Below are 56,171 nucleotides of genomic sequence, written 5' to 3' on the forward strand. Positions count from 1 at the left end.
CGTCTTCAACAACCGGCATCGGATCAAACGCATCAAGCGGTTCATCCTGGCTGTCGACAACGATCCGCCCGGCCGACGTCTGGCGGCGGAGCTGGTGAGGCGGCTCGGCGCCGCTCGATGTTCGTTCGTGAACTATCCCGAAGGCTGCAAGGATCTGAACGACGTCCGAATGCAGCACGGTGCCGATGCCGTCGTGCGTGTGATCACCGAGGCCAAGCCATATCCGGTGCGGGGCATCTACCTTCTTTCCGATTATCCGGAGCTCGACGAGCCGAAAACCTACTCGACGGGATGGCCCGACCTCGATCCTTACCTTCGGGTCTGGCTGGGCGAGCTGATGGTGGTCACCGGCATTCCAGGGCACGGGAAATCGACATGGACGATGAATCTTTGCGTCAATCTTGCCCGCGCCCACGGGTGGCGAATTGGTGTAGCTTCGTTTGAAATACCGACGGTGCCGGCGCTGCGCTTCAAGCTTCGGCTGGCAGCGTCAAAGACGGAAACCAAGCATTGGACGCGGGATCTCGTCGCCGATGCCGACGTGTTTATCCAGAAGCATTTTGTTTTCATCGATGCCGACCCAACCGGCGAAACCGACGATGATATGACGCTTGAATGGCTGCTCGATCGCGCTGCGGATGCCGTCATTCGCCACTCGATCAAGGTTCTGGTCATCGATCCGTGGAACGAGGTCGAGCACTATCGGCCGCGCAACGAAAGCGAAACCCAATACATCAACCGCGCGCTTCGGCAGATCCGAAAATTTGCTCTACGGCACGAAGTGCTCGCTATCGTAGTCGCGCATCCGACCAAGGATCTCGGCAAGGGCGGGGAAGCCAGGACGCCAACCATGTACGACATCGAGGGGTCGGCAGCCTGGTACAACAAGCCGGACCATGGCGTCGTGATCGATGTTCCCGATCCAGAGCTGAACGAGACGGTCGTGTGGGTCAAAAAAGCCCGGTTCTCGTGGTCGGGCCGCAAAGGCGATGTGACACTACAATACCTGCCGGAGATCGAGGGATATCAATCTTTGAACGGCTTCGCTCCGCTATGGAAGTCGGCCCGTGGGGAGCAGGAATACCAACCGCCAAGACAACCAAGATCCAACGCCTATCAGGGAAAGGAACACTAATGGCCGGCAAGAGGAAGCCGAAGGTCGAGCTGGCCTGGCAATCGAAAATCAAGGTCGAAACGGTCACCGTCGACAATCCGTTCTATTCCAAGGTTCACCAGGGCGTCGAAGCCAACCCGGTGAAGATCCAGGCCCAGATTAATATCCGCGAGAGTGCTATTGTCACGCTCGCTGCCAGGAAGCAGATCAACGAGGCGCAGCTCGCGGCGGCTACGCGCTTTAGGGCGCTCTACGAGGCAATGGGAGGGGCCGGGGTAGGATCGTTCGACTATAGCCGCGAGCCGGTCGACGGCGGCGGGTCCCGCGAGCCTCTGACTGAGCAGCAGATCCGCGCCGGCCAAGAGTTGAAGCGCTGCCGCGAAATCCTTGGCGTCCGAGCCTATGACATCATGAGCAAAGTTGCTGGCCAAGGATATGCGATCGGGGAGCTTGCAAAATCGCACCGTGAGCGCACCACGCTTGCAGATTATCTAAAGGACGGGCTCGATGAGATGGCCCGCAGCTGGGGCTATGAAAACCGTGGGACGAAGCGGAGGACGACCTAACTTCCACTTGCGCCGCTACAACGAAGCGGCTATAGATTATCTATAGTCGAGAATTGCGTGAGAAGGGGATGTTGGCGCCCCATCTATTCGGAGAGGAACGGCTTTCCTTGGCCGCTGATTTGGTCAAAGCCGGTCAAAAAACTCCGTGTCCAGTCCAACAGCTCCATCTGCTCTTTGACGTCGCCTTCTGCATTGTCACGAAGTTCGTAATAGGCATCGCGAAGCTTCTTGAGAAACCTATCGGTGAATGTCGGGTCGCTCTCGCTGAGAGTCTGGACGATGCACGTTGCGAGAATTGATACACCTACTTTTGCGCGGTGGAGGTCGGTTCGGTTGTCTGTCGCCATTTTGGTTTCCCGTCAAAGCATCGGAACGTTGATGAGCGGGAGATCGTGTGTGCCATTCGCAACGCTGATGGCCTGCTCAAGCACAGCTGCGCGCGAATCCAGAGGACGATGCCTTATCACCGCGGCAGCAGATCCCGTGATCTCGTACCTTCCACAGTTCGGGCACACGATCTGGTGCACATCCATGGTAGGCAGCATCTCTTCGGCCTCATCGCCACATATAAAACAGTCCATTATAGCCCCCGTCTTGGTCAAACGCTTCAATGGCAGTGATAATCGCCAGTTTTATGATTGGTATGGCAGCCATTCCGGTCGAGGCCGCCGCCGTGGGCGAAAGCGCTGATTGCAGACATAGCGAATACGGTCGCTGCTAGAGCGATTCTAATGAGTTTCATTTGTTGAGTTCCCCATCCCTTTACACACGCAATAGAGCATGCGCTTGCATCGCCGTCGAGGGGGTTCAACTACAAGTTTGTGGCAATGGTAAACGGCTTATCGTCTGCGGCCAGTCAGTCCCTCCGCGCTCCAGTTTGTAATTTGAGATAGCCGCTCGAGTTCGATGTCCATCAGCGTCTGGATTTCTTCCGGAGACTCGTCGACAAAAACCGGCCCAGCGTTTTCTCTAAGCAAGAACAGTTCCGTCTGATGTTTGTCCTCATCGGATCGCATCTGGATCACGGTGTCCATATTGATCCAGCGCGTTATAGTCCCGTCGATCAACTTCACGAACATCCCATCCTCCCTACGATGGCCACACCGACCCGAACGCGAGAATCTAGGGCCGGTTCCAACCACGTCCAGCTTGCCGCCGAGGCCGCGTCGCAAGCACCTCGATAGGAGAATTAAACATGGACCCCTCGATTGCTCCGGCCTCGCGGGCCGCCGTGGTGACGCCGAATGATACCGCCATCGTCGGCGCGCGGGCCCTTTATATCGGCACGGCGGGCGATGTGGCGATTGCGCCGCGGCGGGATATGGATCCGGTCATTTTCAGGAGCGTGCCGGCCGGCACGATCCTGCCGGTTCACGCCGCCATCGTGGCGCTGACCGGGACCACCGCATCCAACATCATTGCGCTGTTCTAAACGGCACGCATACCGTCCAGCCGATCAGAAGGCAGGAGAAAATGACAGGCAGACCCACCAAGTTCACGCATTCCGTTGCTGACATCATCTGCGAACGTATCGCTGACGGCGAAAGCCTCCGATCGATCTGCCGTGATGAGGCCATGCCGGCGAAGTCGACCGTCCTCGCCTGGCTGGCAGATGACGACAAGTCAGCTTTTCGGACCAAGTATGCGCAGGCGCGAGAGATCCAGGCCGACGGCTTCGTCGACGAGATGGTCGAGATTGCCGACGACGGTACGAACGACTGGATGGAGAAGAAGAGCGCCGACGGCGAAACGACCGGCTGGCAGGAGAATGGCGAGGCCATCCGCCGCTCACAGCTTCGCATCGGCACGCGCCAATGGATCGCCGAGAAGCTGAAGCCGAAAAAGTATGGCGCCAAGGTCGAGCTGGAACACGGCGTGACCGGCGAGGTGTCGCAGCTGCTGGAAGCTATCAATGGCAAGACCCGCGGACTTCCAAACGGCGGTTGACCAGTTTTCCGACTGGCGCTGGCGGCTGAACAACCTCTACTGGATCACCGACAAAGAGGGCAAACGCGTCCGGTTCGAAATGAACTGGGCGCAGATGACGTTCTTCGAGCAGATGCATTATCTGAATGTGCTGCTAAAGGCGCGCCAGCTTGGCCTGACGACCTTCATCCAGATCTTCATGCTCGACGCCTGCGTATTCAATCGGGATATCAGGGCCGGCACCATCGCCCACACCTTGGGCGACGCCCAGACCATCTTCCGCGACAAGGTCAAATACCCTTACGACAATCTGCCCGAAGCCATCCGTGATGCGGTCCCGATCCAGAGGGACAACCAAACGGAACTGCTGCTTGCGAATAACTCGAGCATCCGCGTCGGCACGTCGCTCCGATCGGGCACGCTGCAGTACCTCCATATCTCCGAATATGGGAAGCTCTGCGCCAAGTATCCGGAGAAGGCGAGGGAAGTCAGGACAGGCGCCCTCAACACGGTGCAGGCCGGGCAGCTGGTGTTCATCGAAAGCACCGCCGAGGGGCAAGAGGGGCATTTCTACAATCTCTGCGAAGACGCCCAGGTCAAGCATCGCCAGTCAACAGCGCTGACGCCGTTGGATTTCAAGTTCCATTTCTTCCCGTGGTGGAAGGAGCCGCAATACTCGATTGATCCGGCGGGGGTCATCATTACGGACGCCTTCGCCAAATATTTCGGCGGTCTCGCCGACCAAGGGATTGATCTGACGGACGGTCAAAAGGCCTGGTACGTGAAGAAGGCCGAGACGCAGCTCGGCGATATGAAGCGGGAATATCCGTCGTCGCCGGCCGAGGCATTCGAAGCCAGCGTCGAGGGTGCTTACTATGCCGACCAGATGGCGGTTGCCGACGCTGAGGAGCGTATAGGCATCTACCCGCATGTGGCCGGTTATCCGGTTCACACCATCTCTGACATCGGCATGGATGACACCAATAGCGTCTGGCTGTTCCAGGTGCTTCCGAGCCGGGTGAGGATGATCGGCTACTTCGAACACACCGGCACCGGCATGGATGGCATGCTGGATGAGCTGGAGCGGCGCGCGAACGAGCACGGCTATGTCTATGGCGTCCACAACATGCCGCACGATATCCGGGTGAGGGAGTGGACGCGCGGCGGCATGACCCGCATCGAGATCATGCTGCAGGAGGTCAAGGCGAGAAACCTCGGCACCGTTCGGAAGGTTGAGCGGGCTTATGTCCATGACCGCATTAGCGGCACCCGGCGCATCCTGGCGAAGGTCGAGTTTGACCAGGCGGGATGCGTCGACGGCATCAAGTGCCTGAGGAACTACCGTAAGGAATGGGATGAGGATCTGAGCGTCTTCAGGGACGAGCCGCTGCACAACTGGGCATCTCACGGCGCCGACGCCTTCGGTGGACTGGCAATCATCTTCACGGGTCTGGCGGCCGAACCATTGAAGCCTGAACCAAAGCCGCTGCCGACGTTCCAGACCATGACGTTCAACGATTTCGTCAACTCCACACCGACCTATAGCGAGCACGTTTGATGGATGACGAAGCCACGACATTGCCGGCCAGTGACCAGTACGACCTGGCAAAAGTCGGCGCGCACTGGCAGCAGGAAATCGAACGGGCGCAGCGCTATTTTAAGTCATGGTTGGATCGCTGCACGAAGATCGAGAAAATCTACCTGCAGCAGCAGGCAGACCAGACGAGCGCAGCCAAGCGTCGTTTCCCCATGCTATGGGCGAACACTTCGGTTCTCCAGCCGGCCGTATATGCCCGTGTGCCTCAGCCCGTCGTCGAGCGTCGGTTCAAGGACTCGCAGCCGGTCGCGCGCATGGCGTCCGAACTGGTCGAGCGCAATCTGGCGTTCACCGCCGATGACGCGGATCTGGATTCGGTCATGCGGGCGGTTCGGGATGACTTTCTGCTCTGCGCCCGCGGAACCGTCTGGCTCCGCTATGAAGCGGACTTCGAGCCCATCGACATGGGCGTCGAGCCTTCGGACGCTGCTGGTGACGGTTTCCAGGGTGGCGGCATGGGCGACAATGGCCCGGGACTGGAACAGATCACCGACGAACGGGTCTGCATGGACTACGTCCACTGGTCCGACTTCCTGCACTCGCCCGCAAGGCGCTGGAAAGACGTCACGTGGGTAGCGCGCCGCGTCCCGATGACGGACGACGAATTCGACAAGCGCTTTCCGGAGGGGCGGGCAAACCTTGCGGCCAATGGCGCCGGCTCCAACCACGGCACCAACCAGACCGAGCGGGCTCAGAACGAGGGCAAAACCAGTGTCTGGGAGATTTGGTGCAAGACGGAAGGCTATACGGTCTGGATTGCCGAGGGTGCGCCTGTTGCTCTTGAGGTGTCCGAGCCGCCGCTGAAGCTGACGCGCTTCTTCCCATGCCCGCGGCCGGCATTCGGAACGCTGTCGACCGGGTCTCTCATCCTGGTCCCGGATTACGTCTACTATCAGCAGCAATGCGACGAGATCGACACGCTGACTAGGCGCATCAACAAGCTGACCGATCAACTCCGGCTGAAGGTGTTTTATCCATCTGGCGATGGATCGGTATCGCCGGCGATCGAGAAGGCCATGCGTCCGGAGAACGACACCGTCATGGTGCCGATCCCGGAATGGGCAGCCTTCACCGATAAGGGCGGCTCCAACGCCATCGTGACGCTTCCGATCGATCAGGTTCAGAAGGTCATCGTCGCCTGCATCGAGGTCCGCAAGCAGCTCGTCGAGGACGTTTATCAGATCACCGGCATCAGCGACATCGTTCGCGGGGACACCCAGGCGTCCGAGACAGCAACAGCGCAGCGCATCAAGAGCCAATGGGGTTCCATCCGCATCCGCGACCGCCAGGCCGAACTGGCACGCTTTGCCCGCGATGTCGTCAACATAGCTGGCGAGATCATCTGCGATCAGTTCCAGCCCGAGACGCTGATGCTGGTCAGCGGCATTCAGCTTCCGACTACTGCGCAGAAGCAGCAGGTCGAGATGCAGATGCAACAGCAGCAGATGATGGCGCAACAGGCAGCGGCGCGCGCCCAGCAGATGGGCCAGCCGGCGCCGCCGCCGCAACCGCCTCAGCTGCCGCCCGAGATCCAGCAGTTGATGCAGCAGCCCACGATTGACGAAGTGTTGCAGCTACTTCGGAACGACAGTGTGCGCGGCTTCAGGATCGACATCGAGACGGATTCGACCATCGAGCCCGACGAGGACGCGGAGAAGCAGCGCCGCATGGAATTCGTGCAGATGGTGGGCGGCTTCATGCAGCAGGCCGGCGCCATCGCGCAGCAGACGCCGATGCTCGTCCCTGTGATGGTTGAGACGCTGTTATTCGCGGCGCGCGGCTTCAGAGCCGGACGTCAGCTTGAGAACACGCTTGAGCAAGTAGGCGCACAGCTTTCGCAGGCGGCAACCGCTTCAAAGGCTCCTCCCGAGCCGACGCCCGAGCAGATGATCAATCTGAAAACGGCGCAGGTGAAGGCCGGCGCCGAAGAGAAGAAGGCACAGTTGAGCGTAGCCCAAGCGCAAATCGAGCATCAGACCACGGTGGAGCAAGCGCGAAGCGACATGGCGGCCCAGGCGCTCCAGCAGTTCCAGCAACAGCCGCCGGCGTACCAGTGAATGAGGGAAGCATGAGAGAACGATATTGCCGTGTCTGCGGCAGCTGGCACCAGCTCGACAAGTGGCCGCACAACTGCATGCCGGTGAAGAGCCAGGCGCAGTCGGATCTGCCGGCGCCGCACTTCGTCAGCGACAACATCGATATCCAGTCGATGCACGACGGACAGCATTACACCTCGAAAGCCAGATTGCGTTCTGCCTACCGGGCGGCCGGCGTGGTCGAGATCGGCAACGAAAAGCCGCAGCCGATCGAGAAGCCGAAGACGGACCGCCAGGCGATCCGCAACGAACTGCGGCGGGTTCACGCCGAATACAACGCCTGAACGGGCATCAATCCCCGAAATAGGAAACATTCGACATGGAAGACCTGATTAACGAGGCCGGCAACGGCGGCGAAGACCTCGGCACGTCCAACGACAAGCCGTTGAGCATCCGCGACAGCCTTAAAGCAGCGCTCGACAGCACAGAAACGGGAACGACATCCGCTGGGAGTGACCGACAGCGCGACGAGCATGGACGCTTCGCGCCGAAGGATGGGGACAAGGGTGCTCCTACCGCTGCTACGCAGGCCGTGGCAGCAGCGCCGAAGCCCGGAGATGCACCGGCAGCAGCAAACGCCGCCTCAGCAGCCCAACAGGCGGCTCCTACCGCCGCTCAGCCAGCCGAGCAGCAGCCGTCTGCGCACCGTGTGCCGCCTGGCTGGTCGCCTGAGGCGAAGGCCCAGTTTGCAACCTTGCCGCCGGAAGTCCAGGCAGCAGTCGCCAAGCGAGAGCAGGAGGTCGACAACGGTTTCCGCGTCCTTCAGGACTATAAGGGGCTCGAGGAATTCACGCCGATCGTAAGGCAGGCGGGCACCACGCACGCCGATGTCATGCGCAAGGCGATCGACTGGGAGACAGCGCTCCAGCGCGACCCCGTCAATACGGTCATTCACGTCGCCAACATGGCTGGCGTCAACCTTCGCGCCCTTGTCGCAGGTCAGCAGGATCAAGTCCTGCAGCGCCGGCCGCAACAGGCCCAGCAACAGCCAACGCCTCAGCCCGTCAATGTCGAGGCCACGGTTGAACAGGTACTCCGGAAACGAGACACTGAAACTCAGGTCAATGCCTTCATTTCCGATCCCGCAAATGTGCATGCGGAAGCCGTTCTCGACGACATGGTCGCCCTTATCAGCGCGGGGCGCGCATCGTCGCTCAAGGATGCCTACGATGCAGCGTGCTGGATGCGTCCCGATATTCGCCAACAGCTGATCAGCCAGGCTGCACCGGCGGTGAACCCAGTCCAGGACCAGACTTCCCAGAGGGCAGCAGCGGCAGATCAAGCCCGCCGCGCCTCGCGATCCATCTCCGGTTCTTCCGCACCAGGTCCAAGCCAGGGCGCGGCCTCCGGTCAACCCACATCCATCCGTGACTCGCTCCGCACTGCTTTGCACGCTGCGCGCGGTCAGGTTTGATCAAAGGAAAATGATCCATGGTTTCCCCAAACCTCTCTGAAATCGTGACGACGACCCTGCGGAACCGCAGCGGCGTCGTTGCCGACGACGTGACGAAGAACAACGGTCTTCTGTCTCGTCTGAACAGCCGCGGCCGCAAGAAGCCCGTCTCGGGCGGCCGCACCATCGTCCAGGAACTTCAGTACCAGGAAAACAGCACGTACAAGCGCTATTCCGGCTACGAGATCCTGAACGTTCAACCCTCCGACGTCATCACCGCTGCCGAATACGACTACAAACAGGCAGCCGTTGCCGTCTCGATGTCCGGCCTCGAACAGCTGCAGAATTCCGGCGAGGACGCTGTTCTTGATCTGCTCGAACAGCGCGTCGAGAATGCCGAAACGACGCTGAAGAACAACATCGCCCTCGATTGCTATTCCGACGGCACGGCGGACGGGGGGAAGCAGATCGGCGGCCTGCAGCTGTTGGTCTCGACGTCTCCGACCTCGGGCACCGTCGGCGGCATCAGCCGGGCGACGTGGGGTTTCTGGCGTAATCAGAAGTTCTCGGCGTCGGCGGATGGCGGTGCGGCTGCATCGACAGCGAACATCCAGTCCTACATGAACCGGCTCTATATGAGCTGTGTTCGCGGTCCTGATGCACCTGATCTGATCATCGGCGACAACAACTATTTCCGCCTCTACTGGGAGTCGCTGCAGGCAATCCAGCGTATCACCTCGGCGGACAAGGGCATGGCCGGCTTCCAGTCGCTGCAATACATGGGCGCCGACGTAATTTTCGACGGCGGCTTCGGCGGCGGTGCTCCGCTCAACCAGATGTTCTTCCTGAACACCAAGTACCTGTTCTACCGCCCCCACCGCGACCGTGACATGGCGCCGATCGGCGACGAGCGCATGAACACCAACCAGGATGCCTTCGTGCAGCTCATGGGCTTCGCCGGCAACCTCACCATGAACAACGCCTTCCTGCAGGGCGTGCTGTTCGCCTGATCGTCAACGAAAGGATCAACTCCCATGACTATCGCAACGTCTCAGACCGATCGTCTTGGCGCGAACCCGTTCGTCGTCGATGGCCCGATCGTTTCCGGCTCCGGTATTCCGGGCCCGAACTTTGCCCTTGGGTCCGTCTCCGGCGGATCGAAGGAGTCCGAGTGGGTTTACGTCAAGCTCGTCCTGGCGTCGACCACCACGCTCCAGCCCGGTCAGTGGTTCCAGTGGGATCGGGATTACACTGCAACGCTTCTGACCACGGCTGCAGCTGTTGTCGGCAATCGTTGCGGCGTCTTCGCCGGGGCAAACCAGGCGCCGACGCAGTCCGGTGGCCCGGCACAGTCGATCAGCCTTGTGGCCGGCACCTATTACCTCTGGCTGCAGCGCAACGGCCAGGCTCCGGCTCTGGTGACCACGGCAACGGCGGCCCTCGTCGTTGCTGAAACCACGGCGACGGCCGGTCTTGCGAATGCTCCGGCATCCGCGACCGTTTCGTCGAAGGCGATCCAGGGCGTCAACTTCACGGCCGCAAACCAAACCTTCACGGCAACGACCGTCAGCGGTTCCGCTGTGCTGACATCGCTTGGTGGCGTTACCTCAGAAGGTGGGCCGTTCATCGGCGCTGCCATCTCTGGCACCGGCATTCCCGGTTCCACGACCATCAGCTCGATCACCTACACGCCTTCTGGTGTGGTCCAGAGCATCACCATGTCTGCCAACGCCACGGCCAATGGCACCGGCATCACAGTGACGGCGACGGGCGTGCTCGAGGCGACCTTGATGCGGCCGTACCTGTCCAAGGTGAACTAAGGAGAGCGTGATGTCCCTGAAAAGTGAGATCGAGAAGAAGATTGCAGCCGACCGCGAGGCCGGCCGCGAAATCCCGGTGGTGATCGAGGAACTGATCCTGATGATCACCGATAAGGTCGATAAGCCGGCCGCTCAGAAGGCCCCGGCGAAGACTGAGAGCAAATGATCAACGGCGGGCGCTTCGGCGCCCGTTTCCTTTCCCCGCCATCAACAGCGAGACAATCACCATGACCGATAACAAGGGCGTCTACGCCTCCTTCAGCATCGAGCCCGTCGAACAGCCGTTCCTCACGGAACAGGAAGGACGGCCGATTTTCAAGGACACGGAATTCGTCACCATTTTCATCGCTGGCGACAAGCACACGGAAGTTCATCGCGTTGCGACAGAGCACGACAAAGAGCGGTTTTCGGAGACCTACAAGCGCTTCAAGGACGGTGCCGCGGCGCGCGAACAGCTGATCGGCACGCCGCTTTCGCAGTGGCCGTATCTCAAGCCGAGCCAGATCAAGGAGCTGGAGGCGATCAACGTCTATAGCGTCGAACAGCTGGCCGCTCTTTCCGATACTGCCAAGCAGAAGATCGGTATGGGCGCGAACGAGCTCGTGGCGGCCGCCCAGGCTTTCCTCACGACTGCCAAGGACGCCAGCGCGGCGTCCGCGTTCGCCGCTGAGAACGAACGCCTGAAGGATGACGTCAAGCGCCTGCAGCAGCAGATCGACGAAATGGGTAAGCGTTTTGAAGCCCTTGCCAAAGAACAGGGCGGTTCCGGCCGTCGCAATGCAGCAGCCTAAATCGGAGATCCGCGCATGTCGCTGTTGTCGATCATTCAGAATGTATGCGCGGAAATCGATCTCGATCAGCCGACGGCGGTAATGTCCTCGGCTGATCCGCAAATCAAACAGTTGCTGGTTCTTTCCACCCGTGCCGGCCGTGATCTGCTGAAAGATCATGACTGGTCGGCGCTGACGACAATCCGGGATTTCACGGCAACCGGAGTTATTCCGGAGCCGACCGAGCCACCGGCGGATTTCAAGCGCTTCGTTGCCAACTCGATGATCTGGAACGTCTCGCGGCTGTGGTCGCTGAATGGCCCGGTCGAGCCCGCGGCATGGGACCGGCTCAGGATACTTAATTCCAACCCGGTGCCGCAGGTCTGGCGCATGCTCGGGGACAAGCTGGCGTTCTTCCCGAATGATGCGGGGGAAACCCTTCGCTACGAGTACGTCTCGAAAAGCTGGATCGCGGTCAGCGGCGGCACGACCTACGCCGAGAATTGGGCGAACGACACCGACACGGTGCGTTTCCCGGAAGACCTCGTCGAGCTTTCCCTTATCTGGCGCTGGAAGCGCGCGAAGGGCCTGGATTATGGCGAAGAGCTGGAAAACTTCGAGCGCGCCAAGGAAGCGGCGGTTGGCGCCGATCGCGCCGCGCAGCCGATGAGCATGTCGATGCCGTACCGCGGCGAAGTTCCCGATAACTACTGGCCGGGCACCATCACAGTATGACCAGAAAACCAGTCCCCCCGAACGGGCGCACCGGCCGCGTCTCGCCCAGCAAAGACTGGATCGCGCCGATTGGCGGCTGGCGAACCGATGTCGAAATGGCAGATATGCCGAAGGACGCGGCCTTCCAACTCGATAACTTCTTCCCGGAAGCAAACCGGGTCCGCGCGCGATATGGGAATACTGCCTTCGCGACAGGCCTCGGCGCCTCAGTGCTGACGATCATCCCGTATGTCGGGGTTAGCAATCGTCTGTTCGCGGCTGCGGGCGACAAGATATTCGACGTGACCGCGGGCGGCGCGGTCGGGGCTGCTGTCGTAAGCGGGCAGAGCAGCGCGCGCTGGTCGGTTCAGCAATATACGAACCCTGCTGGGCAGGAATATTTGCGCCTCGTCAACGGGCTGGATTTGCCACTGCTCTATAACGGCACGACGTGGACGAACAACATTCTCGTCGGGACCGCGACGCTCGCCACACAAAACGTCGCGGTGAAGGCGGTCCAGTATACCCTCAGCTTCTTCGGAACCGGCTCTGTGACGCTCTCGGGAGCCTACGCGGGCGTTCTCAATGGAACGGGCGTTGGCAATCGCGTGACACTGACGTTTACGCCGGCGGCGGGCACGCTGACCTTGACCGTGGCAGGCTCGGTAACGAATGCCCAGCTGGAAACCGGTGCGACCGCCACGCCCTATGTCTCGTCGACGATGATCACGGGTATTTCCGATCCTTCGCTGCTGATCGCGGTGACGGCCTATCGCTCGCGCCTGTGGTTCATCGAGAAGAATTCGACCAATGTCTGGTATCTCGCAACGGATGCGGTGAGCGGAACCGCCACGGTCCTGCCGGTCGGCGGTAATATGAAATACGGCGGCACGCTGGTGGCAATCGGCGTCTGGACCATTCCCGTTTCGACCGGACTCCAGCAGTGCCTTGTCCTCATGTCTACTGAGGGCGAGGTGATCGTCTATCAGGGCTCCGATCCATCGAGCGCTTCGAACTGGAGCCTGCTTGGCACCTTCAAGCTCGGCCGGCCGCTCGGGACAGAACGTTGCTTCCTGTCCGTCGGCGCCGATCTCGCCATCATGACAACGGACGGGATTGTTCCGATCACCAAGGCTGTTCAGCTCGATCGCGGCGCGACCAGCCTTGGAGCGATTACCGCCAAGATTGGCCCGACCTGGCGCGAAACCGTGATGACGGGCGGCACCACGTCACAGGAATGGCAGCTGGCAAGCTTCCCGGCGCGACAGATGGCGATTGTCAACCTGCCGTCGTCTCTCGGGCCGTATCAGTTTGTGATGAATACCGAGACCGGCGCCTGGTGCCGCTTCGTCGGACTTGCGGCCTCCTGCTGGGCCAATTGGCAGGACCGTCTGTTCTTCGGCTCGAGCGACGGCACGGTTTACGAGGCCGAAGTTGGCGCCAACGACAACGGCGCGGCGATCGACGCTCTTATGGTCGGGGCGTGGAACCGGTACGGGGAAGACATGGCAACCAAGTTTTCCAAGCTTATCGGCGTGACCGGTCAGATTGGCGTTTCGACCCTGATGTATGCCGGCATGTCCTTCGACTATCAGGTGAAGATCCCGACGGCGCTCCTGTCGTCGGTGGACAGCAACGCCGCAGCCAAGTGGGGAACCGCGATCTGGGGCGTCTCGAAATTTCCCGGAACCTCGCTCGTCCGAAAGTTTGCAGCGGCCGGAGGTGTGGGTTCCGCCTTGGCGCCGACGATCCGGGCGCTGATCTCTGGAGCAACTGGTTCGGTATCCGAAGCTGCCGTCGTCGGCGGCTCGGTCCTCTATGAGAAGGGCTCTCCCATTTGATCGTCTCCGAACCTTGCGAGTATATCGCGGCGTGGGTCGGTGGCAATATCGGGGTTTCGTTCGAACCTCCCTATACTGCGCTGGCGCATATCGACCGCGGCCGGATCATTGCCGGCTATGTCTTCAATGTGTGGACGGAACATGACGTCGAGGTTTCGCTCGCTGCCGAGCGGCTTTCCGTCACGCTGATGCGGGAGGCATTCCGTTACGTGGTCGATCAACTCGGCTGCCGCCGTGCGACGTTCAGGACCCGCGCCGACAACATTCCTGCCCAACGGGCGCTGGAAAGGCTTGGCGCTCGTCTGGAGGGTCGCCAGCGGGCCTATTTCGGCGACTGCGACGCGCTGCTCTACGGTATCATGAAAGAGGACTTCCCCTATGGTCTCCACACCCAAGGCGCCTAAGGCCCCGGACCCGACGCAGACCGCGGCGGCGCAGACAGCGACCAACGTGGACACCGCGATTGCCAACGCTGGGCTGAGCCACACGAACCAGTACACGCCCGACGGCTCGCTGGAATACAAGCAGACCGGCAAAAGCACGATGACCGATCAGAACGGCAAGACATACGATTTGCCGGTCTATTCCGCCTATCAGACCTATTCGCCGGAAAATCAGGCGATCTACGACCAGACGCAGCAAACGCAGCTCGGGCTGGCGAAGCTCGCAAATGAGCAGACGGGCAAAATCTCCGGCATCCTGGGAACCAACGTCGATCTCAGCTCTGGGAACGTCGACAAATACGTCAACGACCACTGGCAGGGCGGATTCAACAACCAGTGGGACCGAGACCAGGCGAGTTTGGAGCAGAGCCTTGCCGACAAGGGCATCTCGATGGGCTCGGCCGCCTATGACAACTCCATGCGTGATTTTTCGACGCGCAAGCAGGCGGCGGCGGATCAATATCTGGGCGACATGTATTCGAATGCGCAGAATTCGATCCTGACCGAGCGCAACCAGCCGCTGAACGAGATTTCGGCGCTGATGTCTGGGTCCCAGGTCAATCAGCCGAATTACGTCAACTCCCCGACGACGCAACTGCCGACGGTCGACCAGGCGGGGCTGATCAATGAAGGCTTCAATCAGCAGATGGCGGGCTATAACCAGCAGGTTTCACAGAAGAATGCTGCGATGGGCGGTCTATTCGGTCTCGGCGGATCGCTGCTTGGCGGCTGGGCCATGTCTGATCGCCGGCTGAAGCGCGGCATCTACCAAATCGGGGTCACAGCATCCGGCATCCCAATCTACGAATACGAATACGTATGGGGCGGCGGCCGCCAAGTCGGCTTCATGGCCGATGACGTCGAGGCAATTGCTCCTGACGCTGTTGCTGAAGGTCCGGGCGGCTTCAAGATGGTCAATTACGCGGGGGTTCTGTGATGGGCTTCATATTCGGCGGGGACACCGGCCAGTCGCAGGCAGACGTAACCGACGCTCGCAAGCGCCTTGCTGCGGCAATGCTCCAGCAGGGCACGGACACGAGCCCTATCCAGTCGCCCTGGGAAGGTGCTGCACGCATGGCGCAAGCGCTTATGGGTGGTCTCGCCATCCGCAAGCAAGGCGACATGCAGCGCGCCGCCGATGCCCAGTATATGTCCGCGATCACCGGCCAGCCTTACACCCCGCCTGAGCAGCCCAAGGGCTTCCTGTCGTCGCTGTTTGGCGGGTCGAAGGAGACCGCACCCGGCGCAACTGGCTCGTCCATGCCGAAGACTGACGTTTCGGGAAATGTCGCGTTGCCCTCCACCGTGACGCCTGGCGGCCTCCCTGAAGTCTCCGACTATATCCGACAAGCGGCGACTGCCCGCGGCATTGATCCGAACATCGCGCTGCGCGTCGCCGGCCATGAGGGTATGAACGTCTTTGATCCGTCGAAACCCGATAATGGTGGTGACGAGGGGTCTTCGTTCGGGCCGTTCCAGCTTCATTATGCCGGCATGTCGAAGTCCATGCCCAACTCCGGCCTCGGGAACGAGTTCACGAATGCCACGGGCCTGCATGCGCGCGATCCGTCGACATGGAAACAGCAAGTCGATTTCGCGCTGGATTGGGCGCGTAAGCACGGCTGGGGGCCGTGGATGGGCGCGAAAGCCGAGGGCATCACCGGCATGATGGGGATTGGGGCTATGCCGCCCCAGCAGGAAGCGCAAGCAGCTGCCGTGAACCCCGGCACGCCGCCAACCGGTCCGATACAGCCGCCGCCGGTCAATCCTGCGCCCGCAGCCGCACAGCCACAGACCACACCGGGCGAAGTCGCAAGCCTTGACCCGACGATCGGCATTCCCATGCCGGGAGCAGCGGGGCAAATGCGCGTATCCGATCCGGCACAGGTCATGCAGCCTCAGGCAGGCCCACAGGCTGCGTTGCCGCCGTTGCCGGCCACCAACGTAGGTCCGACGCCAAATGTCGCTGGTGTGTCGTCTGTACTCGATCCTCAGTTGGCCCGGGCTCTCCGTAATGGCGACCGCTCCGGCGTCGGCATCGGTGGCGATGTTCCTGGGCCCGGATACTTTCCGCCGGCGCCGACCGACGGCGGCCAGCCCGCGTCCCCGCAGCAGATCGCTCAGGCGCAATCCGTCGGCAATCCGTCGGGGCCGGCACGTCTCGTCCAGGCATTGGACAGCGCCAATCCTCCGCAGGCACAAAACCCGATGGCGAACCCGCGCGCCCAAGCGCTGGTGAAAGCCATGACGGATCCGAATGCATCGCCGCAGATCAAAGCTATGGCCGCGCAGCAGTTACAGATCCTGACGAAGCCGCCTGAGTATGGGTTTGAGACGCTGCCCGATGGGACTGTGCTCCGTAGCGACCCGCGCACCGGTACGCTCACGCCCGTTTATCGCTCGGAAATGTCTCAGGCCGATCGGGCAAAGCTTGATTTCGATCGCGAGAAATTCCGCCAGGAGCAGGCCAACCGCAACACGCCAACGGCAGCCGAGCAGGCAAACATCGATCTTGAGCGGCAGAAAGCCGATTTCGAAAGAAACAAGCCGGTGGTCGTCCAACCGGGCGAAACGCTCTTCAGCCCAGGTCAGGAGCGCGTCGTCTATCAGGGCACCGGCTACAAGCCGGAAGACGTGTCGAACCTCCGCAAGGAAATCCAGGGCCTACCGACCTACAAGTCCTATCAGCAGGCTTTGCCGCCCTATCAGTCAATGATCGACACGGCGAAGACGGACTCGAAGGCTTCCGACCTGAACCTTGTTTACGGCTTGGGCAAGATCATGGATCCGAATTCGGTCGTCCGAGAGGGTGAAATGGTCATGGTCAACAACACTTCGAGCCTGCCCGACTGGCTTCAGGGCGCTATCAACAGCGTCAACGGTGGGTCTCGTCTCGAACCGGCAACCCGCACGGCGATCCTCAATGAGGCCCGAAGCCGCATGACGGCGTACCGCGGGGCGCTGGACAACGACATATCGCAGTATCGTGGCATCATCGGCCGGCGCGGGATGAACGAGGCCGATGTCTTGCCGACGCTTGGGGATATCCCGGAAGTGCCGAGCCTAATGCCGCCGCCGGCGGCTGACGTCGGTGCGCCGCCAGAAGGTGTCCCGGCCGATGTATGGGGCGCAATGACGCCAGCGGAGCGCAAGCTATGGCAGAAATGACACCGGAACAGCAGCGGGCACTGGCAATCGCGACCGCGCGTCTGAGGCTTCAGAAGCAGCCGCAGATGTCGCCGGGAGCAGATGGCTCGGCGAGCCCAACATCGACTTCGGCTGCCGCGCCACCTCAGACCGGCGAGGAGCTGCGAGCCCGAGTCTATGCTGATCTCGCCGCCAAGCGCGGGGCCACGCAGACGCAGCCGGCGGCTGATCGCTACGGACTGCCGGCCGACGATGCCCTTTCAGTCGCCAGGACGGGCGTCGGCGGCCTCATCGAAGGTATTCCGATCGCGGGGCCGATCATCCGCGGCGCAACCGAGCGGGCCGCGGCGGCGACACTCGCAGCCTTCTCGGACGAGACCTATGATCAGGTCATGGATCGGGTCCATGAAGCGAACAGAGCTGAAAAAGCAGCGAACCCAAAAGTCGACAAGGGGGCTCAAATAACTGGAGCCGTTGCCGGGACCATCCCGGCGGTTATGGCCGCCCCCGCTCTATTTGGAGCGGGCGGCGGGAGCTTGCTAGTCCGCTCGGGTATCTCTGGGGTGACGGGAGCGACACTTGGCGGGGCTGACGCTGGCGTTCGCTCCGGCGGTGACCTGGAGAAGATCAGGGACGGGATGCTATTGGGTGGCCTGTTTGGTTTGGGCGGTCCCGTAGCAGGCAAGGTCATTGGGGCTGGAGCCAGATCGATCGTTGACGCACTCCGTACTCGTGCCGCAGCGCGAATGGCCGGCATGGACCCGCAGGCATTCGGTTATTTTCGTCGCGCGGTGACCGACGACGGCCTAGACGCGTCGACGCTGCCGCGCAGACTGATGGAAATGGGTTCTGAGGCTATCCCCGCGGACCTTGGGCCGAACCTTCAGAAGCAGGCCGGTGCGCTTGCGGCAACGCCCGGCCCGGCGCAGACGACGATCCGGACCACGCTCGCCGATCGCGGCGCTGGCGCAAACGCTCGAATTGGTCAAACCATCGATGAGACGATGGGGCCGAACGTCGTTCCCTCGGAAGTCAGGGCCGGAATTGAAGCCAATCAGGATTCGTTCAGCCCTCTCTATCGCGAGGTCTTCAGGGGAGCCCGCCCTTACGACATGGCGCCGATAGCCGAAGCAATAGAAGCTGACATCAGCCGCCTTCGCGGCCCAGCTCAGGCCCGCTTACGGCAAGTCCGCGACATGCTGAATATTGCGAATTCGAATGTCCTTTCCAGCGATCCCGGAGTCATGTTTCAGACGCGGCAGGCAATCGATGGACTTCTGAAGACGGAAATTGATCCGAAGGCGATTGCCACGCTGGTGGAAGCCCGCCAGATGCTCGATGACGGCCTCACCCGCGCAGTTCCTCGCATTAAGGAGCTCGACGCAGGCTTTTCGGAACTCGCCCGTCAGGACGAAGCTCTGACACGTGGTCAGCAAGTCCTCGACAGTGGACGGACAGCGCCGCGACCCTCCGAATTGGCCGCAGAGGTCGAGCAGGGAGTTCAGCCGCAAGGGATGCAGATTGGACCATCTGCCGTCCCGTTGCGCTTGTCTCAGGGCGCACGGGCCGAGATTGACCGCATAGTCGGGACCAACTCCAACGATATCGCCGCCATGAGTAAGCTAATCAAGGGAGAAGGCGACTGGAACCGTGCGCGGCTTGCTACCTTGTTCGGCCCGGAGAAAGCAGAGCGACTGTTCAAAGTGCTCGATGGCGAGCGCATCTATGCCGATACCGCCAACACTGTAAACCGCAACAGCGAAACCGCAGCGCGTATTGCAGCTCAGAACGAGTTGGGTGGCGGCGCTGGCGGGAATTTCGGTGTGAAGGAAGCATTCAAGGCCGGCGGCTTCCTCGGTGCAGCTCGATCGGCCGCTATCGATAAGGTCGACGACATCGTCAAGGCGCTCATGTCGAGCGAGACCGGCAATGCGACGCGCCAAAGCCTGGCTCGGGCTCTTATCGGGGAGCAGCGTGAAAAGCTGGTCGAAGGGCTGATAAAAGCTCAGGGGATGGGAACGACGCCCGCGCTAGTCGATCCGGTTGTCAAAGCGTTGCTTTTGAACGCCGGAACCGCGCGGACGCGATGACGGGTCGACCCAGCAAATGAGCAAATAAAGGACGATCACAAACAGGGCGCCAACGATAAGGCCTCCCTCGAAGTCGTCACCGATTACATATCGAAGCGCGAAAACGCCGGACACGACCGCATACAGCAATGCGGTCGTCGCGATAATGCAGGCGATTTGCAAAACTCGGATCATGGCGCAACCAATACTACACCATTGACGGCCTCGCAATTCACGGGGCCTCTTCTTTTTGGAGAAGGTGAATGCCCAGAAACCCATCCACCGGCGTCTATTCGAAACCCGCCGGCACGTCTCCTTCGATCGGTCAGATTATCGACCCCGTTCCGTGGAACGCGCTGACAACCGATCTCGGAAACGAAATCACGAATTCGCTGCCGCGGGACGGCTCGGCGCCTATGACTGCGCCGCTCAAGTTGGCGGGCGGCACGGTATCGGCACCTGGCATCGGTTTCGCCTCGACGCCGCAGACGGGCGTTTATCTCAAGGGCGGTGGCCTGCTCGGCTTTACGCAGAACGGTGTCGATGTCGCATTCGATAATGATCTGGTTTACGCGACCAAGACTGGTGATTACACGGCACTGGCGGCCGATGACAACGCGGTTCACCGCTTCACGGCAGCCGCCACGCTCACGTTGACGGCGGCAGCCACGCTCGGTTCTGGCTGGCACTATGTCGTCATTGCGGACGGCGCAGACGTGACGATTGATCCGAGCGGGGCCGAGACGATCGATGGAGCGGCGACACTTGTCGTTCCGAACGGGTACTCCACGACCATCGTCTGCAGCGGGTCGGCGTTCTTCACCAACAAACTGATGACGAAGATCCTGACAAAGGCGGACAGCACGGCCGTCGGAAGCTTCATCGACGGCCTTCTGCTTTCAAACAATACCGGTGCACCAACCACTCACGTCGATTTTGCCGCCGGCTCCGCCAGGGCGGGGTCGAGCTTCGTTTCCAGCGCGGCTTCATTCACAAAGCGGGTAACCGGGACATGGGCAGTAGGGACCGGCAACGGTGGCCTCGATGCCGGCGCCGTCGCGGCAAACGCCACCTATTTCGCCTATGCGCTGCGCAAGGACGCTGACCTGTCGTTCGACGTGGTTCTCTCCACCTCGGCAACGATCGGCGGCGTGACTACGACCTTACTCACTGGCTTTACCCTCGTGAAATGCATCGGGGTGGTGCTGACGGACGCCAGCTCGCTTATCCGGGCCTTCGTGATGTATCCGAAGGACGAGTATACCTTCGTGACGCCGGTCAAAGATGCTGTCAGCGCCGCTATCTCTACGACTTCGGCGCTCCTGGCGCTGACAGTGCCAAATGGGGTGAAGGTTAAAGCCAAGTTGCGGATCCAATTTACATCGAGCGCAACAACCAACGCTGCGCTGATCCATGACCCAGCCCAAGGGACGCTGACCGCCGGTATCGGCAATGATGGCGGCATCGCGGGCGCGATCCAGGCTGCAAGCAACTATGCCATCGGCTCCGGCGATATCTGGACAAACACAAGTAAGCAGGTTCGGCAAGTATCCGGTGCGGCCGGCAACATCTGGGTGTGGACCGATGGCTTTCATTTCCCATGCGGGAGGAACGCATAATGCCCTACGTATCACGGTCGGCATCCGGCGCCATCAACGGCCTATTCGAGCAGATGCAGGAAGGGTTTGCCGAAGAGTTTCTGCCCGATGATAACCCAGAAGTGGTTGCCTTTCTCAATCCGCCGCCACCGCCCTACACAATCGGGGCCGATCTGCCTTGGGCGAGAATGACCGAAGACGGGGCCGAGCTTGTTCAAGATGGTATCGACGCAAGCCCGGTTAAAACCCGAAACATGATCAATAAGGCAACCTCATTCACCGAAGGGACTGACGCGTTCGTCAAGTTCAAGGCGATCATCGCGGCGGCCACATCAACATCCCAGGCCGGCGAGATCATGGGGCGCCAGCTTCCTTCCGAACTCGTCTCGTCCGAGGTCGAACAGGCATGATCCTCCGCTACATCCTCTTCCTCCCGATCAACCTCTTCCTCGTCGGGCTGGCCTATGTGCTCTCGCCCTTCCTCGCCGCATGGTCAATGAAGCGCGGCCCGGTTCTCCCCGGCCGCTGGCGCTGGTTCTCGACACTGAACGCCGATCTGGACGGCTACATTCCACAGAAGGTTGCAGGGTTCGATCCGTCCGCCAAGGGCTTCAAACTCTGGTGGCAGCGGACTCGCTGGACGTGGCGAAACCCGTGCAATGGCTGGCAATCCGAAGCGTTGGGCGTTGCTGATATCGCCTCTGCCTTCACCGTCAAGCGCGACGTTCCGCTGGCATTCGGTTTCTATCTCAAGCTCTGGCTTGGCTGGAACCGGGAGAAGCGGGGCGGCAACTACTTCCCTTACATGCTGCAGTGCGGCCTTAAACGCCGCCGATCACTCTAGGCACCCTTGCATTTCACATAAACCGTGTAGATGCGGGCAGGGCGGCCGTCAGATGTGCCGGTCTCGCTCACAGAGTCCTTTACGACGCGTGCGGAAGGGCATTGCGTCTTCTTATAATCGAGTGCGAAGCGTTCGCGGATTTGTTTGTCGTCCAGATCGTGCCCGACGATGTTGTGCACTTGGACAGCGTAGTCCGCTCCGGCGACCGGAGGGACGTCTACCCGGTCACCGCTGGTTTCCTGCGTCTGGCATCCTGCCAGCACGACCGGCAGTACCAGTAAAAGAGCCTTTGCTTGCATGATCGGGTCTCCTTCCCCAAAGCGGTTGTAGATCAGGAAGACATTCAGAAACAAGCGCGCCTCATCGGCCATCACCCACAATCTGGAGTTATCCATGCTCGTCCCTCACTGGCGGCGCGTTCTCGCGCGCTCCCTGTCGCTTTGGTGCGTCTATTTCGCGGGGCTCTTCGAACTGGCCCCGTACATCGTCCCGTATCTCGATGGCTACATCCCGCCGTGGCTGTCGATCGTCCTCCTCCTGCTTTCCGTCCCGGCTCGGGTAATCGATCAGAGGCTTTCCGATGGCAAATAGAATGAAAAAGGGTAGCGCGGTTGCTGCGATGGCCGTGGCGCTTGTCGGCTCTTTCGAAGGGCTCCGGCAAAACGCCTATCCCGATCCGGCAACTGGCGGCCAACCGTGGACGCTGTGTTATGGCTCTACCAACGGCGTAAAGCCTGGCGATTACAGGACCGTCGCCCAGTGCAAGGCGCTTCTCTCGCTGGAGCTCCAGAAATACGCCGACGGCATCGAGAAGTGCATCACGGTCCCATTGCCAGATGCGCGTTTCGTCGCCCTGACTTCATTCGCCTATAACGTTGGCCCCAAGGCCGCGTGCGGCTCTAGTGTCGTCAAACTGATCAACCAGGGCAAGACGGCCGAGGGCTGCGAAGCTTTGTTGAAATGGAATAAGGCCGCCGGCATCACCTTTCCGGGCCTGACACGTCGCCGGCAGAAGGAACGCCAGTTCTGCCTGGAGGGCATCTGATGCTCTCCATCATCCCCGATTTCATCAAGCTGCCGGCCGCTCTCGCCCTCGGCGCTCTCGTCACCTTTTACCCGGCCCGCTGGCTCGGGCAGTCCGAGGGCAGGCAAATGGCTGCGACAGCCGCCCTCACCAAATCCGTCCAGGTTCTGCGCGAAAGGAACACGATCGATGACGAAGTTTCCACTTCTGATGCTGCCGCTTTGTGCGCTGATCTCGGGCTGCCAGACGACCAGCAAGCAGAATGTGTGCGACGGGTTCTTTCGCCTGACGCCGAGCCTGCAAACCTCGGTGACCATCCTGAAGACCGATCGGCCGTTCGCAAATCAGATTGCCAGCCACAATAGGTTCGGCGCCTCTCAAGGCTGCTGGGAGTAATCGCCCATGAGCATCATGCTAGCCCTTTCCACCTCCATCACAAACCAGTGGGGGGGAGGCACCACGCCGATTTTCACTTTTTATGTGGATCCGGCAGGCTCTGACTCCAATGACGGCCTCTCGCCGGCCACCGCGTGGCAGACGCTGAGCAAGGTCAATGCGGCCACGCTCACGCCAGGCTCCTCGGTTCTCTTCAAAGGCGGATCGACGTTTACTGGTCAATTGACCCTCAGCGAGGGTAAGCACTTCGGCAGTTCCGGGTTGGCGACCACGTTCGGTTCGTATGGTACGGGCAACGCAACGATCCAGGCGGGCGTCAACAGCGACAACGGGATATCCGCCCTCAACCCGCACCACATCACCATTCAAGACCTGATACTGGTGGGCACGGGCAGCACTGTGAGCACGGGCACCGGCTGCGCGCTTACCAATGATCAGCTCGGCAGCACAAAGCTTGCTGGCGTTTCGCTCCTCCGCTTGGATATCAGCGCCTATGGCGTCGATGGAATTGCCGCATACACGGGTAGCACGGCTTACGCCGCCAACTCGGCTTCCGGTTTTAGCGGTTTGCTGATCGACGGGTGTACTGTCCACGACAACACCGGCAATGCCACGACCGGCACTGGCAACGGCATCACCCTACAGGGCCTCTATGGCCTGCTCAACTTTGCTGCCAGCCACACCAATTGCATCATCCGTAATTGCAAGATTTACAACAACACCGGCAAGGCTGGGCTTAGCCAGCACTCCGGCAACGGCGTCCTTCTCGGCCAGTGCTCCGGGGCGCTTGTCGAGTATTGCGAGGCCTACAACAACGGGGCCAACAATTCGAACGCCGCCGGCCCGGTCGGCATTTGGATGTACGACACGACCAACAGCACCATCCAGTTCTGTGAGAGCCACCACAACAAGACGGGTGTCGGCACTGCCGACGGCGGCGGCTTCGATATTGACGGCGGTTGCCAAGGCTGCATCATTCAATATTGCTACAGCCATGATAACTATGGTCCGGGTTATCAGCTCTACCAGTACAGCGACGCAGCAAATATCAAGACCCTTAGCAACAACCTCATCCGCTACAACATCTCGGAGAACGACGGGACGCAGGCACCCACGACCAAGGGTTCTGTCCATCTCGGGACCGCGGACCTTGCGCGTGCGAACACTGGCAACGCCATATTCAACAACACGCTCTACAGCAGCGTGGCGTCAGCCAACGGCCTCTACCTTGATAGCAACCCCGATAAATTCACGACGACCTATTTCGCCAACAACATCGTCTATCTGACCGGGGCAAGCACGAAGGTCATCAACTCGACACCAAGTGCAGTGCCGGGCATCTTGTGCATCGGCAACTGCTATTCGTCGCCGTCAACCTCCATCAAGTGGGGAGCCACGACCTATACCACCTTCTCCAACTGGCGAACTGCGTTCCCGACGCAGGAAACGGTGGCCGGCGCGGCAGTGTTCAAAGCTGCTAACCCAACTCTGGTGGGGACGGTGCCCGTGGGCAATATCAACGGTTTCAATTCCGCCCTGCTCGGCGCCTACAAGACGCAAGGGGCTTCGGTCTGTCGCAACGGGGGGCAGAACCTCAATAGCCTCTACGGCATCACCGTGGGATCGCAGGATCTCTACGGCAACGCGATCCCGCAAGGGCTTTACGATATCGGCTGTTTTGAAAGCGCATAAGATACATGACATCGAACGACGACATCCTTCACAAGCTGGGCCACCTCGAGGGAACCCTTGCTGGAATCCATGAAAGCGTTGCGCTGCTCCGAAAGGATGTAAGCGACGAGAAGGCGAATGCTCATGAAAGCAGGGCCGTTATCCATCGGCGCCTCGACGAGCAGGGGGCGCAGATAAATCTTCTCGATAAGGCCGTGGTGATAAATGCCGGCGTGGACGCCCAGGTTCGAGATGAACTGAAAAGCATCAAGGAGACGGTGCAAGAAAACCATGAAAGCATCCAGCCAACGCTGGAGGAGTGGAAGAGGCTCAAAACCCTCGGCTATGGGATCTCAGGTCTGATTGCCTTCGCCGGCCTCACGATCGGCGGGATAGTCGCATCTGCCAGCGATAGTGCTGTAACCGCTCTAAGGCATTGGCTCAAAATAAATTGATCAAGAGCACCAGTCGTTCCGGTGCTTCGGACTCCACGACTTGGCGAAGCGCTCCTTCAGCAGGTTCTTTCCAATTTCTTCACCATTTGCTCTGTAGATGTTCACCAGCGGCCGGTGTGTTTGTGTCTTGTCCACCGCGCCGCTCCATTCGATCCGCAAGCCCTTTTCAGCCAGCAGCTCTTTCAGCCCACCTTGGCGATCAGCGCCAACTTCCGTTCCTTGATATACTTCGCATAGTATCCGATCTCGGGCGGGATACCCGGCCGGTCTCCTTTAGTGGGATGCGGCGACATCTTCGGAATGTACGATTGTATTCGCCCCAGGCCGAAGTTTCATTTTGATTGATCATCATCCTGCATGGTCGGAGTCGCATTGCGCTGGACCGGCTTTCCTTCAGTCGGCGGCCTCACCGGAATGTGCAAAGCCGTAATGTCTGGCGTATAGGAACGATGGCAGACCCATCGGTTCTCCATGCTCAGACATGAACACAGCTCGCCCAGCGGGGCGTTTCCGTAAGGGGAGAGAACCCGAGGCGGTGGACCGCATGCCAAGGCGCTCGCGTAGGTGCAACAGAAAGCGCAGAGGACGATAAAAAACGTGCGGATCGTTTTCGTGCGCGAAATGGGGGAAGCCATAGGTTCCGTCCTTCAGATGTTTGGACCGATGCGGTTATCCCCGCAACTGGGATGTGTCGGGCCTTTCAGCGACACTGAGCCCTAGCAAGCGTCGAGCCAAACAGATCGGTAGTAGGTGACGAACGATTATTTGGTTGCTTTCCAGCTACTTAGGAGGAACATAAGGAAATTTATGGAAGACGAATGCGTGTCGCGGAGCCGACAACAGCGACGACGATGTCGCAAGTTCGTTGTAATGGTCCGACAAGGATAGCGCGGCTCAAGGCCTGCCCGTCGGCATCACCCACCTAGTCGGGGTTATGGACCGCAGCCGCATCGCCTATCCCGAATACGGTGGCGCCAAGAGGTCACGGGCGAAATCAAAAAAGGCCCGCCTAAGCGAGCCTTTCACTACGTGCTAAACGAAATGCTGGACCTAGTTTCCGCCGTCCCGCTGGTCGGAAGCACGACCTCCACAGCTGGAACCATCTTTCGCACGCTGCCACGAATGATCGCAGCTACCCGCAAAAGACTGTGTTGTCAGAGATGCTAAGACGATGAAAGCAGCAACAACAACTTTTGACATGTAATCCCTCCTAAGATGATTCGCGTTATGGTTTTACTGCATCGAGGTCGTGATTACACATACTTTTTCTTAAGTCAGAGCTTATATTCAAGCAAAACGCGGAATTGGTTATCGCGCCGTCAATGCCCTCAACAATAACTGTGACGCTTTTAGACACTTTGCTATCAGCCCCTTCCTGCCTAAAAAGCTTCACCCCGGGAAACATCCATGCCCGATCGCCATATTTCTCCGGCAATCATTGCGTCGAGCACCGTTCGCTGTCGCTTGGTTGGCCTGTGGGCATGCTCCGCATCATTCCGATGAGGTCCTCCATAAATTCTCTTGCCTGCTCACGCCCGCAGTCGTGAACCGGCGAATGGTGGTGCATGCAGGTGAAGAACCGGCCTTCTTCACCTGCATGCCTGCGGAACGTTGGCAGCCACCGCTGTTGGGGTGACAGTGGCGCAGATGTCGTCGCGCCTTAAACCAGCGCGCTTGATCGTGCGAACCCCTACGCAGATAATGCTTCCGGTAAACCGCGGAAATCCGATCTCGCCAAGGGCCAGCGCCGCGCTTCATTGCCTGGCGTTTGCATCCAGCTTGGCGCATTCGACCGACAAGGGCTTGCTCATCACCCTGGAGGACCTTCAGGAGCCTCACTACGCGTGTGCGACACTGTTTTTCATCTTTGTCAGTTCGACGACATACCCCGGGATTTCTTCAACCGCCATTTATCTCTCTAAGTACCTGCGGCAGTAACCGATTTCGTGTTCCGCCATCTCGCTGCTCAATTGGCACGACGCTTGCTGGAGTTTCTGGAGCTGCGGCAGCGACGCCCGCAGCTTGGCGCCTACAGAAAACTAGAAGGAAGCAAGATAGTGTTTAGCTTTCCGCGCAGCCTGCGAACGCTGGTAACCACGGTAGTCATCCTTTGCGAACTGTCGAAGGCGGCCGCGGCTCATGTGATTGATCACGATAAGGTGCAAGGGTTTCCCGACAGCGCCACCAACAGCTTGCTCAAGACCTTCCAGCCCTTCCTCAAAGTCTTCAACGGCTGTGTCCCTTTCCCGGCCGTTGATGCCGCCGGAAACGTAAGCGGTGGTCTAAAACCCTCGGGTGCGATGGACGGCCATTGCTCGAAAAGCACCGGACAGGTCTACGGCCGAGCGCAAATGTTCAGGGGCCAGTGCGCAAACATGTACGCTTGGTACTTTCCCAAGGAGCAGAACGTCGACGGGCCCGGCAACCGTGGGCACCGGCATGGTTGGCAAAACATCATCGTCTGGACCGAGACTTGTAACACCCAGGCACGGGTCATCTCGGTCAGCTACTCGGCCCATGGGTTTTACGATCAGTCGACAACTCCGTTCATGAAAGGAACACATCCGCTGGTAGGCTATCAGCGCGACCCATTCCCGCTCAACCCATCGCTCGTTGATACTGATATTCAAGGCGGGATGCAGCCTGCGATCAGCTGGTTCGACCTGACACCCGAAGCGCGGAACACACTTGAGACCTACGACTTTGGTAAGGGGGTGCCGTTCAACGAGTATAACTACCTCTTCAATCTATCCAAGGGCCGCCTGTAAGTAGGCGGCAAGGCAGAGGCTTCTCCGTCTCTGTCGTCCGCAGAACAAACCGAACGACGGGGCTTCTGAGAAGGTGGCGATAAACGGTTGTTGCTTCTGTTAGCAGCTAACGCACCTCTGCCCCGCTTATTATCGTGCATAGATGCCGGGAATCGCGTACCGGTTGTCGAAACTGGGAGGATACTTTGACAATTTGCATTGGCATCAAAGCGAACGAGTGCATAGTCTTCGTGGCAGATAGCGCTACGTCCCTTGCTTCGCTTGGACCCAACGGGGAGCCGATTGTAAACAGGGTCTATAATCATGCGGACAAAGTTTTCAATCTATTTCGAGGTCAGCCTATCGTCGCAATGACGTGCGGCTTGGGGAACTTTGGCACAGAGTCCATCGCGACAATCACAAAGGCCGTCCGGCGCAAGTTGATGTCCGGAGAGACGCCGATCAGTAGTGAAAATTACACGATCGAGAACGTAATTAACTACTGTTACGACGTGTTTCTCGAAAAATTCAACGCTCTCGATCCCGGAATTCAGGCCAGCACAACCTTCGAGTTTTTCGTGGGAGGGTTTTCGCACGACAACGGCGGAAACGAGGTTTGGAAGTTTGCTTTTTCCAAGGGGCAGGTCCTTCCTCCCGCCTGCATATCCAGCGTCGACCAATGCGGGATCATCTGGGCAGGTCAGCCCGAGGCGTGTGTCCGGCTGGTGCTCGGGATATCGTCTCAAACCATCAATGTGTTGAAAAACGCCGGCCTTGACGACGCGCAAGCTTCGCAACTGGTTCAAAATCTAATACAGGCATCAGAAGCTCCACTGCTGGAGCCCTCTATGCCTGTAATCGATGCGATCCGGCTGGGCGAATTTCTGGCACAAACGACGGCCTCGTTCGTTAAGTTTCTGCCTGGAGCCGACACCGTCGGTGGTGACCTAGATGTCGCCACGGTTACGAAGTATGAAGGCTTTCGCTGGATAAAGAGAAAACACTTCTATCCCAACCACCTAAATGGAGTGACGGACCATGCCAGCTGACGATAGGAAAGTGGCGAAATTGGAATCTCGGCCGATCAAGCCGATCTCGATGCCAGAATACCACTACCAGGATCATGTCTTAAGCGAGCATTTTTCCGCGGATTATACTCGAAAAGATCAGAAGGAGCCTGACCTCGATCTCAAGGGCGTTTCACTCAATTTGCTCTGATAAACCCCAGGAAGGAAACCCGCTTCGGCGGTTTTTTCGCCTGTCATTCACCAGTCGCTCGCTTGTTGAAGTCTTCTACAGCCCCATTGTATTCAGATGTTGCACTCTCGTTGTCGTCACGAGCCTTTCTTACGGCGGCCTCGGCTTCATCGTTGTTGCAGCCAATGAAACGCTCGACGTCGTCTTTGTAGGAGTCCATCTCCCGTTTGCAGCGATCGAAATCCCACTCATCATCAAACCCGCCGTAACTGCTTGCACAGGAGGGGGCGCTCGGCTCGGAACAGTAGGCAAAAACATCTGAACCGGAGAGCGTCGTCACCGCGCCGACGAGGGCGGCTATTGCGAGATTTCCGAAACGTCTCATTACCATCCTCCTGGGCGTGACATGGCACTTCTATTCCCGCACAGGCTCCCGTCCGCGGCGCCGGCATTGCGCATCCGTAGCGCGGCCCGACGAAGCATGATCCGCAGATCCGGCCGCGAGATATCTGCGATCCGATCGGCGGCGTCCTCGAGAAGGGTGGCGGTGTCGGTCATCGTCATGGCTTCACTCCCGCACGGCCATCACGGAACGACACATCCGATTGGAGTCCACTGCTCCCCCGGTTCTAGATCGGACTCCTCAATTTCGACGCCGCTACTTTCGATCAATTGGAAGCAAAATTTCGTCGCGCCCTCCTTTGTCCACCATCTGCGCGAGATCTGAACTTTGTCAGTTGTGATGTCGTATTGTTGGACTTGGTAGACCTTGACCTTCGTCATTTAATCCTCCTCGACGCCTGGGTATTCCCACCGCTTATCGCCTTCCGCGACACGGTATCACCACCCGCAAGGCTTGCAAGGCTAGTGCCGATAGAACCCCATCGGCTGTGGAAAAGGAGGAAAATCACCCATTGTGATTGGAAATTGGTCCGGAACTCCTTCTGAATTGCAGGCAGGAGATAGCGCTATGTCACTTTCCGACCACGCCCGAAATGCAGCAAGCGCAGTGCGCGCGCGAAAGCGAGTACGCAAGGAGGGATTTAACATGCGGGGAGAGAAGCTCTGGAGTGAGGACGAAATCGAAATCGTCCGTCACCTGGCTCCCGACTATGATGCCATCTGTAAACTCATTCCGCACCGAACGCGAAGAGCGATCCGCGCGCAGGCGTCCGTCCTGGGAAGGGCACATAAGCGCCACCGCTGGACCGGCGCGGAAGTCGCGCTTTTGCGCAGGCTCTATCCCAATGCCAGCAGGGAAAAGCTTTGTGAAAGTTTCCCGGGTGTCAGCTGGAGGGCCATCTGCGCGGTTGCTCGATACCACGGCTTTCGTCGCGCTCGGAAGCCCTATGTGCTGACAGGGGTCACGCCTTTAGACGACATCCGGGCGAAGTGTTTCGAAATTCACTGGACGATGGCCGATCTGGATGAGGCAGCGGGCACCAAAGGTTATTTTGCACGTGCTCGATGGGGTAGGAAGACTGTCAACTACAAGGCGATTGGACGCGCAATCCAGAGCCTAGATGGCGTCATCAACATTCAGTGGCTGGAATAGACACGGTTGGGCGCATCTTCACCGCACTAGACGATGAAGTGAGGCAACTTGGAAAGATCATCCTCGTAGGGCTTGGTTGATTTGTCGTCTTCGGTGTTGGCTGGATCAGGCGGCGTTTTTCGACGCGACTTCAGATAATTAGCTATAGCCCGTTTCAGCTCGATCTGCCACGTTCCCAAGCTGATCTCCGTCCGTTCGCCCTGTCGGCTGTTGTGACCAGAACGGTCCTCCGCTACCAACTCTCATTGCAGAATTGGCGATTTTTGCGGCTTGCTTCGAGCCGGTGCCGGCAGCCGCGGCAGTGCATCGGCAGCAGCGCAAACAGGCCTGCGGCCGGCAAAGCCGGTCAGCTTCCGATCAGCAGGATTTCCGCTAAGGCGCATCGCGTCAAACTTGATTCATGCGACGGCTTTAGCTCTTAGTTTTCACGCATGTCGTTGCCGCAAAACCGCGGCACACTTTTGCGCGACATGCTTTAGCGCCGAAGACAGGACTATTGCGTCAGAAGCAATATTGGCAGCTTCATCGTCCAAAGGTTGGATGCGGCAGCGATAATAATAGCCCATACGGCAAGCGAGAACGTCACCGCCGCTAACTTGACCCCGACTGGCTGCATCATTTCCTCCGTCCCAGCACCCGTGTCCTCCTCGGACATTCTCATGCTAGCAAACACGCAGGTCCGTCCGCTATCGCAAGAAATTGGTACTAGGCAGGCGGCTACAGTGTGAGGATGCTTCCCGCGGGTAACGCTCGTGGTTATTCTTCACCATGGCAAACCGCTTCGGCCCCCTGACCTCTGGAACATCACCTCGTTTGCGATGCGGGTCGGAAGGCCGCACCATTTGTTCATCCGGCACGACACTCAAACGATGAAATGAAAGTTGTCGTATTGTGCGCCATAATAATCCGGGCCGCTCGTTTCGGTAATGACCGGCTCGGTGTCGAGCACGAGAGAGTCGATTTCGCCGTAGGCGCTGAGATCGATCACTTGCGGGTCATGAATGCTGTCGGCGGTCACGTTGACCGTGACCAGGAATACGGTATCGCCATTCAGCTTGCCTTCGATCGTTAAAACGTTGTCGTAGTCCGATGTGCCGTTTGCCACGCTGAATTGCTCGATCTGGAAGGTGCCGCCATCAGCGGCTTGGATGGGTGTCCAGAACACGCCCCCTGCGAGGTAATGGTTGCCGTCGGCTTCCTTATGTACCGTTGCATCATCACCATCGTGCCAAGCGCCCCAATCGAAGCCTTTGTAACCCGTGGGGAAGTCGTGTTTGCCGACATCCTCGAAATTGACGAAGACGTCGCCGCGTTCCGGCAAGTCGACCGCGATATTGAGCAAGCCGAAGTCGGTGGCGCCTTTGCCATCCGATATCTTGAAATTGAATTGGTCCACGAGTTGATCGCCCGGGCCGAGCGCTGCAACCACCGGGTTGGAGTGATCGAGTTCATAGGTGTAGTTGCCGTTGGAATAGACGGTCAGCGTGCCGTATTTTCCCTCGATTGTCGTCGTCGTGGCGGGTCCATCCGGATCGGCCGGCTGCGGAATTCGCTGTCCGTTCACGAAGTTGAGACGCACCCGATCTCCGTCGGCATCTGTGGAACTGGTGCTGTCCAGGATGTTGCCGTCGATCGGGTTGTCGATGTTGAAAATAGACTGGTATACGTCACCTGCGACCGGCTTGTGATTTGCCATTTCTACCTCCCGTGTGATTTTAAATTCGACTATGCAACCCTGTCGGGTGTATGGCAACCCAAATTGCTGGGAGGGTCAGAGCAGTTCCGGTCAATCCCATGAATTTTCGGCCGGCTGTAGCTCAAACACCCAAGTAAAGAAGGTGCAGGAACCAGGGTTTTACGTCTTGTCCTGCGCTGCTGCGGCACGGTCGACCATCATGTTTCTCGCCTCTTCAGGCGATCCATCAATTCGGTCGGCAGGAAACTTTCGGTCAGGATAATATTGGCAGGTCGATGATGACGTCGTGATGACGATATACTGCATGAATGGCCAAGCTCAATCTGGAAGGCGGAGCGGGGTCACCGACGGCCCCGACTTCGGCCGGCTATCAATCAATGCAGACCGCCAACGCCCAGCAGGCTCTCGACAGCCTCATGATCCTTGGTGAGGTTCGCAGGCGTTCCCGCCCAGGCTAGTCTGCCCCGTTCGAGAACGACGACCTGATCAGCGAAATCAAGCGCGCTCTGGATGCGCTGTTCCACAAGCACGATGGTCATGTCGCCTGTCTTGGCGAGCACGGCGAAGGCGGCCATCAGTTCCTCGCAGATAACCGGCGCCAGGCCCTCCAGCGGCTCGTCGAGCAGCAGCACGGACGGGCGGCCGAGAATGGTGCGGGCGGTGGAGAGCATCTGCTGCTCGCCGCCGGAGAGCTGGCTGCCGAGGTTGCGGTGACGCTCCTTCAGGCGCGGGAACATGGCATAGGCTTCCTCAAGCGCCGTTTTCGGCCGCGCCTTCAGGCCGACGAAGAGGTTTTCCTCGACCGTCAACGTCGGGAAGACGCAGCGCGTCTGCGGAACGTATCCGAGACCCTTATGCGCCCGTGCGGCACTTGGCGCGGTGGTGACATCGGAATCGCCGAGGCGGATGTAGCCTTCATAGCGCCTGGTCTGGCCGGCAAGCGTCGCGAGCAGCGTGGTCTTGCCCATGCCGTTGCGGCCGAGCACGGCAAGCCGGGCGCCGGCCGGTATGGAGAAGGAAATGTCTTCGAGCACGCGCGTCGGCCCATACCCGGCCGACAGATTTTCGACCTCAAGCGACAGGGCTGGCATTGGCATAGCTCCCGAGATAGGCCTCGCGCACGCGCGCATCCTTAGTAACGTCTTCAGGCCGGCCATCGAAGATGATGGCGCCGGCCGCCAGCACGATGACGCGCCTGGCAAAACGGAAGACAAGGTCCATATCGTGTTCGATCATGAGGACGGCGAGATCGGCAGGCAGATCGGCAAGCGCCTGCTCGATGCGGCCGGTATCGCTTTGCGGCACGCCGGCTGCCGGCTCGTCGAGCAGCAGCACCTTCGGCTTCAGCGCCAGCGCCACGGCGATCTCGAGAAGCCGCTGCTGGCCATAGGCGATTTCGCTGACCTTGCGATGCATCAGCGGCGTCAGCCCGAGCTTTCCCAGGAGATCGTCGACCTCCGCCATGACCTCGGGCATATGCAGGAAATTGCCGAACATACGTCCGCTGCGTCCGTCCCGCTGAAGAACAGCGAGCCCGACATGTTCGGCCGGTGTCATATCCTGGAAAAGCCGTGTCACCTGGAAAGATCGCACCAGACCGCGTTTGACCCTGCCGATAGCATCGACCTTCGTCACCCTCTCGCCGCCGAGGCGGACCTCGCCGGAATCGGCGGCGAGGTTGCCGGTGACGAGATTGACGAAAGTGGTCTTGCCAGCGCCGTTCGGGCCAATCAGCGCGATGCGGTCGCCTGGAGACATCGCCAGCGACACATCATGGGTGACGGCAAGGCCGCCAAAGGCTTTCCTGAGATTGACAACTTCGAAGACCGGGCTCATGCGCGTGCCTCCTTGCGACGGCGGACGAAGGCGGCAGCCGTGCCGAACAGGCCTTTCGGCGCGAAAAGCACGACGGCGATCAGCAGCGCGCCGACCATGGTCAGCCAGTGGAAGGGATTGGCGGCCGAGACATAGTCCTCGAAGAGCATGAAGATGACCGTGCCGGAGAGCGCGCCGAAGAGAGAGCCGGTACCGCCGAGCACGAGCATGACCAACGCTTCGGCAGATTGGGTGAAAGACAGGCTGTCGAGGCCGACGACCTGCGTCGAGATCGCATTCAAGGCGCCGCCGACCCCAGCCACGGCGCCCGAAATGACGTACATCCTGATGAGCGCCGCCTTCGGCGAAGCACCCATGGCGCGGATGCGCAGCGGGTCCTGCTTTATGCCGCGGCAGAGCATGCCGAAGGGCGAGCGGACCAGGATTCTGAGCAGCACGAAGACAACAAGCAGCAGCGCCATGCCGAAGAAAAAGGTGGTTTGACCGTAAAGATCGAACTCGAAAATGCCGAAGATCGGATCCGGCGCGATGCCGGAAAGTCCATCGCTGCCTCCCGTCCATGACGACGCTTTGTTGGCGAATTCGTGGAAGAGGTTGATGAGTGCAATCGACAGCACAAGCTGCGGCAGCCCATGCGCCCGCAGAATGATTACGCCGCTGAGCAGCCCGGCAATGGCGCCGCCTGCAATGCCGGCTAGCATCATCAGCAGCGGATCATTGATGCCGTAATGCGCCGACAGGATCCCGGCGGCATAGGCGCCGGAGCCGAAGAGCGCGGCATGGCCGAGCGTTGCGACGCCGCAATAACCGGTCACCAGATCGAGCGACAGGACGAGCAGCGCGATCGTGATCATCCGGGTCAGAAGCGCCAGATTATCAGGGAAGGCGAAATAGCCGATTGCAGCGATGACCGTCATCACCGCTATTCCGATGAGATCGTGGCCGAGAGCCCCGCGCCGATGCCGAAGACGTCCGTTTTCGTTGTTCACCACGAGCACCATCTCACTTCGTCCTTCCGGCAAGGCCGCGCGGGAAAACACAAATGATCGCGATCACCGCGAGATAGAAGAAGAATTCGCCGAATTCAGGCATCAGATAACGTCCCGTCGTATCGATTGCCCCAAGCAGCAGGCAGGCGATCAGCGCGCCCGAAATGGAACCCGCGCCGCCGACGGAGACGACGACCAGGAAGGTGACCATGTAGCGCAACGCGTAGTAGGGCTCGACCGGCAGGAGTTCGGCGCCGACCACGCCGCCAAAAGCGGCAAGCCCGACGGCGACGGCAAAGCTCACTGCGTAGATGATCTCGGTGCGCACGCCGAGTGCCGCAGCCATTGCCGCATCGTCCACGGAGGCGCGCAGCTTGACGCCGAAGCTGGTCCTTTCGATCGCAAACCAGAGCCCCAGTGCAACAGCCAGGCCGCAAAGAATGACGAAAAGCCGGTGAACGGGAATGGTGCGGAAGCCGAGATCGGCTGATCCCTGCAGCGCGGCCGGAAGCGGTATGGTCTTCAGCGTCGGCCCCATCGCGTAATTGGCGATGCCGATGACGCAGAAGGTGATGCCGATCGTCATCAGCACCTGGGTCAGCTCCGGCGCGCCGTAGATCCGGCGGTAGAGAAAACGCTCCAGCGGGATCGCGACGAGGATCGTGACGACGATGGCGGCGATGACCGCTACCGCATAAGCGAGGCCGAGATCGCGGGCGGCATAGGAGGCGATATAGCCTCCGATCATCGCGAAGGCGCCGTGCGCCAGGTTGACGACCCGCATCAGCCCCATGGTCACGGAAAGTCCGATCGATATGACGAAGAGCACCATGCCATAGGCAAAAGCGTCGACGGCTATGCTGAAGACTGTCTGCATGGAAATACCTTGCTACGATGCGACGGGCGCGGGTTGCCCCGCGTCCGCCGCCTATCACGATGCCGGACGTTACTTGGCGGCGGCCAGGCCCGGATCGCCTTGCTTCTCGAAGGTCTGGACCTCCTTGTTGATGTAGGTCCCGTCATCGGCCTTGGCGACTTCGCGAAGATAGATGTTCTGCGTGATGTGACGGCTTTCGGGGTCGATCGAAACCGGGCCGCGCGGGCTTACCCAGGCAAGACCCTTCACCGCATTGACCGCCTTTTCGGCATCCTGCTTGCCGCCCGTCGCCTCGATCATCTTGTAGATGACATACATGCCGTCATAGGCGCTGACCGCGGGGAAGGAGAGTTCGGCCTTGTTGCCGATCGCCTTGGCGGCGGCCTCGACGAAAGCCTTGTTCTCGGGCGAGTCGTGCGATACGGCATAATGGAAGGTCGTCTGGATGCCGAGTGCGGCGTCACCTAGCGCCGGCAGGTCGGATTCCTGCGTCAGATCTCCCGGCGCAAAGAACTTGATACCGGCGGCCTTCAGGCCGTTTTCATTGTAGGCCTTGACGAAGCCAAGCGTCGTCGGGCCGGAGGGCAGGAAGGCGAAGACGCCTTCCGCGCCGGAATCCTTGATGCGCTGCATGATCGGGCTGAAGTCGTTGGTTGCGAGCGGCATGCGGATCGCCTCGACCACTTGGCCGCCGGCCTTTTCGAAGCCGGTCTTGAAGGCATTCTCGGCGTCGATGCCCGGGCCGTAATCGCTGACGACCGAGATCACTTTCTTGACGCCCGCGTCGAAGGCGACCTTGGCGATTGGCGTCGAGGTCTGCCAGGTGGTAAACGAGGTGCGCACGACCAGCGGGCTCTTGGTGACGATCGCCGAGGTGGCGGCGTTCATGATGACCATCGGCACATTGCCCTGCTTTAGGATCGGCGTCACCGCCATGGCATCGGGGGTGAAATAGAAGCCGGCCAGATACTGGACCTTCTCCTTGACGATCAGTTCCTGCGCCAGAGCCTTGGATTGGGCAGGATCGGCCTGCGGCACGTCGCGATAGACGATCTCGACCGTGTCGTTGCCGACCTTGCTGCCGTTGACCGCCACATAGGCGTCGATGCCGGCCTTGAAGTTCTTGCCCTGAAGGGCGAACGGACCGGAGAACGGGCCGATGACGCCGACCTTGATGGTGTCGGCATGGGCAACGCTGCTGAGCACGATTGCCGCAAGCGCGGCGAGAACGAGCTTCTTCATGGTTTTGATTCCTCCCTTTCAATATGCGGACCTCGATGGTTCGCACCAGTCTCAAATCTTCCTGTCAGAATGGCAGTCCCACATAGTTTTCCGCGAGCGCCGTCGAGGCCGCACGGGAATGGGTGAGATAATCGAGCTCCGCCTCCTGGATCTTCTGGTCGAAATCGCCACTATCGGGAAAACGGTGCATCATCGTCGTCATCCACCAGGAAAACCGCACCGCCTTCCACACGCGGGCAAGCGCGGTCTGCGAATAGGTGTCGATGCCGTGGTCCGAGCCTTTGCGGTAATGCTCGATCAGTCCGGAGAAAAGATAATGGACGTCGCTGGCCGCAAGGTTCAGCCCCTTGGCGCCGGTCGGCGGCACGATATGCGCGGCGTCGCCGACGAGGAAGAGCCGGCCGAAACGCATGGGCTCGGCGACGAAGGAGCGCAATGGCGCGATCGATTTCTCGAAGGAGGGCGCCGTCATCAGCGCTTCGGCATGATGCGCCGGCAGACGCCTTCTGATTTCGTCCCAGAAGCGGTCATCACTCCAGTCCTCTACCTTCTCGTCGAGCCCGCATTGGATGTAATAGCGGCTGCGCGTGGCCGAGCGCATCGAACAGAGCGCAAAGCCCCTCGGATGGTTGGCGTAGATCAGCTCATGGCTGACAGGTGCTACGTCGGCAAGCAGGCCCAACCAGCCGAAGGGATAGATCTTTTCGAAGCGCCTGATCGCCCGTTCGGGAACGGCCTTGCGGCTCGCTCCGTGAAAGCCGTCGCAGCCGGCAATGAAGTCGCAATCGATACGCTGCGCGACGCTGTCCTTGGTGTAGGTGACGAAGGTGGAGCGGCCGTCGAAATCATGCGGCGCGACATCGGCGGCATCGTAGATCGACAGGGCGCCGCTTGCTTCGCGGCGCTCCATCAGGTCGCGCGTCACCTCGGTCTGTCCGTAAACGGTGACGCGCCTGCCGCCCGTCAGGTCGTGCAGGTCGATGTGATGGTCACGACCGTCGAAAACCAAGGAGAAGCCGTCATGCGGCAGGCCTTCGGCATGCAGCCTCGCTCCCGCCTTGGCCTGATCCAGCAGCCCGACCGTGCCTTCCTCCAGAACGCCGGCGCGCACCCGGCCGAGGATGTAATCCTTGTGAACGCGATCGAGAACGACATTGTCGATGCCGGCCTCGGTCAGAAGCTGACCGAGCAGCAGGCCGGATGGCCCCGAACCGATGATGGCGACCTGGGTTCGCAAATGCGTCCTCCCATTTTTGCGTTTTGTCAGATTCTGCCGCGCGGTCCCTGCCGCAGCAATGGACATCCCGGCCAAAAAATTGCACTAATCGAACATTGCGCGGGAGGAGCCCGATGAGCAGGCCTGTACCGACCTACGATCTCTATGGCGAAAATACCGCGCGAGGCCCGGATTTTTGGTTGCATTGCGAAACAATTCGCTCCCGCAGCAGCTTGCATCAATGGGAAATCTGCCTGCACCGCCATGAGAGCTTCTTTCAAATATTGTACATCGAAAGCGGCTCGGGCGATGCGATCTTCGGCGAAAAGAGTCATACCATCCGCCCGCCGGCAATCATCACCGTGCCGCCCGGGCTCAACCACGGCTTTCGCTTTTCGCGCGATATCGACGGTCTCGTCATCACCCTGTTGCGGTCCCATCACCCGCTCGGCGACCGAAGCCAGTTCGGCGAATGGCTGGCGACGCCGCATCTGACACCGCTCGATCCTGACAATGCCGAGGCTGCCTATGTCATGCAGACGTTGCGGCGGCTGGGCGACGAGTTCGAAAATCGCCGCAGCGGCCGCAACGAGACGCTCGGCGCTTACGTTGCTCTGGCGCTGCGGCTGACGGCGAGAATTTCCCATGAGGGAAACAGTTATGAGCTTGTGTCGAATGAGAATGAGCGGCGCATGGAGATACTCAACGAGCTTCTTCAACAACATTTTCGATCGCACAAGCCCGCTTCCTTCTACGCCAGCGAGCTTGGAATTTCGCCGACGCATCTCACCCGCATCGTTCGGTCGACGACCGGCAGTACCCCACACGAGTTGATCGCCGGCAAACTCATCGAGGAGGCAAAACGGCAGCTCGTTTTTACGCTCAGCAGCGTTCAGGAGATCTCCTTCCGGCTCGGCTTTGCCGACCCCGCCTATTTCTCGCGCTTCTTTCTCAAATATACGGGAGAAACGCCGCGGGTCTGGCGCGTGAAAGAGAAGGTTCGGCTCGAGCGCGCATAGGTTTCGGGCATTGACCTACGACGCATTCCCGAGCTCGGATCCGTTATGCCGCCGGCCACGTCCAGTTCTGCACCTCTGGCATGTCCTCGCCATACTCCCTGACATAGTCGTGATGCTTGGCAAGCTGGCCACGGAAGGCGGTGAGTGCATCCGACGCCTTCTCCTTGAGACCCGGGACGCGTTCGATCGCTTCGATGGCGAGGTGGAAGCGGTCGAGTTGGTTGAGGACGGTCATGTCGAAGGGTGTCGTCGTCGTGCCCTCCTCGATGAAGCCGCGGACATGAATGTTGCGGTGGTTGGTGCGTTTATAGGTCAGCCGGTGAATAAGATAGGGATAGCCGTGATAGGCGAAAATCACCGGCTTGTCTGATGTGAAGATCGCATCGAAGGCCTCATCGGTCAGGCCGTGCGGATGCTGATCTTTGGATTGCAGTGCCATCAGATCAACGATGTTGACGGTGCGAATCTTCAGTTCCGGAATGGCCTTGCGCAAAAGGTCGACGGCAGCGAGCGTTTCCAGGGTCGGCACGTCGCCGGCGCAGGCCATGACGAGGTCGGGAGAAATCGTGTCTTCCTCGTTGCTCGCCCAGCGCCAGATGCCGATGCCGGCCTCGCAGTGTTTCACCGCCTCGTCCATCGACAGCCATTGCGGTTCCGGCTGTTTGCCGGCGACGATGACGTTGATGCGATCGTAGGTGCGCAGGCAATGGTCGCCGACCCAGAGCAGGGTGTTGGCATCCGGCGGCAGATAAATGCGGACGATGTCGGCCTTCTTGTTGGCGACGAGATCGACGAAACCCGGATCCTGATGGCTGAAGCCGTTATGGTCCTGGCGCCAGACATGCGACGTCAGCAGATAGTTCAGCGATGAGATCGGCTTTCGCCATTCGAGCTCGCGCGTCACCTTCAGCCATTTGGCGTGCTGGTTGAACATGGAATCGATGATGTGGATGAAGGCCTCGTAGCAGGAGAAGAGGCCGTGCCGGCCGGTCAGCAGGTAGCCTTCCAGCCAGCCCTGGCAGAGATGTTCGGAGAGCACCTCCATGACGCGCCCATCCCGGGAGAGGTTGATATCGTAGGGTTCGATACCTTCCATCCAGATGCGGTCGGTGACTTCGAAGACGCTGCCGAGACGGTTCGATTCCGTCTCATCGGGGCCGAAGATACGGAAGTTGGCAGCCTCCGCGTTGCGCTTCATCGTGTCACGCAGGTAATGGCCGAGGATCTCCGTCGACTGCACCATGGCGCTGCCGCGCTTGCCGATATCGACCGCATAGTCGCTTATATCGGGAACATCGAGTTCTTTGCGAAGCAAGCCGCCATTGGTGTGGGGATTGGCGCCCATGCGACGTTTGCCGGCAGGGGCGAGTGCCCGCAACTCGGGCTTGAGCCGGCCGTCGGCGCCGAAAAGATCTTCCGGATCGTAGCTGCGCATCCAATCCTCGAGGATATTACGATGGCCATCGTTTCCGCGGCAGTTGGATACCGGCACTTGATGAGCGCGCCAGAAGCCTTCCACTTTCTTGCCGTCGACCTCCTTCGGGCCCGTCCAGCCCTTGGGGCTACGCAGCACGATCATCGGCCAGCGCGGGCAGCCCTTCGCGGCCTGACCGTTGCGGGCATGCTTCTGGATCTCGCGGATGCCGTCGAAGACCTGGTCCATTGTCGCCGCCATCTGCTGATGCATGTCGTGCGGCTCGTGTCCTTCGACGAAGAAGGGTTCGTAGCCGTAGCCTTCGAAGAGGCGCCGGAGGTCATCGTCACCCGCACGGCCGAGAATCGTCGGGTTGGCGATCTTGTAGCCGTTCAGATGCAGGATCGGCAGCACGGCGCCGTCGCGGGCAGGATTGAGGAATTTGTTGGAATGCCAGCTGGCGGCCAGCGGCCCGGTCTCGGCCTCGCCATCGCCGACGACGCAGGCGACGATCAGATCGGGGTTGTCAAAGGCTGCGCCATAGGCATGGACGAGGGCGTAGCCGAGTTCGCCGCCCTCGTGAATGGAACCGGGGGTTTCTGGCGCTGCATGGCTCGGGATGCCGCCCGGGAAGGAGAATTGCCGGAAAAGCTTGCGCATGCCTTCGGCGTCCTCGGATATGTCAGGGTATAGCTCGCTGTAGCTGCCTTCGAGATAGGTATTGGCGACCATACCAGGCCCGCCATGGCCGGGGCCGCATATGTATATGACGTCGAGATCGCGGGCGCGGATCAGACGGTTTAGATGCGCATAGACGAAGTTGAGGCCGGGTGTCGTGCCCCAGTGGCCGAGCAGGCGGGGCTTGATGTGCTCCGGTTTCAGCGGCTCGCGCAGCAGGGGATTGGCAAGCAGATAGATCTGCCCGACCGAGAGATAATTGGCGGCTCGCCAATAGCGGTCGGTCAGGGTGAGTTCGGCGTCGGTCAGGGCGGCGGTCGAGACATGCTTCTCCATGGGTTTCTCCCGTTCGAAAACGTCTTTAACGCTTGTTCTACCGGCTGGCGCCGGCATGTTGTTTGATCTCGATCAGCCAGTGCCAAGAATGGACAGCGCCTCGTCGGCGATAACCTGCTCCTCATCGGTGGCGATGACGTGGGCGGTGATACGACTTTCCCCGGTGCTGATCGTGAATTCATTGGCGATATTGGCCTTTTCGTCGACCGCAAGGCCGAGCCAGGAGAGCCGTTTCGCTACGCCGGCGCGGATCTCCGGCTGATGCTCGCCGATACCAGCAGTGAAGACGACTGCATCAAGGCCGCCGAGCGTTACAGCCATGCGGCCGATTTCGCCGGCAATGCGCAGCGTGAAGAGGTCGATTGCCTGGCGCGCCTCCGGCCGTGTGTCGTTCAAAAGGTCGCGGATATCGGCGCTGATGCCGGAGACCCCGAGCAGGCCGGAGCGGTGATAGAGCAGATCTTCGATCTCTTCGAAGGATTGTTTCCGCTGACCGGCTAGATGCAGAATGACGCCGGGATCGAGTGAGCCCGGGCGCGTCGCCATCGGGATGCCGTCGAGCGTCGAAAAGCCCATGCTGCAGTCGCGGCTGACGCCTTGATCGAGCGCACAGAGGCTGGCGCCGCTGCCGAGATGGGCGACCACTGCCTTTGCCGCTTGCGGCGCCTTGCGGGTTAGCTCGCCGGCGATGAATTTATAGGAAAGGCCATGAAAGCCGTAACGCTTGATGCCTTCCGCATGCAACGCACGAGGAATGGCGAAGCGGCGAACGAGATCGTCCTGCGTGGCATGGAAGGCGGTGTCGAAGGACGCCGTCTGGGCAAGATGCGGTTTCAGATGCGTGAGCGCTCGGATGAACCGCAGCGCCTGCGGCTGATGCAGGGGTGCCAGCGGCGTCAGCGCATCGACGCCATCGATTGCGGCTGCGTCGAGGGCGATTGCACCGGTGAAACGGTCGCCGCCATGGACGACGCGGTGGCCGGCGGCGCGGGTGGCGGCAATGTCGAAATGATCGGCGAGAAGTCCGAGGACCTCATCGATAACGCCGTGCAGGTCTTCCGTCACCTCGGCCTTCAACGGCATGTCGACCGTCTGCGCTCCCTGGCTCAGACCGAGCGAGCGCGGTTCGGCGCGGAAATCGATCACCCCCTTGCCGATTCGCCGCGCCTCGCCGCCATCCATGGCGAAGATGCCGATCTTGATCGTGGAGGAGCCGGCATTGAAGGTCAGGAGGAAGTCGGTCGATGACATGATCTTCGGGGCTCCGCGCAGTCGTCACGATGACCGAACTTAGGGTCGGGGCAGCGGACGGAAAGGCATCTGTTCGCCCGTCGCATGTTTTCTCCCTGCACATCCTATATCATCCTGTCCGGCTGGGAATGTGACGCGGCATCTCACAGGATGCGCCGGGCGGCAAGTCTGCGACGGCCAATATCGCCTGATGTCAGTGCGTTACGGAGCGGACCCGAACACGTCACGAGAGCTTCATGCTGCGGAACTATTAACAAAAGGCAAACTTGCAAAACGGAATAAGGAACTATGCCATGGCCGATATTGCCCCCAGCCAGGTTCATAGCGACACTTCCCACCCGCTCCACAGCTCAAATTCATCAGGCAAATGGTTCTTGCCGCTCTTCGCGCTCGTTCTGGTCTGCGGTCTTGGATATGTCGCCTATGCACTCGGACGCGACCTGACAACCGCAGTTGCCGTTCCCTGGATTCTGCTCGGCCTTGCGCTGCTGATCGCGCTCGGTTTCGAATTCGTCAACGGTTTCCACGATACGGCCAATGCCGTCGCCACCGTCATCTACACCCGTTCCATGCCGGCCGAATTCGCCGTCATCTGGTCGGGCTTCTTCAACTTCCTCGGGGTGCTGACCTCGAGCGGCGCCGTCGCTTTCGGCATTCTGGCGCTGCTGCCGGTGGAACTGATCCTGCAGGTCGGCTCCGGCTCCGGCCTTGCCATGGTCTTTGCGCTGCTGATCGCCGCGATCGTCTGGAACCTCGGCACCTGGTATCTCGGTCTGCCATCGTCGAGCTCGCATACGCTCGTGGGATCAATCATCGGCGTCGGCCTCGCCAATCAGTTCCTGGCGCCGGCAGGCACGGCGACGAGCGGTGTCGACGGGTCGCAGGCGACCAATATCGGCCTGTCGCTGCTGATCTCGCCGCTGATCGGCTTCGGTCTATCCGCGGTTCTGCTGCTGGTGATGAAGCTTCTGGTGCGCAACAATGCGCTCTATGCCGAACCGAAGGGCAACCAGCCGCCGCCGCTTTGGATCCGCGCGATCCTGATCTTCACCTGCACCGGCGTCAGCTTCGCCCACGGCTCCAACGACGGCCAGAAGGGCATGGGTCTGATCATGCTCATCCTGATCGGCCTGGTGCCGACGGCCTTCGCGCTGAACCGCACGCCTGATGTGAACTATCTCGAGGCCTACAAGTCGGCATCGGTCCAGGTCGAATCCGCGCTCGCCAAATATGTGAAGCCGGGCGTTACCGTCACGGACTACAAGGCGGAGGTCAGCAACGCGGTCAAGAACAAGATCTGGACGGACGCGACGACACCGGCCCTGCAGCAATATATCCATCGGACAAGCGCCGAAGTCGCGGCCTTCCCGACGCTCGAAGCGGTGCCGACCAATCTCGTCGGCAACGTCCGCAACGACATCTACCTGATCGGCGAGGCGCTGAAGCTGATCGACAAGCAGAAGCTGCTACCGATGGATGCCGGCGATCTCAGCGCGGTGACGAACTACCACAAGGCGGTCGACAACGCGACGAAGTTCATCCCGCTTTGGGTGAAGGTGGCGGTCGCGATCGCGCTTGGCCTCGGCACGATGGTGGGCTGGAAGCGCATCGTCGTCACCGTCGGCGAAAAGATCGGCAAGACGCACCTGACTTACGGCCAGGGCGCGGCAGCCGAAGTCGTGGCGATGGTCACCATCGCTTCGGCCGATCACCTCGGCCTGCCGGTCTCGACCACGCATGTCCTGTCGTCAGGCGTCGCCGGCACCATGGCGGCGAACGGTTCCGGCCTGCAATGGTCAACCGTGCGCAATATGCTAATGGCCTGGGTGCTGACCCTGCCGGCCTCGATCGCGATCGCCTTCGTGCTCTTCGTGATCCTGCGCCAAGTTTTTTAAGACATAGCGTCAGGCCGTGGAGGCCAGACTGGCATTGCGATCGCTGATGAAGATGCCCGCCTCGGCGGCGGGCATTGCCTTGCCGAAAAGATAGCCTTGGCCGATGTCGCAGCCAAGCTGCAGCAGGAAGGCAAGCTGGCCGTGCTCCTCGACGCCTTCGGCAGTCGTCTTGATGTTGAGGCTCCGGCCGAGGCCAAGCATAGCGCGGACGATCTTTTCCTGGCGTTCGTCGCCGCGATAGGTGGCGATGAAGCTTTTGTCGATCTTGATCTTGTCGAAATGATAACGGGCGAGCTGGGCCAGACTCGAATAGCCCGTGCCGAAATCGTCGAGCGCGATCTGGATGCCGGCCGCGTGCAGCTCGTCGAGGATGACGGCGGCGACGACGGGATCCTGGATCAGCGCGTTCTCGGTGATCTCCACCTCCAGGCGCTGCGGCGGCAGCCGGCTTGCCGCAAGGACTTTGAGAATACGCGACGTCAGAAGCCTGTCTTCCATCTGCACCGGCGAGACGTTGAAGGACAACATCACATGGTCCGGCCAGGTGAGTGCGTCGCTGCAGGCCTGGGCGAGAAGATCCTCGAACAATGCGGTGATCATCCCGTTTTCCTCGGCGATATCGATGAAAACAGGCGGCGGTATGTTGACGCCATCGTCACTGATCCAGCGCGCCAAGGCCTCGAAGCCGCAGAGCTGACCGGTCTTCAGGTCGATCAGCGGCTGATAAAAGGGTTTGATCGCCTTGCTGGAGATTGCGGCGCGCAATCTGGTTTCCAGCGCTGCGCGTTCCGTGACCTTGTCCTGCATGGCCGGTTCGAAAACGAAATAATGGTTGGGGCCGCGTGATTTCGCCTCGTACATGGCGAGGTCGGCCCGATGAGCGGCATCCTCCAGCGGTTCGGTTCCCTCGGCCCAGCGGTCGTAGCCGACGCTGGCGCCGACTTCGACGGCAAAACCATCGATATGGATCGGCCTGGTGACCGCCTGGATCAGCAGCTTGGCAAAGCGCTCCTCCCGCTGCGCTGTCAGGGCAAAGGCTACAATGATGAATTCGTCGCCGCCGAATCGATAGACGCAATCGGCATTGCCGAGCGCGCAGATCCGCCGGGCAACCTCGATCAGCAGAATGTCGCCCCCCTTGTGGCCGACGAGATCGTTGACTTTCTTGAAGCCGTCGAGATCGACGGAGAAAAGCGTGACGTTCTCGTCCCACTCCTCGATCTGGTCCTCGTCGTCCTTGATCGGCCGTGAGAGGATCTTGCGTTCGAAGGCGTAGCGGTTCGGCAGCTTGGTCAGATGGTCGTGGGTCGCGGTCCAATCGGCCTTCGCCTGGGCGGCGGCGCGCAGTTCCGTTTCCTTGCGCAGGTCGGCGATGCGCAGCACCGAATAGATGAAGCTCATGGCGCCGGCGATGCCAAGCGCCAGAACGAGTTTGTCGGCGCCGTATTCGCCGAAACCGGTCATGAAGAAGACAAGGCTGTCGTCAAGCTGCAAAAGCGCGCCGAGGAGCCAGAGAGTTATCCCAAGCCCGACGATCGATACGCATTGCCTTCCGGCCCTGCTCTGGAAAAACACCGGCATGTGGCCTTCTCCATCTCCACCATCTGCCGAACTATCATGAAAGTCTGAAATGTTCGTTGAAACCAGAAGGCGAATTTTTGGAGGCGGCAGCCTGTTGCTGCACCGTTGAGGGACTGAGGATGCTGAGCCGGGACGGGAAAGAACCAAGGCGAGCGTGCTGGTGCATCGCTCGCCTTTTCTCGTGCTTCAGGCGGTGACGATCAGCAGCGGAACGCTGACGATGAGACCGACCAGAACCGTGATTGTGGCGACACGCATCAAACGCAGACGACGCGTGCGCTCCCCACTCCAATCATATGTCATTCTTCCATCTCCTTGGGAAAGGAAGTAGTCCCGGTCAAACCCGGTTCAATAGAGATGACGCGATTTGCTTGTGTAAGGCTGGATAAAATGAGGAGCCGCTAATACGGAAAGCGCAGAGACCAGCGGCTGCCATTGCTGGTCATGCAAACGATGGCGAGCGGCTCGATATCGCTCCGCCAGAAGGAGGAGTGCGGCGCCTGAAGCACATGGGCGACCGCCGCCCGGATCACGGCCGCGTGGCTGATGGCAATCACATGGCCGCCGAGGGCGGATTCACCGTCCATCCAGCCGGCGACGCGTGTTCTGAGATCAAGAAGGCTTTCGCCACCATGCGGGGCCGCTTCCGGATCGCTCATCCAGGCCACGAGGTTCTCCGGCTCTTCGGCCTCGATCGTTGTGATCGACCTGCCGGCCCAGCGGCCATGGTCGCAGTCACGCAGCGCCTGATCTATCCGGGCTTCGAGGCGGAGCGCGTCAGCGGTCTGGCGGGCGCGCAAAGCGGGGCTGGTGGCGATACGGTCGGCGCGGGGTGGGGCAGCCATCCGGCCGGCGTCTTCCGCCGCCTTGCCTTCCAGCGGTTCGTCAAGTGGGAACAGCGTCTTGCGGCTCGCCGTCGTCGCGCCGTGGCAGATCCAGGTGAGGCGCGTATTCACAGTCTTCCGATCTCCCGGGGTGCAGTGGGACGGCCCTTTGCCGGCTCGTGAAGTTTCGTTGACAGTCTCTTCGGCGAGCAGATATAACCGTGTTGTTGCGGGTTTGGAAGCCGGTGGAAATCCGGCGCGGTCGCGCCACTGTGACCAGCGTGTTGAAGCTTTTTCACGCTGGAAGTCAGACCTTACCGCACAAACACTCTTTCGACTGAACGCGTCATTCCGGAGGAATACATGTCTGACACCACTTTCGCGCCCGCCGCGGCGCCGGCCCCGATCCCCGTCGGCGAAATCCTGCCCTGGGCGATCTTCGGCGGCCTGCTGATGCTTATCGCCATCTATTTCGTTGGCACCGAGGAAGGCGCGATGGCGCTGTTCAACGGCATGTATGTGCACGAATTCGTGCATGACGCCCGCCATCTCCTTGGCTTTCCCTGCCACTAGGGAGATATTGACATGGTTGGAAACCTTCTCCTTCGCGGCATGCTCGCGGGGCTGCTCGGTGGCATCCTCGTTTTCGCTTTCGCCCATGTCTTCGGCGAGCCGCTGGTCGATGCGGCGATCGCTTTCGAGGAGGCGAGCGCCCAGGCGGCCGGCGAAGCTGCCGAACCTGAAATCGTCAGCCGGGCCACCCAGGCCGGTCTCGGCCTTTTCACCGGCGTCATGGCTTACAGCATCGCCGTCGGCGGGCTTTTCGCGCTCGCTTTTGCTTTCGTGCACGGCCGCGTCAGCAATCTTTCGGCGCGCGGCACCTCGGCGGTCATCGCCATTTTCGCCTACGTGGCGATCGTGCTCGTTCCCGCTATCAAATATCCGGCCAACCCGCCGGCGGTCGGCAATGCCGATACGATCGGCGTCAGGACCGAGCTGTTCTTCCTGATGATTGTCGTCTCGCTCGCCGCGCTGATTGCCGCGGTGGCGCTGTCGCGCCGTCTTTCCGAGCGTTTCGGCCTCTGGAACGGCGCGATCATTGCCGGCATCGCCTATCTCGTCTTCATCGTGCTCGTGCTCTATCTGCTGCCGCCGATCAACGAGGTGCCGGAGAACTTCTCGGCCATGGTGCTCTGGCGTTTCCGGACGACAACGCTCGCCATGCATGCGATCCTCTGGGCAACACTTGGCCTTGGCTTCGGGGCGCTGGCGGAAAAGCGGCTTGCTGCGAAGGGCGGCCAGCGGAGCCGGCCGGCAACGGCACTCCGCTGAACGCAATGAAGGGCGCCGTTTTGCCGGCGCCCTTGGGTTTTCAAGCGACCATGAAAAGCAGCAGAGCCATATCAATCCTGTCGGCGGCCTTTGCCGCCGCCTTCTTTTGCATGCCTGCTGAAAACGCCCTTGCTCATAGTCGCAGCGCCGGCGGCAGCCAAGCGGGTCTCGATATCCCAGAAATTTCGCATGGCGAGATGGCGGTGATTTCGCACTATCGCGGCCGAATTATCGGCCTGTGTCCCGCGCAGTCGATACAAACGAGCCCTTCCGCCGCGTTCTGAACTATGCCGAAATCCAATATTCCTATTGTCTTTGGGGGCGGATGCCGGGCAGCGTGGCCGACGAGGAAAGTCCCTTCAACGAATGCGCCCACGCCTACCTCGCGGCGACGAAAGCTGTGTTGATGGCGATGCGCGAGATGCCAGGGGAGCGGGCTGTGGCGAGTGAAATCATTTCCGCGGTCGACGCCGACATGGTGCGGCGCGGGCTTGCGCTCATCACCTGCCGGTTCAGCGGCGAGGCCTTCAACACCGCCGGTCTCGTCAATCCACGCTGGAGCAAGGTGCCGCTTCATCCCGCCAGCATGGCGTCGCTGACGGCGCTCGCCTTGATGCTCGGGCTTGGTGTCCTTGCGCTGGGCCGCTTTCTGCGGCCGAAGACTCAATCGTCGGAATAGCGCTGCTCGCGCCACGGATCGCCATACATATGATAGCCGTTCTTTTCCCAGAAGCCGGCTTCGTCCTCCGGCATCAGTTCGATGCGGCGCAGCCATTTGGCGCTTTTCCAGAAGTAAAGATGCGGCACGACGAGGCGCATCGGGCCGCCGTGGTCCGGCGTCAGCGGCAGGCCTTCCCAGGATGTCACTAGGATCGCGTCCTCGGCGGCGAAGTCGGCAAGCGGCAGGTTGGTGGTATAGCCATCATAACTCGTCAGCATGACGTAAGCGGCTTCCGGCTTCGGCATGGCGAGATCGAGCAGATCGCGCGTGGAAACACCCTTCCATTTGTTGTCGTAGCGCGACCAGGTGGTGACGCAGTGGATATCGCTGACCTTGGTGCTCTGCTCAATCGCGTGGAAGTTGGCCCAGGTGAGGGTGAGCGGGGTTTCGACAAGGCCGCGCACTTCGAGACGCCAGGTTTCGGTGGATATGACGGGCTGCTGGCCGAGATCGAGCACCGGCCAGTTCTTGACGAGGTGCTGGCCGGGCGGCAGGCGCTCGGTTTCAGGGCGGGCTATGCGACCAGTCAGGAACTTGCCCTCAGCCGCCCAGCGCCGCTTGGAGCTGGTGAGCTTGCTATCGGCGGGCGTGTTGTCGTCACTCATGATAGGGTTCCCTTGCGATGCAGCAATAGGATATCGGCCTTTGCCGGGTGTCAAGTTCGACGGCCCTTGGAAATCGCTGCCGGTATTATTAGACTTGGGTATGCCTCACTGGGGAGTGGAGGCGGAAAGGGGAGGAGCCGGATCTGTCTTCGAGATATCGTGCGATAGCGGCGTTGCTGGTGGTGCCGGTGATCATCTTCGCCTTCTTCACCTATGGAAGCGCGATCGCGACGCGCGCCTATATGGGGGAAGCCTCGGCGCAGGCGGGAACGGCGTTGCGCCTTGCCGTCTCGGCCCTCAGCGGTCACCTCAACCGCTACGAGGCGCTGCCGGCACTGATCGCCGATCACGACGACATCAAGGAACTGGTGAGTGCACCCGAGGATGCGGTCTTGCGCGATGCGGCCAATCTCTATCTCAAGGAGATCAACGGCCTGCTGAAATCCTCCGACATTTATGTGGTCAAGCCTGATGGAGAGACCATCGCGGCCAGCAATTACGATGGACCGGGAAGCTTCGTCGGGCAGAATTTCAGCTACCGGCCTTATTTCCAGGACGCGATCGAAGGCCGGCAGGCGCGGTTCTATGCACTCGGCACTACCTCGCTAAAGCGCGGCTATTATTTCTCGGCGCCTATCAGGGTGGAGGCGGATATTCGTGGCGTCATCGTCTTCAAGGTCGATATCGACATGATCGAAGCCTCCTGGGGCGGCGGCGAATACAAGATCTTCGTTTCCGATCCGGAGGGTATCATCTTCATGTCGGGCAGCCCGGAATGGCTGTACGGGGCGATCCTGCCGCTGACGGCTGACCGTATCGCACGGACGGAAGCGTCGCGGCGTTATGCCAATGCCAGGCTGACAGAGTTGCCGGTGTCGCGCCAGCGCTTTGAGCCGCATGAGCTGATGACGCTTAACGGCGAGCGCGGGTCTAGCGAATATCTGGTGCTCTCGCACTACATGCCGACCGAAGATTGGACGGTGAACGTGCTGATGGAAACGAGTTCCATTCGCGCCCAGGCGCGCACGGCGCTTGCGGCCGTCTTTCTCATCCTCTGCATCGCCGGGCTTGCGGTCGCAGTTCTGCGCCAACGGCGGGCGCGGCTTGCCGAGCGCATGCAGTTGCAGGCCGAGGCCCGCAACGAGCTGGAACGGCGCGTCGAGGAACGCACGGCCGACCTTGCTCGCGTCAACAGCCGCATCGAAGAGGAAATAGCCGAGCGGCGGTTGACCGAGCAGCAGCTGCGCCAGACCCAGGCCGACCTCATCCAGGCCGGAAAACTTGCCGGTCTCGGACAGATGTCGGCTGCCCTTTCCCACGAGTTCAACCAGCCGCTCGCCGCCGCCAAGACCTATACGGACAGCGCCTCGGTGCTCATTGATCGCGGTCGGACGGAGGAGGCGCGGGACAATATCCGGCGCATCGGCGGGCTGATCGACCGGATGGCATCGATCAGCCGTCACCTGCGCAACTTCGCCCGTAAGCCGAACGAGAAGCTCGGTCCTGTTTCGCTCGACGAGGCTATGCGCGATACGCTCGAGATCATCGCCTGGCGGCTGAAGGCGGCGGAAGCAGAGCTGTTGCTCGATCTCGGGCCGCGTCCGCCGGTGGTGCGTGCCGGCTCGGTGCGTTTGCAGCAGGTGCTGGTGAATGTGATTTCCAATGCGGCCGATGCCGTGGAAGGCCTGGACGACAGGCGCATCGAGATTTCGGCCTTCGAGGAAGCCGGCAAGGTGGTGTTGACGGTACGCGACCATGGGCCGGGCGTGCCACCGGCAATCGGCGAGCGCATCTTTGACCCGTTCTTCACGACCAAAGGCGTTGGCAAGGGTCTCGGCCTCGGGCTTTCGATCTCCTACAATATCGTCAAGGACTTCGGCGGCAGCCTTGCCGCCGTCAATCATCCTGACGGCGGTGCGGTGTTCCGCATCGAGCTGCAATCGGCGGCGGGGCTGATGCCGGAGGCGGCGGAATGAACGATGCGAAGATCCTTCTGGTCGATGACGAGGAGGAGTTGCGCCGTTCGACGGCGCAGGCGCTGGAACTATCAGGCTTCAGCGTCGAGACCTTTTCCAACGGCGACCATGTGCTGGAACTGATCGGCTACAGCTTTCCCGGCGTCGTCGTCAGCGATATCCGCATGCCCGGCATTGATGGCATGACGCTGATGCAGAAGATCCGCGAGATCGATCCGGAGGTGCCGGTCATTCTCGTCACCGGCCACGGCGACGTGCAGCTTGCGGTGAAGGCGATGCGCGAAGGCGCCTATGATTTCATCGAGAAGCCGTTCACGCCCGAAATGCTCGCCGGCGTCATCCGCCGGGCGATGGAGCGGCGCGGCCTCGTGCTTGAAAACCGGCTGCTGAAGGCGGTCGCCGGCAAACGCGACGATATCGAGGCGCGGCTGCCGGGGCGCACGCAGGTGATGGTGGACCTGCGCTATCGCATCCGTGCGATCGGGGCGAGCGATGCCGATACGCTCATTGTCGGCGAGACGGGAGCCGGCAAGGAGGTGGTGGCGCGGGCGCTCCACGATATCAGCGGCCGGGCAAGCCGGCCGTTCATCGCGATCAATTGCGCCGCCCTGCCGGCGAACCTGATCGAGAGCGAGCTTTTCGGCCATGAGGTCGGCGCCTTTCCGGGCGCGGTAAGGCCGCGTTACGGAAAATTCGAACACGGGCGCGGCGGCACCATTCTGCTTGATGAAATCGGCTCCATGCCCTTCGACCTGCAGGCAAAGTTCCTACGGGTGCTGCAGGAGCGGATGATTTCCCGGTTGGGATCGAATGAGACGGTGGCACTTGACGTGCGCTTTATCGCGACTAGCAAGGTGGATCTCGAGGCGGAGGTGGCGGCGGGGCGTTTCCGCGCCGACCTGTTCTACCGGCTGAACGTTGCGACGCTGCATGTGCCGTCGCTGTCGCAGCGGCGGGCGGACGTTCCACTGCTCTTTCTGCAGTTGGTGCGGGAAGCCGCCGCCCGCTACGGCCGCGACGAGGTGGCCGTGCCGCCCGAGGTGATCTCCGACATCGCCCAGCGCGACTGGCCGGGCAATGTGCGTGAACTGAGGAATGCGGCCGACCGTTTGGTTCTCGGTCTCGACGATGGCGGCCCACAGACCGGCGAGGCGACCGGGCTTGCGGAGCGCGTCGCCGAATTCGAGCGGGGTGTCATTGCCAGCGCGCTGGTGGCGCATGGCGGCAGCCTCAAGCCGGTCTATGAGACACTCGGCATTTCCCGGAAGACCCTCTACGAAAAGATGCAGAAATATGGCCTCGACAAGCGGATGCTGACCACCGAGGACTAATCTCGGCGGTTGCCTGTGTTCGTTATGGGTGGAAATCCACCCATCGCACAAGCCGTTTGTTTCCAAATCGACCCATGCTGCATCGCACTGACGCAAAATCGTCTGTCAAAAGTGGCCGCACTGATTGCGGGTCGGTTTTTCCCGGCGGCAAATAGGTCATGCCCGGCGCGGAGGATGTGTCGGCGGGCTTGCTTGTTTCATCAGGGAGGAAACGATGAAAATTCTGAAGGCCATGCTTGGCCTGACCGCGGCTGCCGCAGTCTCTCTTCTCGCCGGCGCCGCTTCGGCGCAGACCTATCCCGAACGCACCATCACCATGGTCGTGCCCTTTGCGGCCGGCGGCCCGACCGACACCGTCGCGCGCCTCGTCGCCGAATCCATGTCGAAGGATCTCGGTCAGCAGATCGTCGTCGAAAATGTCGGCGGCGCCGGCGGGACGCTCGGCGCCGGCCGCGTGGCGAGCGCCGATCCCGACGGCTACACGATCCTGCTTCACCATATCGGCATGGCGACCAGCGCCACGCTCTACCGCAAGCTCGCCTATGACACGCTCGGTGCCTTCGACTATGTCGGCCTCGTCACCGAGGTGCCGATGACGATCGTCGCGCGCAAGGATTTCGAGCCGACCGACCTCAAGGCCCTGATCGAATACGTCAAGGCCAACAAGGACAAGGTGACGGTCGCGAATGCCGGTATCGGTGCGGCCTCGCATCTGTGCGGCATGATGTTCATGAGCGCCATCCAGACACAGCTCACGACCGTTCCCTACAAGGGCACCGGCCCTGCCATGACCGACCTTCTCGGCGGCCAGGTCGACGTCATGTGCGACCAGACGACCAACACGACCAAGCAGATCCAGGGCGGCACGATCAAGGCCTATGCCGTGACCTCGCCGAAGCGCCTCGACGTGATGAAGGACATTCCGACCGCAGTTGAAGCCGGCCTGCCAGGCTTCGAAGTCGGCATCTGGCACGGCATCTACACGCCGAAGGGCACGCCGGCCGCCATCAACGAACGCCTGTCGAAGTCGCTGCAGGTTGCTCTGAAGGACCCGAATGTCGGTGCCCGTTTCGCCGAGCTCGGCACGACGCCATCCTCCGACGCCGATGCGACGCCGGCTGCGCTGAAGGCCAAGCTTGAAAGCGAGATAGCCCGCTGGAAGCCCGTGATCGAGGCTGCGGGGGAATATGCGGACTAGTGAGGGATGTGCCAGGAATAGCCCCTCACCCTAACCCGACCGGGGTCGAGCCACTGGTCTCGACCCGTCCTTTCGACCCTGAACGGGGAGAGGACCTGCCGGAAGAATAGTGGCAGAGGCCGGCGGCGGATCCTCTTCTCCCCGCTTGCGGGGCGAAGGTGCCGGCAGGCGGATGAGGGGAAATCGCTGCAGCAACGACGCTCCATCTCCAACTCCAGGAGACACCATGAAATCCATCAGTTTCGATACGACCAATGCGATCTGCGGCGGGCTTTTCGTCGCGACCGGCGCTTTCTTCGCCATCCAGTCGCTGGGGCTCGACCTCGGCACGGCGGTGCGCATGGGACCCGGTTATTTTCCGCTGGTGCTGGCCTGCGTGCTCGTGCTTCTCGGCGCGATCATCTTCATTCAGGCGTTGCGCGTCGAGGGAGAGCCGATCGGTCTCTTCGCCTGGCGCGGCATGTTCTTCATCCTGCCAGCGCCCGTCTTTTTCGGGCTGACGGTGCGCGGGCTCGGATTTGCGCCGGCGCTGTTTTTTACCGCGTTCATCGCCTGCTTCGCATCGCAAAAGATGAACGTGTTCTTCGCGATCATCCTTTCGCTGCTGCTGACGGTCTTTTCGGTTGCGGTTTTCAGCTATGGCCTCGGCCTGCCGTTCGAGCGTTTCGGCCCCTGGGTCCGGTTCTAGGAGGCGATGATGGACCTTTTCAGCAATCTCGCGCTCGGTTTTGCGACAGCCGGCACTCTTGACAATCTGCTTTTCTGCCTGATCGGCGTGCTGCTCGGCACGCTGATCGGGGTGCTGCCCGGTATCGGCGCCACGGCGACGATCGCCATGCTTTTGCCGATCACCTTCCAGCTCGAACCGGTCTCCTCGCTGATCATGCTGGCCGGTATCTATTACGGCGCCCAGTACGGCGGTTCGACGACGGCGATCCTCATCAACATGCCGGGCGAATCCTCCTCCGCCGTCACCGCGATCGACGGTTACCAGATGGCGCGCAAGGGCAGGGCGGGGGCAGCGCTTGCGATCGCAGCACTCGGTTCGTTCTTTGCCGGCACGGTCTCGACCTTCCTCGTTGCGATCTTCGCGCCGCCGCTCACCGCGATTGCGCTGCAATTCGGCTCGGCGGAATATTTCTCGCTGATGATCGTCGGCCTCGTTTCGTCG

At 60.6% G+C, this 56,171-nt stretch carries 56 protein-coding genes, 3 pseudogenes and 1 riboswitch (2 of these 60 cut by a window edge); of the genes and pseudogenes, 39 read left to right on the forward strand and 20 right to left on the reverse strand.

All coding sequences use genetic code 11. The annotated features are described in order from the left end of the window. Both OS035_RS16160 and OS035_RS16165 read left to right on the forward strand, forming a co-directional pair. A protein-coding gene (locus OS035_RS16160) for a bifunctional DNA primase/helicase (protein ID WP_331813875.1) crosses the window boundary here: on the forward strand, positions 1-1,135 show its 3' portion. Its footprint begins 482 nt before the window's first position; only the last 1,135 of its 1,617 coding nucleotides appear in the window; the start codon falls outside the window, past its left edge; the stop codon is at positions 1,133-1,135. Further along, positions 1,135-1,680 carry a hypothetical protein gene (locus OS035_RS16165; RefSeq protein ID WP_331813876.1) on the forward strand — a complete coding sequence of 182 codons (546 nt, stop codon included), beginning with the start codon at positions 1,135-1,137 and terminating at the stop codon, positions 1,678-1,680. Before OS035_RS16160 ends, OS035_RS16165 begins: the two co-directional genes overlap by 1 nt. Positions 1,681-1,763: 83 nt before the next feature. On the opposite strand, the gene OS035_RS16170 is transcribed toward OS035_RS16165, so the two are convergent. The 3 genes from OS035_RS16170 to OS035_RS16175 form a co-directional block, all read right to left on the reverse strand. Continuing rightward, positions 1,764-2,027 (reverse strand): hypothetical protein, encoded by a 264-nt coding sequence (locus OS035_RS16170; protein ID WP_331813877.1) that lies wholly within the window; start codon positions 2,025-2,027, stop codon positions 1,764-1,766. 260 nt (positions 2,028-2,287) lie between these two features. Continuing rightward, positions 2,288-2,422 carry a YHYH domain-containing protein gene (locus OS035_RS33590; RefSeq protein ID WP_442967702.1) on the reverse strand — a complete coding sequence of 45 codons (135 nt, stop codon included), beginning with the start codon at positions 2,420-2,422 and terminating at the stop codon, positions 2,288-2,290. A gap of 97 nt (positions 2,423-2,519) precedes the next feature. Continuing rightward, complete coding sequence (locus OS035_RS16175) at positions 2,520-2,759, reverse strand: hypothetical protein (RefSeq protein ID WP_331813878.1); 240 nt, start codon at positions 2,757-2,759, stop codon at positions 2,520-2,522. Positions 2,760-2,875: 116 nt separating this feature from the next. Here OS035_RS16175 and OS035_RS16180 point away from each other — a divergent pair, with 116 nt between their 5' ends. The 19 genes from OS035_RS16180 (at position 2,876) to OS035_RS16270 (ending at position 21,938) form a co-directional block, all read left to right on the forward strand. Next, the gene (locus OS035_RS16180; RefSeq protein WP_331813879.1) at positions 2,876-3,112 is read left to right on the forward strand and encodes a spike base protein, RCAP_Rcc01079 family; all 237 of its coding nucleotides are present in this window, start codon (positions 2,876-2,878) and stop codon (positions 3,110-3,112) included. A 41-nt stretch (positions 3,113-3,153) separates the two neighbouring features. Beyond that, positions 3,154-3,627: a terminase small subunit protein gene (locus OS035_RS16185; protein WP_331813880.1), complete on the forward strand. Its 474-nt coding sequence runs from the start codon at positions 3,154-3,156 to the stop codon at positions 3,625-3,627. Next, positions 3,593-5,164 carry a terminase gene (locus OS035_RS16190; protein ID WP_331813881.1) on the forward strand — a complete coding sequence of 524 codons (1,572 nt, stop codon included), beginning with the start codon at positions 3,593-3,595 and terminating at the stop codon, positions 5,162-5,164. Before OS035_RS16185 ends, OS035_RS16190 begins: the two co-directional genes overlap by 35 nt. Continuing rightward, entirely contained in the window at positions 5,164-7,260 is a 2,097-nt protein-coding gene (locus OS035_RS16195; protein ID WP_331813882.1) for a hypothetical protein, read from the forward strand. The genes OS035_RS16190 and OS035_RS16195 overlap by 1 nt, the downstream gene beginning before the upstream one ends. 11 nt (positions 7,261-7,271) lie before the next feature. Further along, positions 7,272-7,583: a hypothetical protein gene (locus OS035_RS16200; RefSeq protein ID WP_331813883.1), complete on the forward strand. Its 312-nt coding sequence runs from the start codon at positions 7,272-7,274 to the stop codon at positions 7,581-7,583. 35 nt (positions 7,584-7,618) lie between these two features. Beyond that, positions 7,619-8,713 carry a hypothetical protein gene (locus tag OS035_RS16205; protein WP_331813884.1) on the forward strand — a complete coding sequence of 365 codons (1,095 nt, stop codon included), beginning with the start codon at positions 7,619-7,621 and terminating at the stop codon, positions 8,711-8,713. Between the two features lie 17 nt (positions 8,714-8,730). Next, complete coding sequence (locus OS035_RS16210; RefSeq protein ID WP_131710979.1) at positions 8,731-9,702, forward strand: phage major capsid protein; 972 nt, start codon at positions 8,731-8,733, stop codon at positions 9,700-9,702. 24 nt (positions 9,703-9,726) lie between these two features. Then, positions 9,727-10,512, forward strand: coding sequence for a hypothetical protein (locus tag OS035_RS16215; protein WP_183778873.1), 786 nt, complete (start codon positions 9,727-9,729; stop codon positions 10,510-10,512). Positions 10,513-10,522: 10 nt separating this feature from the next. Beyond that, complete coding sequence (locus OS035_RS16220) at positions 10,523-10,678, forward strand: hypothetical protein (RefSeq protein WP_183778875.1); 156 nt, start codon at positions 10,523-10,525, stop codon at positions 10,676-10,678. 61 nt (positions 10,679-10,739) lie between these two features. Further along, a complete protein-coding gene (locus OS035_RS16225) occupies positions 10,740-11,303 on the forward strand; it encodes a hypothetical protein (protein WP_131710977.1) in 564 nt (187 codons plus the stop codon). Positions 11,304-11,318: 15 nt separating this feature from the next. Further along, positions 11,319-12,017: a phage adaptor protein gene (locus tag OS035_RS16230; protein ID WP_331813885.1), complete on the forward strand. Its 699-nt coding sequence runs from the start codon at positions 11,319-11,321 to the stop codon at positions 12,015-12,017. After that, complete coding sequence (locus tag OS035_RS16235) at positions 12,014-13,837, forward strand: hypothetical protein (protein ID WP_331813886.1); 1,824 nt, start codon at positions 12,014-12,016, stop codon at positions 13,835-13,837. Before OS035_RS16230 ends, OS035_RS16235 begins: the two co-directional genes overlap by 4 nt. Continuing rightward, the gene (locus OS035_RS16240; protein ID WP_331813887.1) at positions 13,834-14,241 is read left to right on the forward strand and encodes a GNAT family N-acetyltransferase; all 408 of its coding nucleotides are present in this window, start codon (positions 13,834-13,836) and stop codon (positions 14,239-14,241) included. Before OS035_RS16235 ends, OS035_RS16240 begins: the two co-directional genes overlap by 4 nt. Further along, positions 14,216-15,217 carry a tail fiber domain-containing protein gene (locus OS035_RS16245; protein ID WP_331813888.1) on the forward strand — a complete coding sequence of 334 codons (1,002 nt, stop codon included), beginning with the start codon at positions 14,216-14,218 and terminating at the stop codon, positions 15,215-15,217. Before OS035_RS16240 ends, OS035_RS16245 begins: the two co-directional genes overlap by 26 nt. A 152-nt stretch (positions 15,218-15,369) precedes the next feature. Next, positions 15,370-17,448 carry a hypothetical protein gene (locus tag OS035_RS16250; protein WP_331813889.1) on the forward strand — a complete coding sequence of 693 codons (2,079 nt, stop codon included), beginning with the start codon at positions 15,370-15,372 and terminating at the stop codon, positions 17,446-17,448. Continuing rightward, positions 17,436-19,517, forward strand: a complete 2,082-nt coding sequence (locus OS035_RS16255) for a hypothetical protein (RefSeq protein WP_331813890.1) — start codon at positions 17,436-17,438, stop codon at positions 19,515-19,517. Before OS035_RS16250 ends, OS035_RS16255 begins: the two co-directional genes overlap by 13 nt. Positions 19,518-19,759: 242 nt before the next feature. Next, the gene (locus OS035_RS16260; protein ID WP_331813891.1) at positions 19,760-21,115 is read left to right on the forward strand and encodes a hypothetical protein; all 1,356 of its coding nucleotides are present in this window, start codon (positions 19,760-19,762) and stop codon (positions 21,113-21,115) included. Next, positions 21,097-21,504, forward strand: a complete 408-nt coding sequence (locus tag OS035_RS16265; protein ID WP_331813892.1) for a hypothetical protein — start codon at positions 21,097-21,099, stop codon at positions 21,502-21,504. The genes OS035_RS16260 and OS035_RS16265 overlap by 19 nt, the downstream gene beginning before the upstream one ends. Further along, the gene (locus OS035_RS16270; RefSeq protein ID WP_331813893.1) at positions 21,501-21,938 is read left to right on the forward strand and encodes a DUF7338 family protein; all 438 of its coding nucleotides are present in this window, start codon (positions 21,501-21,503) and stop codon (positions 21,936-21,938) included. The genes OS035_RS16265 and OS035_RS16270 overlap by 4 nt, the downstream gene beginning before the upstream one ends. On the opposite strand, the gene OS035_RS16275 is transcribed toward OS035_RS16270, so the two are convergent. After that, entirely contained in the window at positions 21,935-22,333 is a 399-nt protein-coding gene (locus OS035_RS16275) for a hypothetical protein (protein ID WP_331813894.1), read from the reverse strand. The two genes, OS035_RS16270 and OS035_RS16275, sit on opposite strands and share 4 nt — an antisense overlap. On the opposite strand from OS035_RS16275, the gene OS035_RS16280 reads away from it, so the two are divergent. From OS035_RS16280 to OS035_RS16300, 5 genes are all read left to right on the forward strand, one after another. Further along, complete coding sequence (locus OS035_RS16280) at positions 22,332-22,529, forward strand: DUF7940 domain-containing protein (RefSeq protein WP_331813895.1); 198 nt, start codon at positions 22,332-22,334, stop codon at positions 22,527-22,529. The genes OS035_RS16275 and OS035_RS16280 overlap by 2 nt on opposite strands. Further along, positions 22,519-22,983, forward strand: a complete 465-nt coding sequence (locus OS035_RS16285) for a lysozyme (RefSeq protein WP_331813896.1) — start codon at positions 22,519-22,521, stop codon at positions 22,981-22,983. The genes OS035_RS16280 and OS035_RS16285 overlap by 11 nt, the downstream gene beginning before the upstream one ends. Positions 22,984-23,151: 168 nt before the next feature. Then, a complete protein-coding gene (locus tag OS035_RS16290; protein ID WP_331813897.1) occupies positions 23,152-23,358 on the forward strand; it encodes a hypothetical protein in 207 nt (68 codons plus the stop codon). 6 nt (positions 23,359-23,364) lie between these two features. Beyond that, the gene (locus OS035_RS16295; RefSeq protein ID WP_331813898.1) at positions 23,365-25,050 is read left to right on the forward strand and encodes a right-handed parallel beta-helix repeat-containing protein; all 1,686 of its coding nucleotides are present in this window, start codon (positions 23,365-23,367) and stop codon (positions 25,048-25,050) included. A 5-nt stretch (positions 25,051-25,055) separates the two neighbouring features. Then, positions 25,056-25,484 (forward strand): DUF1515 domain-containing protein, encoded by a 429-nt coding sequence (locus OS035_RS16300; RefSeq protein WP_331813899.1) that lies wholly within the window; start codon positions 25,056-25,058, stop codon positions 25,482-25,484. Here the strand turns inward: OS035_RS16300 and OS035_RS16305 are convergent. Further along, positions 25,485-25,735: pseudogene (locus OS035_RS16305) on the reverse strand (thermonuclease family protein); the annotation flags it as partial. A 1,803-nt stretch (positions 25,736-27,538) separates the two neighbouring features. Here OS035_RS16305 and OS035_RS16310 point away from each other — a divergent pair. Both OS035_RS16310 and OS035_RS16315 read left to right on the forward strand, forming a co-directional pair. Next, positions 27,539-28,252 carry an NPP1 family protein gene (locus tag OS035_RS16310; RefSeq protein ID WP_331813909.1) on the forward strand — a complete coding sequence of 238 codons (714 nt, stop codon included), beginning with the start codon at positions 27,539-27,541 and terminating at the stop codon, positions 28,250-28,252. Between the two features lie 422 nt (positions 28,253-28,674). Then, positions 28,675-29,280, forward strand: coding sequence for a hypothetical protein (locus OS035_RS16315; RefSeq protein WP_331813900.1), 606 nt, complete (start codon positions 28,675-28,677; stop codon positions 29,278-29,280). Positions 29,281-29,492: 212 nt separating this feature from the next. Here the strand turns inward: OS035_RS16315 and OS035_RS16320 are convergent, their stop codons facing one another. The 3 genes and pseudogenes from OS035_RS16320 to OS035_RS16330 form a co-directional block, all read right to left on the reverse strand. After that, positions 29,493-29,813: a hypothetical protein gene (locus OS035_RS16320; RefSeq protein WP_331813901.1), complete on the reverse strand. Its 321-nt coding sequence runs from the start codon at positions 29,811-29,813 to the stop codon at positions 29,493-29,495. 56 nt (positions 29,814-29,869) lie between these two features. Next, positions 29,870-29,992: pseudogene (locus OS035_RS16325) on the reverse strand (CopG family transcriptional regulator); the annotation flags it as partial. Positions 29,993-30,013: 21 nt separating this feature from the next. Beyond that, positions 30,014-30,211 carry a hypothetical protein gene (locus OS035_RS16330; RefSeq protein WP_331813902.1) on the reverse strand — a complete coding sequence of 66 codons (198 nt, stop codon included), beginning with the start codon at positions 30,209-30,211 and terminating at the stop codon, positions 30,014-30,016. A gap of 187 nt (positions 30,212-30,398) precedes the next feature. Between OS035_RS16330 and OS035_RS16335 the strand changes: the two genes are divergently transcribed. Then, positions 30,399-30,983, forward strand: coding sequence for a hypothetical protein (locus tag OS035_RS16335; RefSeq protein ID WP_331813903.1), 585 nt, complete (start codon positions 30,399-30,401; stop codon positions 30,981-30,983). Between the two features lie 862 nt (positions 30,984-31,845). On the opposite strand, the gene OS035_RS16340 is transcribed toward OS035_RS16335, so the two are convergent. The 7 genes from OS035_RS16340 to pobA form a co-directional block, all read right to left on the reverse strand. After that, entirely contained in the window at positions 31,846-32,679 is an 834-nt protein-coding gene (locus OS035_RS16340; RefSeq protein WP_097629258.1) for a VCBS domain-containing protein, read from the reverse strand. Positions 32,680-33,053: 374 nt separating this feature from the next. Then, positions 33,054-33,770 carry an ABC transporter ATP-binding protein gene (locus OS035_RS16345; RefSeq protein ID WP_097629259.1) on the reverse strand — a complete coding sequence of 239 codons (717 nt, stop codon included), beginning with the start codon at positions 33,768-33,770 and terminating at the stop codon, positions 33,054-33,056. Next, on the reverse strand, positions 33,751-34,515 hold the full coding sequence (locus OS035_RS16350; RefSeq protein WP_097629260.1) for an ABC transporter ATP-binding protein: 765 nt from the start codon (positions 34,513-34,515) through the stop codon (positions 33,751-33,753). The genes OS035_RS16345 and OS035_RS16350 overlap by 20 nt, the downstream gene beginning before the upstream one ends. Next, complete coding sequence (locus tag OS035_RS16355) at positions 34,512-35,516, reverse strand: branched-chain amino acid ABC transporter permease (RefSeq protein ID WP_097629261.1); 1,005 nt, start codon at positions 35,514-35,516, stop codon at positions 34,512-34,514. The genes OS035_RS16350 and OS035_RS16355 overlap by 4 nt, the downstream gene beginning before the upstream one ends. Before the next feature lies 1 nt (position 35,517). Continuing rightward, the gene (locus OS035_RS16360) at positions 35,518-36,381 is read right to left on the reverse strand and encodes a branched-chain amino acid ABC transporter permease (RefSeq protein ID WP_097629262.1); all 864 of its coding nucleotides are present in this window, start codon (positions 36,379-36,381) and stop codon (positions 35,518-35,520) included. 69 nt (positions 36,382-36,450) lie between these two features. After that, positions 36,451-37,623, reverse strand: a complete 1,173-nt coding sequence (locus OS035_RS16365) for an ABC transporter substrate-binding protein (RefSeq protein ID WP_097629263.1) — start codon at positions 37,621-37,623, stop codon at positions 36,451-36,453. A 64-nt stretch (positions 37,624-37,687) separates the two neighbouring features. After that, positions 37,688-38,860, reverse strand: coding sequence for a 4-hydroxybenzoate 3-monooxygenase (gene pobA / locus OS035_RS16370; protein ID WP_331813904.1), 1,173 nt, complete (start codon positions 38,858-38,860; stop codon positions 37,688-37,690). Between the two features lie 113 nt (positions 38,861-38,973). Here pobA and OS035_RS16375 point away from each other — a divergent pair, with 113 nt between their 5' ends. Further along, positions 38,974-39,858 (forward strand): helix-turn-helix domain-containing protein, encoded by an 885-nt coding sequence (locus OS035_RS16375; protein WP_097629265.1) that lies wholly within the window; start codon positions 38,974-38,976, stop codon positions 39,856-39,858. Between the two features lie 43 nt (positions 39,859-39,901). Here the strand turns inward: OS035_RS16375 and OS035_RS16380 are convergent, their stop codons facing one another. Continuing rightward, a complete protein-coding gene (locus OS035_RS16380) occupies positions 39,902-42,286 on the reverse strand; it encodes a phosphoketolase family protein (protein WP_097629266.1) in 2,385 nt (794 codons plus the stop codon). A 72-nt stretch (positions 42,287-42,358) separates the two neighbouring features. Continuing rightward, positions 42,359-43,537 (reverse strand): acetate/propionate family kinase, encoded by a 1,179-nt coding sequence (locus tag OS035_RS16385; RefSeq protein ID WP_097629267.1) that lies wholly within the window; start codon positions 43,535-43,537, stop codon positions 42,359-42,361. Between the two features lie 293 nt (positions 43,538-43,830). Here OS035_RS16385 and OS035_RS16390 point away from each other — a divergent pair, with 293 nt between their 5' ends. Continuing rightward, complete coding sequence (locus OS035_RS16390) at positions 43,831-45,432, forward strand: inorganic phosphate transporter (protein ID WP_097629268.1); 1,602 nt, start codon at positions 43,831-43,833, stop codon at positions 45,430-45,432. A 9-nt stretch (positions 45,433-45,441) separates the two neighbouring features. On the opposite strand, the gene OS035_RS16395 is transcribed toward OS035_RS16390, so the two are convergent. Both OS035_RS16395 and OS035_RS16400 read right to left on the reverse strand, forming a co-directional pair. Then, positions 45,442-47,013, reverse strand: coding sequence for a putative bifunctional diguanylate cyclase/phosphodiesterase (locus OS035_RS16395; RefSeq protein ID WP_097629269.1), 1,572 nt, complete (start codon positions 47,011-47,013; stop codon positions 45,442-45,444). Positions 47,014-47,414: 401 nt separating this feature from the next. Continuing rightward, entirely contained in the window at positions 47,415-47,969 is a 555-nt protein-coding gene (locus OS035_RS16400; RefSeq protein ID WP_097629270.1) for a histidine phosphatase family protein, read from the reverse strand. A 76-nt stretch (positions 47,970-48,045) separates the two neighbouring features. Continuing rightward, positions 48,046-48,188: riboswitch (adenosylcobalamin (AdoCbl) riboswitch) on the forward strand. Between the two features lie 12 nt (positions 48,189-48,200). On the opposite strand from OS035_RS16400, the gene OS035_RS16405 reads away from it, so the two are divergent. The 3 genes and pseudogenes from OS035_RS16405 to OS035_RS16415 all read left to right on the forward strand — a co-directional run bounded on the left by OS035_RS16405 (position 48,201) and on the right by OS035_RS16415 (position 49,848). Next, positions 48,201-48,410: a CbtB domain-containing protein gene (locus OS035_RS16405; protein ID WP_097629271.1), complete on the forward strand. Its 210-nt coding sequence runs from the start codon at positions 48,201-48,203 to the stop codon at positions 48,408-48,410. Positions 48,411-48,422: 12 nt separating this feature from the next. Beyond that, positions 48,423-49,169: a CbtA family protein gene (locus OS035_RS16410; RefSeq protein WP_097629272.1), complete on the forward strand. Its 747-nt coding sequence runs from the start codon at positions 48,423-48,425 to the stop codon at positions 49,167-49,169. Between the two features lie 50 nt (positions 49,170-49,219). Beyond that, positions 49,220-49,848: pseudogene (locus OS035_RS16415) on the forward strand (hypothetical protein). Here the strand turns inward: OS035_RS16415 and OS035_RS16420 are convergent. Continuing rightward, complete coding sequence (locus OS035_RS16420) at positions 49,833-50,495, reverse strand: sulfite oxidase-like oxidoreductase (RefSeq protein ID WP_131711041.1); 663 nt, start codon at positions 50,493-50,495, stop codon at positions 49,833-49,835. The pseudogene OS035_RS16415 and the gene OS035_RS16420 sit on opposite strands and share 16 nt — an antisense overlap. A 179-nt stretch (positions 50,496-50,674) precedes the next feature. Here OS035_RS16420 and OS035_RS16425 point away from each other — a divergent pair, with 179 nt between their 5' ends. From OS035_RS16425 to OS035_RS16445, 5 genes are all read left to right on the forward strand, one after another. After that, positions 50,675-52,471, forward strand: coding sequence for a sensor histidine kinase (locus tag OS035_RS16425; protein WP_275593019.1), 1,797 nt, complete (start codon positions 50,675-50,677; stop codon positions 52,469-52,471). Further along, positions 52,468-53,802, forward strand: coding sequence for a sigma-54-dependent transcriptional regulator (locus OS035_RS16430; RefSeq protein WP_097629275.1), 1,335 nt, complete (start codon positions 52,468-52,470; stop codon positions 53,800-53,802). The genes OS035_RS16425 and OS035_RS16430 overlap by 4 nt, the downstream gene beginning before the upstream one ends. Before the next feature lie 214 nt (positions 53,803-54,016). After that, complete coding sequence (locus OS035_RS16435; RefSeq protein ID WP_097629276.1) at positions 54,017-55,000, forward strand: tripartite tricarboxylate transporter substrate-binding protein; 984 nt, start codon at positions 54,017-54,019, stop codon at positions 54,998-55,000. A 226-nt stretch (positions 55,001-55,226) separates the two neighbouring features. Next, positions 55,227-55,688, forward strand: coding sequence for a tripartite tricarboxylate transporter TctB family protein (locus OS035_RS16440; protein WP_088937727.1), 462 nt, complete (start codon positions 55,227-55,229; stop codon positions 55,686-55,688). A 9-nt stretch (positions 55,689-55,697) separates the two neighbouring features. Further along, positions 55,698-56,171, forward strand: the start of a protein-coding gene (locus OS035_RS16445; RefSeq protein WP_097629277.1) for a tripartite tricarboxylate transporter permease. The gene runs 1,032 nt beyond the window's last position; only the first 474 of its 1,506 coding nucleotides appear in the window; the start codon lies at positions 55,698-55,700; its stop codon lies off the right edge, out of view.

This window comes from Rhizobium sp. 268, assembly GCF_036571585.1.
In the GTDB taxonomy this organism is placed as follows: domain Bacteria; phylum Pseudomonadota; class Alphaproteobacteria; order Rhizobiales; family Rhizobiaceae; genus Rhizobium; species Rhizobium redzepovicii.

Coding starts and splice junctions, on each gene's coding strand:
- OS035_RS16165 (WP_331813876.1), top strand. CDS start 1,135: ATGGCCGGCAAGAGGAAGCCGAAGGTCGAGCTGGCCTGGCAATCGAAA.
- OS035_RS16170 (WP_331813877.1), bottom strand. CDS start 2,027: ATGGCGACAGACAACCGAACCGACCTCCACCGCGCAAAAGTAGGTGTA.
- OS035_RS33590 (WP_442967702.1), bottom strand. CDS start 2,422: ATGAAACTCATTAGAATCGCTCTAGCAGCGACCGTATTCGCTATGTCT.
- OS035_RS16175 (WP_331813878.1), bottom strand. CDS start 2,759: ATGTTCGTGAAGTTGATCGACGGGACTATAACGCGCTGGATCAATATG.
- OS035_RS16180 (WP_331813879.1), top strand. CDS start 2,876: ATGGACCCCTCGATTGCTCCGGCCTCGCGGGCCGCCGTGGTGACGCCG.
- OS035_RS16185 (WP_331813880.1), top strand. CDS start 3,154: ATGACAGGCAGACCCACCAAGTTCACGCATTCCGTTGCTGACATCATC.
- OS035_RS16190 (WP_331813881.1), top strand. CDS start 3,593: ATGGCAAGACCCGCGGACTTCCAAACGGCGGTTGACCAGTTTTCCGAC.
- OS035_RS16195 (WP_331813882.1), top strand. CDS start 5,164: ATGGATGACGAAGCCACGACATTGCCGGCCAGTGACCAGTACGACCTG.
- OS035_RS16200 (WP_331813883.1), top strand. CDS start 7,272: ATGAGAGAACGATATTGCCGTGTCTGCGGCAGCTGGCACCAGCTCGAC.
- OS035_RS16205 (WP_331813884.1), top strand. CDS start 7,619: ATGGAAGACCTGATTAACGAGGCCGGCAACGGCGGCGAAGACCTCGGC.
- OS035_RS16210 (WP_131710979.1), top strand. CDS start 8,731: ATGGTTTCCCCAAACCTCTCTGAAATCGTGACGACGACCCTGCGGAAC.
- OS035_RS16215 (WP_183778873.1), top strand. CDS start 9,727: ATGACTATCGCAACGTCTCAGACCGATCGTCTTGGCGCGAACCCGTTC.
- OS035_RS16220 (WP_183778875.1), top strand. CDS start 10,523: ATGTCCCTGAAAAGTGAGATCGAGAAGAAGATTGCAGCCGACCGCGAG.
- OS035_RS16225 (WP_131710977.1), top strand. CDS start 10,740: ATGACCGATAACAAGGGCGTCTACGCCTCCTTCAGCATCGAGCCCGTC.
- OS035_RS16230 (WP_331813885.1), top strand. CDS start 11,319: ATGTCGCTGTTGTCGATCATTCAGAATGTATGCGCGGAAATCGATCTC.
- OS035_RS16235 (WP_331813886.1), top strand. CDS start 12,014: ATGACCAGAAAACCAGTCCCCCCGAACGGGCGCACCGGCCGCGTCTCG.
- OS035_RS16245 (WP_331813888.1), top strand. CDS start 14,216: ATGGTCTCCACACCCAAGGCGCCTAAGGCCCCGGACCCGACGCAGACC.
- OS035_RS16250 (WP_331813889.1), top strand. CDS start 15,370: ATGGGTGGTCTCGCCATCCGCAAGCAAGGCGACATGCAGCGCGCCGCC.
- OS035_RS16255 (WP_331813890.1), top strand. CDS start 17,436: ATGGCAGAAATGACACCGGAACAGCAGCGGGCACTGGCAATCGCGACC.
- OS035_RS16260 (WP_331813891.1), top strand. CDS start 19,760: ATGCCCAGAAACCCATCCACCGGCGTCTATTCGAAACCCGCCGGCACG.
- OS035_RS16265 (WP_331813892.1), top strand. CDS start 21,097: ATGCGGGAGGAACGCATAATGCCCTACGTATCACGGTCGGCATCCGGC.
- OS035_RS16270 (WP_331813893.1), top strand. CDS start 21,501: ATGATCCTCCGCTACATCCTCTTCCTCCCGATCAACCTCTTCCTCGTC.
- OS035_RS16280 (WP_331813895.1), top strand. CDS start 22,332: ATGCTCGTCCCTCACTGGCGGCGCGTTCTCGCGCGCTCCCTGTCGCTT.
- OS035_RS16275 (WP_331813894.1), bottom strand. CDS start 22,333: ATGGATAACTCCAGATTGTGGGTGATGGCCGATGAGGCGCGCTTGTTT.
- OS035_RS16285 (WP_331813896.1), top strand. CDS start 22,519: ATGGCAAATAGAATGAAAAAGGGTAGCGCGGTTGCTGCGATGGCCGTG.
- OS035_RS16290 (WP_331813897.1), top strand. CDS start 23,152: ATGACGAAGTTTCCACTTCTGATGCTGCCGCTTTGTGCGCTGATCTCG.
- OS035_RS16295 (WP_331813898.1), top strand. CDS start 23,365: ATGAGCATCATGCTAGCCCTTTCCACCTCCATCACAAACCAGTGGGGG.
- OS035_RS16300 (WP_331813899.1), top strand. CDS start 25,056: ATGACATCGAACGACGACATCCTTCACAAGCTGGGCCACCTCGAGGGA.
- OS035_RS16315 (WP_331813900.1), top strand. CDS start 28,675: ATGTCCGGAGAGACGCCGATCAGTAGTGAAAATTACACGATCGAGAAC.
- OS035_RS16320 (WP_331813901.1), bottom strand. CDS start 29,813: ATGAGACGTTTCGGAAATCTCGCAATAGCCGCCCTCGTCGGCGCGGTG.
- OS035_RS16330 (WP_331813902.1), bottom strand. CDS start 30,211: ATGACGAAGGTCAAGGTCTACCAAGTCCAACAATACGACATCACAACT.
- OS035_RS16335 (WP_331813903.1), top strand. CDS start 30,399: ATGTCACTTTCCGACCACGCCCGAAATGCAGCAAGCGCAGTGCGCGCG.
- OS035_RS16340 (WP_097629258.1), bottom strand. CDS start 32,679: ATGGCAAATCACAAGCCGGTCGCAGGTGACGTATACCAGTCTATTTTC.
- OS035_RS16345 (WP_097629259.1), bottom strand. CDS start 33,770: ATGCCAGCCCTGTCGCTTGAGGTCGAAAATCTGTCGGCCGGGTATGGG.
- OS035_RS16350 (WP_097629260.1), bottom strand. CDS start 34,515: ATGAGCCCGGTCTTCGAAGTTGTCAATCTCAGGAAAGCCTTTGGCGGC.
- OS035_RS16355 (WP_097629261.1), bottom strand. CDS start 35,516: ATGGTGCTCGTGGTGAACAACGAAAACGGACGTCTTCGGCATCGGCGC.
- OS035_RS16360 (WP_097629262.1), bottom strand. CDS start 36,381: ATGCAGACAGTCTTCAGCATAGCCGTCGACGCTTTTGCCTATGGCATG.
- OS035_RS16365 (WP_097629263.1), bottom strand. CDS start 37,623: ATGAAGAAGCTCGTTCTCGCCGCGCTTGCGGCAATCGTGCTCAGCAGC.
- OS035_RS16375 (WP_097629265.1), top strand. CDS start 38,974: ATGAGCAGGCCTGTACCGACCTACGATCTCTATGGCGAAAATACCGCG.
- OS035_RS16380 (WP_097629266.1), bottom strand. CDS start 42,286: ATGGAGAAGCATGTCTCGACCGCCGCCCTGACCGACGCCGAACTCACC.
- OS035_RS16385 (WP_097629267.1), bottom strand. CDS start 43,537: ATGTCATCGACCGACTTCCTCCTGACCTTCAATGCCGGCTCCTCCACG.
- OS035_RS16390 (WP_097629268.1), top strand. CDS start 43,831: ATGGCCGATATTGCCCCCAGCCAGGTTCATAGCGACACTTCCCACCCG.
- OS035_RS16395 (WP_097629269.1), bottom strand. CDS start 47,013: ATGCCGGTGTTTTTCCAGAGCAGGGCCGGAAGGCAATGCGTATCGATC.
- OS035_RS16405 (WP_097629271.1), top strand. CDS start 48,201: ATGTCTGACACCACTTTCGCGCCCGCCGCGGCGCCGGCCCCGATCCCC.
- OS035_RS16410 (WP_097629272.1), top strand. CDS start 48,423: ATGGTTGGAAACCTTCTCCTTCGCGGCATGCTCGCGGGGCTGCTCGGT.
- OS035_RS16420 (WP_131711041.1), bottom strand. CDS start 50,495: ATGAGTGACGACAACACGCCCGCCGATAGCAAGCTCACCAGCTCCAAG.
- OS035_RS16430 (WP_097629275.1), top strand. CDS start 52,468: ATGAACGATGCGAAGATCCTTCTGGTCGATGACGAGGAGGAGTTGCGC.
- OS035_RS16435 (WP_097629276.1), top strand. CDS start 54,017: ATGAAAATTCTGAAGGCCATGCTTGGCCTGACCGCGGCTGCCGCAGTC.
- OS035_RS16440 (WP_088937727.1), top strand. CDS start 55,227: ATGAAATCCATCAGTTTCGATACGACCAATGCGATCTGCGGCGGGCTT.